Here is a 56,169-nt window from a genome sequence, read left to right as displayed (position 1 = left end):
TTTTCACCGGCCTGTCCGGCTCGGGCAAGTCGAGCCTGGCCTTTGACACGATCTTCGCCGAGGGCCAGCGGCGCTACGTCGAGTCGTTGTCCTCCTACGCCCGCCAGTTCCTGGGCCAGATGGACAAGCCCGACGTCGACTTCATCGAGGGGCTGTCGCCGGCCGTCTCCATCGACCAGAAGTCCACCAGCCGCAACCCCCGCTCGACCGTCGGCACGATCACCGAGGTCTACGACTACCTGCGGTTGCTCTGGGCCCGCATCGGCAAGCCGCACTGCCCGGTGTGCGCCAGGCCGATCGCGCGCCAGACGCCGCAGCAGATCGTCGACCGCGTGATGGAGCTCGACGAGGGCACCCGCTTCCAGGTGCTCGCGCCGGTGATCAGGGAGCGCAAGGGCGAATACGCCGAGCTCTTCCGCGAGCTGCAGACCAAGGGCTTCGCCAGGGCCCGCGTCGACGGCACCGTCATCAGGCTGGAAGAGCCGCCGACGCTGAAGAAGTACGAGAAGCACACGATCGAGGTGATCGTCGACCGGCTCGCGGTCAAGGCCTCCTCGGCCAGGCGGCTCAACGACTCGGTCGAGACCGCGCTGCAGCTGTCCGGCGGCACGATCACGCTGGAGTTCGTCGACCTGCCGGAAGACGACCCCAACCGCGAGCGCTTCTACTCCGAGCACCTCTACTGCCCCTACGACGACCTGTCGTTCGAGGAGCTGGAGCCGCGCTCGTTCTCCTTCAACTCGCCCTTCGGCGCCTGTCCCGAGTGCACGGGCCTGGGCACCAAGATGGAGGTCGACCCCGACCTGGTCGTGCCCGACCCCGAGAAGAGCCTCGACGAGGGCGCCCTGCACCCCTGGTCGGGCGGGCACACGACCGAATACTTCGGCCGCCTCATCGAGTCCCTCGGCCTGGCCATGGGCTTCACCATGGACACCCCGTGGGAGAAGCTGCCGAAGAAGGCGCAGAAGTCCCTGCTCCACGGGCACGACGAGCAGGTCCACGTGCGCTACTCCAACCGCTACGGCAGGCAGCGCGCCTACTACACGACCTACGAGGGCGTCATCGCCTGGGTGCAGCGCCGCCACGCCGAGGCCGAGAGCGACGCCACCCGCGAGCGCTTCGAGGGCTACATGCGCGAGGTGCCGTGCCCGGCCTGCAAGGGCGCGCGGCTCAAGCCGGTGTCGCTGGCCGTCACCGTGGCGGGCAGGTCGATCGCCGAGGTCTCGGGCATGTCCATCGGCGAGTGCGCCGGGTTCCTGGCCGAGCTGAAGCTGTCCGACCGCGACATGCAGATCGCCGAGCGGGTGGTCAAGGAGATCAACGCCCGCATGGGCTTCCTGCTCGATGTCGGCCTCGACTACCTGACGATGGACCGGGCGGCGGGCACGCTGGCCGGCGGCGAGGCGCAGCGCATCCGGCTGGCCACGCAGATCGGCTCGGGGCTCGTGGGCGTGCTCTACGTCCTCGACGAGCCCTCCATCGGCCTGCACCAGCGCGACAACATGCGGCTGCTCGACACGCTGATCCGCCTGCGCGACATGGGCAACACCCTGATCGTCGTCGAGCACGACGAAGACACGATCGAGGCGGCCGACTGGGTCGTCGACATCGGCCCCGGCGCGGGCGAGCACGGCGGCCAGGTCGTCGTCTCCGGCACCGTCCAGGACCTGCTGACGTCGGAGGAGTCGCTCACCGGCGCCTACCTGTCGGGACGGCGCTCCATCGCGGTCCCGCCGATCCGCCGCCCGCGCAACAAGAAGCGGCAGATCTCGGTGAAGGGCGCGCGCGAGCACAACCTCACCGGCGTCGACGTCGACTTCCCGCTCGGCGTCTTCACCGCGGTCACCGGCGTCTCGGGCTCGGGCAAGTCGACGCTCGTCAACGACATCCTCTACAACGCCCTGGCCAAGGAGCTCAACGGCGCGCGCACGGTTCCCGGCCGCCACTCCCGCGTCACCGGCATGGACCAGGTCGACAAGGTCGTCCACGTCGACCAGTCGCCGATCGGGCGCACCCCGCGCTCCAACCCGGCGACCTACACCGGCGTCTTCGACCACGTGCGCAAGCTCTTCGCCGCCACCACCGAGGCCAAGGTCCGCGGCTACCAGCCGGGGCGCTTCAGCTTCAACGTCAAGGGCGGTCGCTGCGAGGCGTGCTCCGGCGACGGCACGATCAAGATCGAGATGAACTTCCTTCCCGACGTGTACGTGCCGTGCGAGGTCTGCCACGGGGCCCGCTACAACCGCGAGACCCTCGAGGTCCACTACAAGGGCAAGACGATCGCCGAGGTCCTCGACATGCCGATCGAGGAGGCCCTGGGCTTCTTCGAGGCCATCCCGGCCATCAAGCGCCACCTCCAGACGCTCAACGACGTCGGCCTGGGGTACGTCCGGCTCGGACAGCCCGCCACGACGTTGTCCGGCGGCGAGGCGCAGCGTGTCAAGCTCGCCTCCGAGCTGCAGCGGCGGCAGACCGGGCGCACCATCTACGTGCTCGACGAGCCGACCACCGGCCTTCACTTCGAAGACATCCGGCGGCTGCTCGGTGTGCTCGGACGCCTGGTCGACGGCGGCAACACGGTCATCGTCATCGAGCACAACCTCGACGTCATCAAGACCGCCGACTGGCTCATCGACATGGGACCGGAAGGCGGCTCGCGCGGTGGCACCGTGGTGGCCACCGGCACGCCGGAAGAGGTCGCCATGGTCGAGGAGTCGCACACGGGGCGGTTCCTGAAGAAGATCCTCGAGCTCTGACCCGCGTACGGCGGGGCGTCGTGCCCCGCCGTACCCTCCGCGAGATCAGACCCCGGCGCGACGCCCGGCACGACGGCGGAAGGCGTCGCGTTCGAGCCACCACTCGGCGGCCAGCAGCGGCAACACCCAGCCCAGCCAGGTGTTCATGCCCGCGGCGGTCTCCATCAGCCACGCGGGATTGCCGGCGTAGCGGGGCACCTCCGACAGGCTGAGGATGGTGACCACGCCCCACAGGCGGTTGGTGATGATCGACATGCACAGCGCGAAGCTGCGCACCATCCACCTGCGGTGATCGGCGAAACGGCGGCGGCGGGCCAGGCGGAAGCCGACGAACGTGTAGCCCAGCCACAGCAGCGCCAGGAGCACGTCGCTGGCCATCGCCACCGGGCCGAACGGGGTGGCGACCCCGATGACCAGGCCCATCAGGCCCGACGGCAGCACGCCCGCGAAGACGTACACCCGGCCGATGCGGCGATGCGCCGCCGGATGGCGGTTGCGGAACCAGGGCCAGATCTGCAGGCAGCAGCTGACCATCGCGATCGAGCCGAAGACCACGTGCAGCGAGAGCATGACGAAGTGCGGGGGGAACCACTCGGGGGCGGGCACGCGTGACTGGGTGGCGTCCAGGCTGAGGTAGGGCGGCAGCGAGAAGGCCAGGAAGGCGGCGACCACGACGAACAGCGGTGCCACCCAGGGGCGGCGCCACCAGCGCGGTGCGGCGGGCGGGCGTCGTGGCGCGGTGATCGGGGCGTCGGGCGTTCCTGGATCGGGGGTGATCGTCGTCATGACCGTGACGGTGCACCGGGCCGCTGACCGCGCACCCACCGTGCGCCTACCGCGCGCTGACCGCGCGGGACCGGAGCGGGGCAGGCGACGGTAGGCGGCCTCCCGGTTCTGCGGGTTCCGACCTTTGATCTTGCCCCGCCCCCGGATCACGGACCGGCCACCCCCGCCCATAAAGTTGTATGACAGCAAAGGCCCCGTACAGCGCGGGCAACGGGGGAATCTGGAGGCAACATGTCGATCGGGGGTTCCGGCATGCCCGGAGTCGGGCGGCGCGAGGTTCTGGGCGCGGCCGGGGCGGCGGTGTGCGGTGTGGCGCTCTCCGGGTGCGGCGGCAACGCCAAGCCCAACGTCGCCGGCATCAAGGGCAAGGTGATCGCCAAGACGGCCGACGTGCCGGTCGGCGGCGGCGCCCTGATCGCCAAGTGGAAGATCGTCATCACCCAGCCCACCGCCGGCGTCTACAAGGCCTTCAGCGCCGCGTGCCCCCACAAGGGCTGCTCGGTCGGCAAGCCCAAGGACGGCAAGATGACCTGCCCCTGCCACGGCAGCCAGTTCTCCGCCGAGACCGGCCAGTGCCTCAAGGGCCCGGCCGACGCCCCGCTCACCGCGTACCAGGTGAAGGTCGAGGGCGACGGGCTCATCCTCGTCTGAACCGGTAATTCTCCCTAGTTCCACCACTTCCGTTCCGCCAGGCTGAACCAGCGTCACGGCGCGAGCCGTACCTGAAGAAGAAGTACCGACCTGGGAGGAACGGATCATGGGTGATACGACACGTCGCGCGGTGATGCTCGGAACCGGCGGCGCCGGCCTGGCGGCCGTGCTGACTGCCTGCTCCGGCTACGGTCAGCCGGCCGCCGACACCAGCGCGGAGGTCGAGCCCACCGGCGACTCGGGCGGCGGCGCCGAGTCGAAGGCGCCCAAGAAGAAGGCGGCGGGGCTGGCCAAGACCGGCGACATCCCCGAAGGCGGCGGCAAGATCTTCAAGGAACAGAAGGTCGTCATCACCCAGCCGAAGGCCGGCGAGTTCAAGGCGTTCAGCGCCACCTGCACCCACCAGGGATGCACCGTGGCCAGCGTGTCCGACGGCACGATCAACTGCCCGTGTCACGGGAGCACCTTCAACATCGCCGACGGGTCCGTCGCCAACGGGCCCGCCCAGAAGCCGCTCCCGGAAATGGGGATAAATGTGGACGGTGACTCGATCACCCTTTCATGAATTTTTAACGAGCCTGCGCTTGGGTTGATCGCATGCCAGAACAATCACAGACGCGCAGGGCCGTTATCGCGGGCGTGGGAGTCGGCGGGCTGGCCGTGGCCATCGCCGCCTGCGGTGGCGAGACCACCACCGGCGCAGCCACGAGCGGCGCCACCACCGAGGCCGCCTCGCCGACCGCCCCCGCCACCTCCGCCACGGCCACCAGCGGAAGCGGTGGCGGCAGCGGGAGCGGCGCACTGACCACGACCGCCGACATCCCCGTGGGGGGTGGCGCGGTCTTCAAGGACCAGAAGGTCGTCATCACCCAGCCGACGGCGGGTGAGTTCAAGGGGTTCAGCGCCGTGTGCACGCATCAGGGGTGCATCGTCGCCAGCGTGAGCAACGGGGAGATCGTCTGCCCGTGCCACGGCGGCAAGTACAAGATCAGCGACGGTTCCGTCGTCGCGGGGCCGCCGCCGAAGCCCCTTCCCGAGCAGGCGATCACGGTGGAGGGTGACTCCATCTCGCTGGCCTGACCTGGCTGGAGTGGGTCGCATCACCGAGCGCTGAGCCCGGGCGGGCGCCGTGCCGATCACGGCTCGCCCGGGCTCTGCCGCGTCCGGGACAGCAGATGCTCCGCCGTACGGCACGCGGCATGGCACCGGGGTTCTGGGGTCCCCCTGCCTTCCGGCGGCGACTCCGATTGTCAGTCATGGCCGATAGGCTCGGGGACGTGGCGAGCACCTTGAGTTTCAGGCCCCGACCGGGGTCCATCCCCGACGAACCCGGCGTCTACCGGTTCCGCGACTCGGGCTCCCGCGTGATCTACGTGGGCAAGGCCAAGAGCCTGCGGCAGCGCCTCAACTCCTACTTCGCCGACTTCGCCGCCCTGCACCCGCGCACCCAGACGATGCTCTCCACCGCCGCCGCCGTCGACTGGACCGTGGTCGGCACCGAGGTCGAGGCGCTGCAGCTCGAATACTCCTGGATCAAGGAGTTCGACCCCCGCTTCAACGTCAAGTACCGCGACGACAAGTCCTACCCCTACCTGGCGGTCACGCTGGCCGAGGAGTATCCCCGCGTCCAGGTGATGCGCGGCGCCCGCAGGAAGGGCAACCGCTACTTCGGGCCCTACTCCCACGCCTGGGCCATCCGCGAGACGGTCGACCTGCTGCTGCGCGTCTTCCCGGTGCGCACGTGCAGTTCCGGGGTGTTCAAGCGGGCCGGTCAGATCGGCCGGCCGTGCCTGCTCGGCTACATCGACAAGTGCTCAGCCCCCTGCGTCGGACGCGTGACCGAGCAGGAGCACCGGGCGCTGGCCGAAGACTTCTGCGACTTCATGGCGGGCAACACCGGGCGCTTCATCAAGCGGCTCGAGAAGGAGATGCGCGAAGCCGCCGGCGAGATGGAGTACGAAAAGGCGGCGCGCATCCGTGACGACATCCAGGCGCTGCAGCGCGCGCTGGAGAAGCAGGCGGTGGTGCTGGCCGAGGCCACCGACGCCGACGTGATCGCGCTCGCCGAGGACCAGCTCGAAGCCGCCGTCCAGGTGTTCTACGTGCGCGGCGGTCGCATCCGCGGCCAGCGCGGGTGGGTGGTCGACAAGGTCGAGGAGACCACGCCCGCCGAGCTCGTCGAACACTTCCTGCTGCAGATCTACGCCGAGGCCGAGATCCCGCGCGAGGTCCTGGTGCCGGCGCTGCCGCCCGACGTCGGCGCGGTCACCGAGCTGCTGGCCGAGCAGCGCGGCGCGCGGGTGGCGATCAGGGTGCCGCAGCGGGGCGACAAGAAGTCGCTCATGGAGACGGTCGAGCGCAACGCCAAGGAGTCGCTCGTCCAGCACAAGGTGCGCCGGGCCAGCGACCTGACCACGCGCAGCCAGGCGCTCCAGGAGATCGCCGAGGCGCTGGAGCTCGACCAGGCGCCGCTGCGCATCGAGTGCTACGACGTCTCCCACTTGCAGGGGGAGAACGTGGTGGCGTCGATGGTGGTGTTCGAGGACGGGCTGGCGCGCAAGAGCGAATACCGCCGGTTCGCGGTGAAGACCAAGGAAGGCGACGTCGCCTCGATCTACGAGGTGATCCAGCGGCGGTTCAAGCGCTACCTGGAGGAGCGGTCGGCCACCGGGGAGCTGGCGCCGGATCCGGGGGCGGGCGGGCTGACGTCCGACGACGCGGAGGTCTTCGAGTCGGCCGTCTCCGAGCCGCACCGCGTCACGGGCGCGGGGAGCGTCCGGGCGGAGCCCGCGCCCGTCGTGGTAGCCGAAGGGGCGCGCAAGCGGAGGCGGCGCGGCGAGGTGGAGCCGCTCGGCGACGAGGTCGACCGCGCGGCCGGTCCCATCGACCCCGAGACCGGCAGGCCGCGCAAGTTCGCCTACCCGCCGAACCTGGTGGTGGTCGACGGCGGCCCCGCGCAGGCGGCGGCGGCCCAGCGGGCGCTCGACGAGCTCGGCATCGACGACGTCAGCGTCTGCGGCCTGGCCAAACGCCTCGAAGAGGTCTGGGTGCCCGGCGACGACCAGCCCGTCATCATGGCCCGTTCGAGCGAAGGACTCTACCTCCTGCAACGGGTCCGTGACGAGGCGCACAGGTTCGCCATCACTTACCATCGTTCCAAGAGGGCCAAGAGCCTCAAGGAGAGCGCTCTCGACAGCGTGCCGGGCCTCGGGCCGGCACGCAAGCAGGCCCTCCTGAAGCATTTCGGGTCGGTGAAGCGGCTGCGCGAGGCGAGCGTCACTGAGATCTGCGAGGTCCAGGGCATCGGTCCCGCGATCGCCGAAGTGATCGTCGCGACTCTGAAAGGGGAGGGATAGGTCCCATGAGCGAGCCGGCATTCGTCATCGTCACCGGCATGTCGGGGGCGGGGCGGAGCACTGCCGCCAAGGCCCTGGAGGACTTGAGCTGGTTCGTCATCGACAACCTGCCGCCGGGCCTGCTGTTCGCCATGGCCGAGGAGGCGGGCCGGGTCAAGCTGGCCGCCGACAAGGTGGCCGCCGTGGTCGACGTGCGCAGTCTCGCCTTCACCACCGACCTCAACGCCGCCATCGAGGAGCTCGAGGGCCGCGGCGTGCCGGTGCGCGTCGTCTTCCTGGAGGCGGGCGACGAGGAACTGGTCAAGCGCTTCGAGAACGTCCGTCGCCCGCACCCGCTCCAGGGTGAGGGGCGGCTCGTCGACGGCATCGCGCGCGAGCGCGGCATCCTGCGCGAGGTGCGGGCCAACGCCGACCTCGTCATCGACACCTCGTCGCTCAACGTGCACGAGCTGCGCAACAAGATCGTCGCCTACTTCGGCGGCGAGCAGCGGCCCGGGCTGCGGGTCAACGTCGTGTCGTTCGGGTTCAAGTACGGCCTGCCGGTCGACGCCGACCTGGTGGTCGACTGCCGCTTCCTGCCCAACCCGCACTGGGTGCCCGAACTGCGGCCCATGAACGGCCTGGAGCCCCCGGTGCGCGACTACGTGCTCAACCAGCGGGGCGCCAAGGAGTTCCTCGACGCCTACGAGGAGGTGCTCGGAGTCGTCGCCGCCGGTTACACGCGCGAGGGCAAGAGCTACGCGACCCTGGCCGTCGGGTGCACCGGCGGCAAGCACCGCAGCGTCGCCATGGCCGAGCAGATCGCCGGCCGGTTGCGCGACCGCGGCATGGAGGTCCAGGTCAGCCACCGGGATGTGGGCCGCGAGTGACCGACGTACCCCACGCCCTCGGCGCCGCTTCCCCCAGCACAGTGGCAGGCACCGAGGCGGCTGCCGTCGTGTGCCCGTTTTCTGGTGATAGTGGCGGAGTTGTCATGGAGGGGCTCGACAACGGGGCTGCCGCCGTACGGCCCGCGGACGGGCACAGCGCGTCCGGCAACGGCGGCGCGGAGGAGCGGGCGGCGGCCGTGTCCCGCACGGGTGGCGCGGAGGAGCGGGCGGCGGCCATGTACGGCAAGGGCGGGATGGAGGGGCAGGCGGCGGCCCCGGGCAACGGGGGAGCGGCCGGGCATGACGCGGCCGTGACCGGCGAGGGGCGGGTGTCGGCCGTGCCGTCGAAGGAGCGGCCGGGGCCCGCGCGGGTGAGCGGCGGCCCCCGGGTGGTGGCGCTGGGCGGCGGCCACGGCCTGTACGCCTCGCTCTCCGCCCTGCGCGCCGTCACCAGCGAGCTGACCGCCATCGTCACCGTCGCCGACGACGGCGGCTCAAGCGGACGGCTCAGGCGCGAGCTCGGCGTGCTGCCGCCGGGCGACCTGCGCATGGCCCTGGCGGCGCTCTGCGGCGACGACGAGTGGGGCAGCACCTGGAGCGAGGTGGTGCAGCACCGCTTCAGGAGCGAGGGCGAGCTCCACGGTCACGCGGTCGGCAACCTGCTGATCGTGGCCCTGTGGGAGCTGCTCGGCGACCCGGTCAAGGGCCTGGAGTGGGTCGGCAGGCTCCTGGGCGCCCACGGCAGGGTGCTGCCGATGGCGAGCGTGCCGCTCGACATCGTGGCCGAGGTGGAGGTCGACGGGCGCGTCAGCACGGTCAGGGGCCAGGTGGCGTGCGCGCTCACCCCGGGCCGCGTGCAGTCGATCTCGCTGGTGCCCGAGAACCCTCCCGCCAGGCCGGAGGCGGTCGAGGCGATCATGGAGGCCGACTGGGTGATCTTCGGTCCGGGCAGCTGGTTCACCAGCGTGCTGCCGCACCTGATGGTGCCCGAGCTGGCCAGGGCGCTGCACGACACGAAGGCGCGCCGGCTGGTGACGCTGAACCTGGCGCCGCAGCCGGGCGAGACCGACGACTTCTCCCCGCAACAACATCTCGACGTGCTCCGGCAGCACGCTCCCGACCTACCGATCGACGTCGTCCTGGCCGACGCGCAGATCGTCGACGACCGGGGCGCGCTCGACAAGGCGGCCGCGGCAATGGGGGCGAGACTGGTCATGTCGGACGTTGCCGCGCAAGACGGATCGCCACGTCATGACCCACGACGTCTTGCCTCCGTCCTGGACGAGATTTTCCTCCAGAAGCGTTGATCCTGGTCGTCGCGCCCCAAAGGTGCGAGAGACTGCTGAGGAGCAAGTCTTAGTGGGGGAGGACTGACGCTTATGGCGATGACAGGTGTAGTGAAGGACGAGCTGAGCCGACTGCCGGTGTTGAAGCCTTGCTGCCGCAAGGCGGAGGTGTCGACGCTGCTGCGGTTCGCGAGCGGGCTGCACCTGGTCGGCGGGCGCATCGTGATCGAGGCCGAACTCGACACCAACGCCACGGCGCGGCGGCTGATCAAGGACATCGGCGAGGTCTTCGGGCACAAGGCCGAGGTCATGGTGCTCGCGCCCGCCGGGCTGCGCAAGGGCTCGCGCTACGTGGTGCGCGTCTACAAGGACGGCGAGGCGCTGGCCAGGCAGACGGGCCTCATCGACAACCACGGCCGCCCCGTGCGCGGCCTGCCTCGCCAGGTGGTCTCCGGCGCGTCCTGCGACGCCGAGGCGGCCTGGCGCGGGGCGTTCCTGGCCCACGGCTCGCTCACCGAGCCGGGCCGGTCGATGTCGCTGGAAGTGACCTGCCCGGGGCCGGAGGCGGCGCTGGCGCTCGTCGGCTCGGCGCGACGCCTGAAGATCCACGCCAAGGCGCGCGAGGTGCGCGGCGTCGACCGGGTCGTGGTGCGCGACGGCGACGCCATCAGCGCCCTGCTCACCCGCCTCGGCGCCCACGACAGCGTGCTGGCCTGGGAGGAGCGGCGCATGCGCCGCGAGGTGCGGGCGACCGCCAACCGGCTGGCCAACTTCGACGACGCCAACCTGCGCCGCTCGGCCCGCGCCGCCGTGGCGGCCGGGGCACGGGTGCAGCGGGCCCTGGAGATCCTCGCCGACGACGCGCCCGAGCACCTAGTGACCGCCGGACGGCTGCGCGTCGAGCACAAGCAGGCCTCGCTGGAGGAGCTTGGCCAGCTGGCCGACCCGCCGCTGACGAAGGACGCCATCGCGGGCCGCATCAGGCGGCTGCTGGCCATGGCCGACAAGCGGGCCTCCGACATGGGGATCCCCAACACGGAGGCGAACCTCACGGCCGACATGCTGGCGCCATGACAGGCGACGGCAAGCCGTTAACGAGGAGACGAACGGGTCGCGCGCGGGGCGGGCGGCCCGTTTGCTGTGTATGGGGGCGGCCTTTCATCCCCTGAGGCCCGATGGGCGGCCTCTGCGGCCCCTGACCCTCCTGAGCCCGTTGGGCGGCGTTTCACCCTCCTGGGCCCCGTTGGGCGGCCTTCGCCCTTCTCAGGCCCGGGTGCGGCGACGCAGGTGGAGGGCCACCGTCGTGAGGGCGACGGCAGCCGGGACGACGCCGATCAGCAGGAAGCCAGGCCTCTCGGCGAAGTCCTCCGCGGTCGCGCGAAGGGCCCCGGGCAGCGCCGCGACGACCCCGCCCACCGTGACGTCAACGCGGGTGATCTGCCAGGAACCGCCGACGACGGCGTAGGAGGCGGAGCGGATCGCCTGGGTGACGACGATGCCGAGGGCGAAGGCCGCGACGCCGTAGCAGGCGGCGATCGGCGCCGTCAGCGGGCCGGTAGGGCGGCACAGGGTCATGGCGTAGCCGACGACAAGCCCTTCGACGACGGTGTGCCCGAGAATCCACGGCAGGCCGTTGCCGACCAGCAGGACGCGCGGCAGCTCGTCGATGAAGCCCAGGGAGACGCCGAAGGCGGTGGCCGCCAGGAGGGCCGCGAAGGCGCCCACGACGACGCAGAGGGCGTCGCGTAAGACGGGGCGGCTCACCGGCCGGACTCGGGCTTCACAGGCCGGCCTCGGGCTTGTGCACCGGCACGGCGGGCTCGAAGGCGCCGCGGAAGCCGTCCTCGGCATCCGAGGCGGCACCGGATGCGGCACCGGAGGCGGTCACGGAGGCGCGACCCGACGCGCCACCCGCGGCGGCACCGGGCTCGGTGGCTTCGGCGGCGGGAGAGAACGCCTTGCGGCGCAGGCGCCGGACCCGCAGGCCCACGATGAGCGCCGCCGGCACGACCCCCGCGGCGAGCGTCCCCCAGAAGGCGCCGCCGGTCATGATCTCCGGATAGACGCGCAGGTAGGCGAGGGCGCGCTCGCCGTAGGAGTGCGCGGGAAAGCCCATCTGGAGCATCGCGGCGAGCATCGCGACGATGACGCCGAGCATCCTGGCCACGACGGCGAAGACGACGGTGGCGGCGGCCAGCAGGTAGGTGCGCGGACGCACCGCGGCGACGGACAGCCCGATCACCAGGCCGCCGGCGGCGCCGAGCACGTAGAACGCGGACTTCTCGGGCGGCCCGAAGAAGTAGAGCACCAGCATCGGGATCTGCGGCTTGAAGTAGCCGTAGGCGCCGTAGAGGGCCATGGCGGCGATTGTCGCCATGAGGCCGGTCACCAGACCTCGCAGTAGTCCCGTACTTCGCGCTTTCATCGGCACCCCCGTGCTTAACTCTGACGAGTCCGGGCACTTTACTCGATCTCTGCAAAATCCGTCCAAAAAAGCAGGCAAAAGAGGGTGCACCCTGAAGAGGTCTAAACCAATCCGGTTCCGATAGGGTTCGTGCTTGAGGTTTCAGCCCGCATCACTAGAGGAGACCGGTTCCCGTGAGCATCCGCGTAGGAGTCAACGGCTTCGGCCGCATCGGCCGTAACTTCTGGCGAGCGGTGGCCGCCAGCGGCAAAGACATCGAGATCGTCGCCGTCAACGACCTGACCGACAACGCGACGCTCGCCCACCTGCTGAAGTACGACAGCATCCTGGGCCGCCTGCCGTACGAGGTGAAGGCGACCGCCGACGAGATCGTCGTGGACGGCAAGACGATCAAGGCCTTCGCCGAGCGTGACCCCGCCAAGCTGCCCTGGGGCGACCTGGGTGTTGACATCGTGGTGGAGTCGACGGGCTTCTTCACCGACGCCAACAAGGCCAAGGTGCACGCCGAGAACGGCGCGAAGAAGGTCATCATCTCGGCCCCGGCCAAGAACGAGGACGTCACCGTCGTCATGGGTGTCAACCATGACAAGTACGACCCGGCGAGCCACACGGTGATCTCCAACGCCTCCTGCACCACCAACTGCCTGGCCCCGCTGGCCAAGGTCCTCAACGACGCCTTCGGCATCGAGAAGGGCCTCATGACCACGATCCACGCCTACACGCAGGACCAGAACCTGCAGGACGGCCCGCACGGCGACCTGCGCCGCGCCCGCGCCGCCGCCCTGAACGTGGTCCCGACCTCCACCGGCGCCGCCAAGGCCATCGGCCTGGTGCTGCCGGAGCTGAAGGGCAAGCTCGACGGCTTCGCGATGCGCGTGCCGATCCCCACCGGCTCGGCCACCGACCTCACCGTGGAGCTCAAGGCCACGCCGAGCGTCGAGGAGATCAACGCCGCCTACAAGGCCGCCGCCGAGGGCCCCCTCAAGGGCATCCTCACCTACACCGAGGACGACATCGTCTCCGCCGACATCGTCACCGACCCGGCCTCCTGCATCTTCGACTCCGGGCTGACCAAGGTGATCGGCAACCAGGCCAAGGTCATCGGCTGGTACGACAACGAGTGGGGTTACTCCAACCGCCTCGCCGACCTCATCGAGCTGGTGGGCAAGGACCTCTGATGCTGCAAGACGTGAAGGGTCGGCGCGTCCTGGTACGCGCCGACCTCAACGTCCCCCTCGACGGGGACGTCATCACCGACGACGGGCGCATCCGCGCCTCCCTGCCGACCATCAAGGCGCTGCAGGAGCAGGGCGCGAAGGTCATCGTCTGCGCCCACCTGGGCCGCCCCAAGGGCGAGCCCAACCCCAAGTACTCCCTGGCACCGGTCGCCCGGCGCCTGCGCGAGCTGCTGGGCGGGCAGGTGGCCTTCGCGAGCGACACCGTCGGCCCCGAGGCCGAGGCGGTCGTCGACGAGCTCCGCGACGGGCAGGTCGCCCTGCTGGAGAACCTGCGCTACAACGCGGGCGAGGAGTCCAAGGACGAGTCCGTACGGCAGGCGTTCGCGCAGGAGCTGGCGAGCCTGGCCGAGCTGTACGTGGGTGACGGCTTCGGCGCGGTGCACCGCAAGCACGCCTCCGTCTACGACGTGCCCAAGCTGCTCCCGCACGCCATGGGCGACCTGGTCAAGGCCGAGGTCGAGGTGCTGAAGAAGCTCACCGAGAGCCCCGAGCGCCCCTACGTGGTCGTGCTGGGCGGCGCCAAGGTCTCCGACAAGCTGGGCGTCATCGCCAACCTGCTGACCAAGGTCGACCGGCTGCTCATCGGCGGCGGCATGGCCTACACCTTCCTCAAGGCCCAGGGCCACGAGGTGGGCGGCAGCCTGCTGCAGGAGGACCAGCTCGACCAGGTGCGCGGCTTCCTCAACGAGGCCGTCAAGCGTGGCGTCGAGCTCGTGCTGCCGGTCGACGTTCTGGCCGCCACCCACTTCGCCGAGGACGCCGAGCACGAGGTCGTCGAGGCCGACGCGATCCCGGCCGACCGCGAGGGGCTCGACATCGGCCCCAAGACGCGGGAGCTGTTCGCCTCCAAGCTGTCCGACGCGCGCACGGTCTTCTGGAACGGCCCGATGGGCGTCTTCGAGTTCGAGGCGTTCGCCGGGGGCACCAGGGCCGTCGCCGAGGCGCTGATCCGTTCCGAGGCCTTCACGGTCGTCGGCGGCGGCGATTCCGCGGCCGCCGTACGGAAACTTGGCCTTCCGGAAGACGGTTTCTCGCACATCTCCACCGGCGGCGGTGCCAGCCTGGAGTACCTCGAAGGTAAGACCCTGCCCGGACTCGCCGCTCTGGAGGACTGACCCGTGCGCAAGCCGCTCATGGCCGGCAACTGGAAGATGAACCTCAACCACCTCGAGGCCATCAAACTCGTCCAGCAGCTGGCCTTCGGTCTTTCGGACAAGGATTTCGACAAGGTGGACGTGGCCGTGCTGCCGCCGTTCACCGACCTGCGCAGTGTGCAGACCCTGATCGACGGCGACCGCTACAGGATCGTCTACGGCGCGCAGGACCTGTCGCAGTACGACGCCGGCGCCTACACCGGCGAGATCTCGGGCGCGATGCTCGCGCGCCTGGGCTGCTCCTACGTGGTGATCGGCCACTCCGAGCGCCGGCAGTACCACGACGAGGACGACGCGCTGGTCAACGCCAAGGTGCACGCCGCCCTGCGGCACTCGCTGACGCCGATCCTGTGCGTGGGCGAGGGGCTGCCGGTACGTCAGGCGGGCGGTCACGTGGCCTACACCCTGTCGCAGCTCGACGGCGGACTGCGCAAAGTCTCCGCCGAGCAGGCACAATCGATGGTGGTGGCCTACGAGCCCGTGTGGGCGATCGGCACGGGCGAGGTGGCCACCCCCGACGACGCCCAGGAGGTCTGCGCGGCGCTGCGGCAGCGAATCGCCGAGCTCTACGACGCGCAGGTGGCCGAAGGCGTCCGTATCCTTTACGGAGGCTCGGTGAAGTCCGGCAACATCGCCGGGATCATGGCGCAGACCGATGTCGACGGCGCCCTCGTCGGGGGTGCCAGCATCGACGCGGCCGACTTCGTCAAGATCTGCCGTTATGGCACCAACTGAGGCATAACGGGGGCGCGACTTGACAGCAGGTCGTACCCTCTAGAAGCAAGTTTGAATCGTCACGCGTTCAGAGCACCTGAAAGACAGGTTTACCGTGGTCATCGGAATCTCCATCGCCGTTATCCTGGCGAGCTGCCTCATGATCCTGCTCGTCCTGCTCCACAAGGGTAAGGGTGGCGGTCTCTCCGACATGTTCGGCGGCGGCTTCTCGTCGAACTTCGGTGGTTCCTCGGTGGTGGAGCGCAACCTCGACCGGCTGACCGTCATCACGGGCGCGGTCTGGTTCGTCTGCATCATCGCTCTGGGCCTGCTGCTCAAGCAGTAGCAACGCCCGTCTGACGCGTGACAGTGATTCTCCCCCCGCGCGCGCGTGGGGCGTTCGAGCGAGGAGTTCATCCGTGGGTAGTGGCAACGCGATCCGTGGCAGCCGCGTAGGCGCCGGGCCGATGGGGGAGGCCGAGCGCGGCGAGGCCGCCCCACGTGTGCGCGTGGCGTTCTGGTGCGCCAACATGCACGAGACGCGCCCGAGTTTCGCCAGTGACGCGGCCGTTCCCGAGCTGTGGGACTGCCCGCGTTGCGGCCTCCCGGCCGGCCAGGACCAGGCCAACCCGCCGGCGCCGCCGAGGAACGAGCCGTACAAGACGCACCTGGCCTACGTGAAGGAGCGCCGGAGCGACAAGGACGGCAAGGCCATCCTCGAGGAGGCGCTCGAGCGCCTGCGCACGAACAAGAGTCCCTGGTAGGAGTTCTTCGCCGAAGCCCTCACCGGCACAGTCCGGTGAGGGCTTCGGCGCGTTCCAGGGCTCACGCCTGGTGGACGGCCTGCCCGTCCACGAACGTCATCCTGACCTTCGTGGTCCACAGCTCCTGTGCCGGGAGGTCGAACGGGTCGCGGTCCAGCACCACCAGGTCGGCGGGGCGGCCCGGCTCGATGACCCCGGCGGGCGAGCGGTTGATCCACGCGGATCCGGCCGTGTAGGCGGTCAGCGCGGTGGCCAGGTCCAGCTTCTGGCCGGGCAGGAACGGCGTCTGCGCCGTCGGGTAGCCGGCGTGCACCGAGCTGCCCGGTTCGGTGCGGTTGACCGCGACGTGCATCGCCTGCAGCGGGTCGGCGTTGGAGACCGGCCAGTCGCTGCCCGCGCAGAAGCGGGCGCCCGCCTGCTGCAGGTCGGCGAAGGGGTACTGCCACGACGAGCGGGGCTCGCCGAGGTAGGGGATGGTCAGCTCGTCCATCTGGGCGTGGTGGGTCGCCCACAGGGGTTGCAGGTTGGCCGTCACGCCGAGCTCGGCGAAGCGCGGGATGTCGCTGGGCTCGATGATCTGCAGGTGCGCGATGTGGTGGCGGTTGGCCGGGTCGGTGCCGGCGAAGCTGTCGAGGGCCTCGCGCACGGCGCGCTCGCCGATCGCGTGGAAGTGGATCTGGAAGCCGTGCCGGTCGAGCTCGGCCACGTAGCCCTTGAGCAGGTCAGGGTCCACGTACGACAGGCCGGTGCCGCCGCACAGGCAGTACGGCTCCAGCACGGCGGCGGTGTAGTTCTCCGCGATGCCGTCCTGCATGATCTTGACGGAGGTGGCCGAGAACCGGTCGAGGCCCTCGGCCGACTTGCGCCGCTGGAGGAGATCCTCGATCTGCTCGGCGCCCCTGGTGCGCTCCCACCACAGGGCGCCCACCACGCGGGCCCTGAGACGGCCGGAGGCGGCCGCGGAGACGTAGGTGGGCAACTGGTCGTCGGAGCCCGCGTAGGAGCCCACGATGGCGTCCTGCCAGCCCGTGATGCCCAGGCTGAACAGGTGCCGCTGCGCGTCGACGAGGGCGTCGTCCATGTCCTGCTGGGTGGGCCGCGGGGTCAGCAGGCCCACCAGGTCCATCGCGCCCTCGTGGAGCACGCCGGTCGGCGTGCCGTCGGCGTCGCGCTCGATCCTGCCGTCGGCCGGGTCGGGCGTGTCCCTGGTGATGCCCGCGCGCTCCAGCGCCCTGGTGTTCACCCAGGCGGCGTGGTGGTCACGCTGGATCAGGTAGACCGGGCGGTCCAGGAAGTCCAGCTGCTCGCGGCGCGGCAGGCCGCCGGGGAAGGCCGACATGTCCCAGCCGCCGCCGTCGACCCACTCCCTGCCGGGGTGGTCGGCCGCGTACTCGGCCACCCTGGCCACGTACTCATCCAGTCCGTAGACCTCGGACAGGTCGCACTTGGCCCGCTCCAGCCCGGCCTGCACCGGGTGGATGTGCGCGTCGGTGAAGCCCGGCGTCAGCAGGCCTCCCGCCAGGTCCACGGTCTCGTGCGCTCCGGTGGCCAGGTCCCGGGCGGCGCCCACCGCCGCGATCACGCCGTCGCGCACCAGCACGGCTTCGGCGAAGTCGCCCTTGGCGGTGAAAACCCGGCCGCCCCGGAAGAGGATGTCCATGCTTCTCCTTTGGTGTCGGGATTGAGACTAGTGCTCCCGCTCACCGGAGAAGTCACAGGATCGTCAGCGCCAGCAGGCAGACGTCGTCGTCGGAACGCTCGGCTCCGAGCCTGCGCAGGATGATGTCGAGGCTCTGCTCGGGGTCGTCGCGCACGTCCACGTCGGCGGCCGCCTCCAGCAGCGCCCGCAGGCCCTCCTCCAGGTCGTGGCCGCGCCGCTCGATGATGCCGTCGGTGTAGAGCAGCAGCAGGTCGTGCTGCTTGAGGGGGGTGGTGGTGAGGCGATACTCCATCGTCTCGAAGGCGCCGAGCATGGCGCCGCCCTCGGCCTCCAGCAGGCTCGCCTCGCCGTCGCGGATCAGGACCGGGCTGGGATGGCCGGCGTTCACCCATGACAGCACGCGGTCCGCCGGCCGGTAGTGGCCGATGATCGCGGTGCCGGTGGCGGTGATGCCGGGGTTGGCGTGGTACATCAGCTCGTTGAGCCAGGTCGCCAGCCGGTCGGCCGGGGCGCCGGTGTAGGCCAGGCCCGCCAGGCCGCTGCGCATCGTGGCCATGAGCCCGGCCGCGGCCAGGCCGTGCCCCATGGCGTCGCCCACGGCGATGAGCACCTGCCCGTCGGGGAGCGGCCTGGCCTTGAACCAGTCGCCGCCGATGCGCCCGGTCTCCTCGTCCGGGTGGTAGCGCAGCGCTATGCGCAGCCCTGGCAGGTCGAGCACGCCCCTGCGCACCGGCAGCAGCGTGTCCTGCAGGCGCGTGGCCACCTGGCGCTCACGTTCGGCGCGCTCCTTCTCGGAGTCCGCGCGCTCGTGGGCGCGGACGAGGGCGCGTTCCCTGCGCCTGCTCTCGGTGACGTCCTGCGCCATGATCCTGATCGCCACCAGCAGACCGTGCCGGTCGAGCACCGGCTCGCTCACCAGGCGCAGGTGCCGTACCCCGTGCCGCTGCTGGACCCTGAACTCCGATTCGATCGCCTCCCGGTCGGCGAGAAGGGCGCACATCTGCTCGCGCACCAGGGGCTGGTCCTCGGCCACGACCATGCCGGGCAACTCGTCGAGGCCGAGCGGCCCCTCGCGGGCGTCGCGGCCGAACATCTCGTACATCTGCGGCGTCCACAACGCCCGGCCCGTGGCCAGGTTCCACTCCGCCCAGCCCAGCTCCGCGATGCGCTGGGCGCGTTCCCAGCCCGCGACCAGGCGCTCCTCGTCGTCGTGGGTGCGCCAGGTGGCCAGCAGGCCGTCCTCGACGCGTACGGCGCGCACGGTGACCGAGGCGGGCCACAGCAGCCCCTCCCTGACCTCCACGTACTCGAACGGCCCCCGGCGGAAGGCCCTGCCGGTCTCGTAGACCTGCAGATACTCCTCGAAGAGCCCCGAGCGGGCCAGTCCGGGCGTGCGGAGGAGTACGCGGCCGCCCAGCAGGTAGTCGCGCCCGCGCCCGGTCACGTCGGCGGCGACGTCGTTGGCCTCGGCCACCGTGAAGTCCACCACCCTGCCCGACGGGTCGTGCACGGGCAGCAGGTAGGCCGCCGAGACGTGGACGGCCTGCAACGTGGACACCACCCAGCTCGGAACCGCGTCCTGTTCGCCGGAGGGGACCGGTTCGGGATCGAGTTCGAGTGACCTGGCCACCTCGACCAGGTCCATGCCGCTCTCGGCCGAGAGCCTGGCCAGCTGGGCGGCCGCCTCGGCGGGCAGCACGTTGCGCTGCGCCGCCAGGCGGCAGGTGGTGTCGGCGATGACCGCTTCGCGACGCATGGCGTGGCGCAGGTCGTGCAGCCGGCGGCGGATCAGCTCCACCGTGCCCGCGCCCTTCTCGAGGCCGTCCATAGCCTGGTCTCTGCCCGGAAGGCGCGGATGAGACCGGCGCGCGGGCCAAGACTCGTCAAAGCTTGGGCCTGGCCCGCGGGCGTCAGTGCCCCGTGATGAGGTCGGCGAAGCGGGCCAGCACCGAGGTGCGCCGCATCGAGCGCTCCCGGGCGTCGGCGGTGCGATACAGCCGGTACATCGAGTGCACGCCGAGCCACCGCAGCGGCTCCGGCTCCCACGCGCGCACCTTGCGCCCCACCCACGGCAGCGCGGTCAGCGCGGTCTGCTCGCCCAGGACGAGGTCACGCAGGGTACGGCCGGCCAGGTTGGTCGTCGTCACCCCGTGCCCCGTGTACCCGCCCGCCCAGCCGAGCCCCGTTTCGCGGTCGACGTGCACGGTCGAGCACCAGTCGCGCGGCACGCCGAGCACGCCGGACCAGGCGTGGGCGACCTTCGACGACGACGCGGCGGGGAAGAAGTCGACCAGCAGCTGCCAGAGCGCCTCGACGGTCCAGTCGTGGGTGTGGCCGCGGGCGTCGACGCGCGAGCCGTACAGGTAGGGCCGTCCGCGCCCGCCGAAGGCGATGCGGCCGTCGGCGGTGCGCTGGGCGTACATGTAGTAGTGGGCCATGTCGCCGAGCAACTCGGCGCCCTGCCAGCCGACGCTCTCCCAGAAGGAGTCGGGCAGCGGCTCGGTGACGATCATCGAGCTGTTCATGGGCAGCCACTGGCGGCGCAGGCCCTTGAGGCGCGAGGTGAAGCCCTCGGTCGCGCGGATGATGAAATCTCCGGACACGACGCCGTACGGGGTGACCGCCCGCTTCGGCTCGATCGACAACACGGGAGTGCCCTCGTAGATCTCCACGCCGAGCGAGCGCACCGCCTCAGCCAGCCCGAGCGCGAGCTTGGCGGGCTGGATGCGCGCGCAGTGCGGGCTCCACGACCCCTGCACCGTGCCCGCCACCCGCAGCCGCTCCTGCGACTCGGCGGCCGACAGCAACTCCAGGTCGCCGGCGCCGAAGCCCTGCGCCCTGGCCTCGTCGACGTGGGCGCGCAGCCGGGAGGCCTGGGCGGTGTTGCGGGCGACGGTCAGCACGCCGCCCTTGACGATGTCGGCGTCGACGCCCTCCTTGGCGCAGACCGCGATGACCTCGTCGACGGAGGCGAACATCTCCCGCTGCAGCGCCACGGCGGCCTCGGCGCCGTGGGACTTGGCGTACAGCTCGTGCGAACCGGCCAGGTCGCCGGTCAGCCAGCCGCCGTTGCGGCCGGAGGCGCCGAAGCCGGCGAACTCCTGCTCCAGCACGACGACGCGCAGGCCGGGAGCCGATTTCTTGAGGTAGTAGGCGGTCCACAGGCCGGTGTATCCGGCGCCGACGATCACGACATCCGCCGACAACGGCCCGTCCAGGCGTCGGCGCGGGGCGGGCACACCCGAGGAGCGGTACCAGAAGGAGACCTCTCCGTTGACGAACCCGTCAGACAGTGGAACACGCGTACTCATGAGCTGCAATAATGCCATTTCTCTAGAAACGCGCACGTAGCGACGGTGTAACAGAGCTCCTTCATCCTCTTACACATGGGATTCCTGCGGATCAGAACCACAGTGGACGAGCGACCCGGCCGCCTGGCCAAGCTGGCCGCGGCCCTGGCCGAGCGGGGCGGCAACATCCTGGGCCTGAGCGTGCAGCCCGACGTGGACGGCACCGTCGACGAGTTCGTCGCCGAGATCCCGGCCTCGCCCGAGGCCGTGCGCGAGGCGCTGGAGGCGGCGGGCGGGCGCCGGGTGCTGGTCGTCCCGGCCAGCGCCCACGAGCTGACCGACGAGCCGACCAGGGCGCTGCTGCTGGCCACCCGGGTGCGCGCGATGCCCTGGCGCCTGCCGGAGCTGATGGCCGAGCTGCTGCGCGCGGACGACGCCCGGTGGATCTACGGTGAGAGCGTGAGCGATCTTCCCGACCCGACCCAGCTCGTCGTCCGCGTGGCCGAGAAGCGCGCGGTACGGCTGCGCCGTACCGAACTGCCCTTCACCATGACGGAGGCGGCCAGGGCGGCGGCGTTCGTCAGGCTCGCCCAGCCGCCGGTCGAGCAGGCCGGCAACGAGCGCAGCCTGACCCTCGGCGACGGCACGGAGCTGGACGTGCGCCCGCTCACCGGGATCTACCGTGAGGCCGTGCGCGACCTGCACGACAGGTGCAGTCCTGAGAGCCGCCGTTTCCGCTACTTCACCAGCATGCCCGCGCTGCCGCCGCGCGTGTTCGACCGGCTGGTCGACCGCTCGCGCGGGCAGTCGCTCGTGGCCTGCTTCGACGGCCAGGTCGTGGCGATGGCCAACCTCATGTTCACTCCGGATCCCGGGATCGCCGAGATGGCCTTCCTGGTCGAGGACCGGTGGCAGGGCAAGGGCGTGGGCACGGCGCTGGCCAGGATGCTGGTGCAGATCGCGCGCGACCACGGCTACGCCGAGGTGCGGGCGACGATGTTGTCCGACAACGCGCGCATGCGCAGCCTGCTCGTCAGGCTCGGCGCCACCCTGGCCTACACCGAGGACCCGGGAGTGGTGGCGGCGCACCTACCCGTGGCCGGCGTCGCGGCCCTCCTCTGAGCCGCCGTCTTCGACGGAGGGCGGGTCGGTCGGTGAGCCCTCCGTGGGACGGTCGAGCGGGGCCTCCTCGGGTTCGGCCGGGCGTTCGATGCCCAGGTGCCGTTCGATGCGGTCGACCGACGCCGCGAGCCCGTCGAGCGAGGACTGCAGCCGGTCCAGCCGGTCGATGAGCCCGGGACCGCGCGGGCCGAGGTACGGCGGGGCCGCCGGATGCGGGGGCAGGGGAGCGGTCAGGTCGACGGGAGGGTCGTCGTCGTGCCGCTGCGGCCGTCCGTGCAGCAGCGTGACCACGACCTGCCTGATCCTGTCGAGGTCGGCGCCATACCTGACCAGCGCCTGCGCGGCCACGCCCTCGCCCTCGCGGATCAGCCCGAGCAGGATGTGCTCGGTGCCGATGTAGTTGTGCCCGAGTTGTAACGCCTCCCGGAGCGACAGCTCCAGGACCTTCTTCGCGCGCGGCGTGAACGGGATGTGCCCGCCGGGAGGGCGGTCGCCCATGCCGACGATCTCCTGGACGAACCCGCGGATCTGTCCGATGTCGATCCCGCACTGGCCCAGGGCGCGCCCGGCCACGCCCTCGCTCTCGTTGATCAGGCCGAGCAGGATGTGCTCGGTGCCGATGTAGTTGTGGTTGAGCAGCCTGGCCTCCTCCTGGGCCAGGACGACCACACGGCGGGCACGATCGGTGAAGCGTTCGAACACGGCGGCCTCCCTCGACCTCCACTATGCGCTAGAAAACGGCTCAATTGGGGTATTCCTCAGGGGTGGATCTTGACGAGATCGCCACCGGCCTCTACGCCCTGCCGCCGGCCGAGTTCACGGCCGCCCGCGACGAGCGGGTCCGCGCGGCGAAGCAGGCCGGCGACGTACCGCTCGCGCAGGCGATCGGCAGGCTGCGCAAGCCCACGGTGTCCGCCTGGGCGCTGAACCGGCTCGCCCACGAGCAGCCGGGCGAGCTCGACGAACTGCTGGAGGTGGGGGAGCGGCTGCGCGAGGCCTGGCGGGCGCACGACGCCGACGCGCTGGCCGAGCTGACCCGGCGGCGCGCCAAGGCGACGGGGAGGTTGTCGCGGCTGATCCGCGAGCGGTCGGGCCTGTCGAGCACCGCCGCCGCCGAGGTGGACCAGACCCTGGACGCCGCGGTGGTCGACGCGGAGGCGGCCGAGCAGGTGCGCCGCGGCCACCTGGCCAAGCCGCTCAGCTACAGCGGCTTCGCCCCGGCCCCGATCCCTCGCGAGCAGGTACGGCGCGCCAAGGACAAACCGAGCGAGGAGGAGACCCGCCAGGCCGAGGAGCGCAAGGCCAGGGAGCGGGAGGAGGCCGAGTCCGCCTACACCGAGTGGCGCGACATGCTGGCGCAGGCCGTCCAGGCCCACGAGGAGCGCGCCGACAAGGTCGCCAGGCTCACCCAGAAGCTCGACAAGGCCAGGAAGAAGCTGGCCGAGGCCCAGCAGCGGCTGGAGGTGGCCAGGAGGGAGGAGCGGCTCGCGCGCCAGCGGCTGGAGCGCATGTAGGGTGTACGAAACGGTTTCGTACACCTGGGAGTCGGCATGAGAACCGCCATCGTCACCGGCGCCAACACCGGCATCGGCCTGCCCACCGCCCGGGCCCTGGCCGCCCAGGGCATGCGCGTCGTCCTGGCCACCCGCTCGCCGGACAAGGGACGGGCCGCCGCGCAGACGATCCGCTCCGCCGTACCCGGCGCCGACGTCGAGCAGCGCACCCTCGACCTGGCCGACCTCGCCTCCGTGCGCTCGTTCGCGGCGGACGTGGGGGCCGTCGACGTCCTGGTCAACAACGCGGGGGTGGGCATGCTCTCGCCGCAGACGACCAAGGACGGCTTCGAGCTGCAGTTCGGCGTCAACCACCTTGGGCACTTCGCGCTCACCGGGCTGCTGCTGCCGGTGCTGCTGAAGAACCCGGGGGCGCGGGTCGTCGCCGTCGCCAGCGACGCGCACAAGTCGGGCCGGCTCGACTTCGACGACCTGCCCCTGACCAAGGGCTACGCCAAGATGAGCTCCTACGGCCGCTCCAAGCTGTGCAACATGCTCTTCGCCGCCGAGCTGGACCGCCGGGTCAGGCGGGCCGGGCTCGACCTGGTGAGCGTGGCGACGCACCCGGGCGCCACCGCCACCGAGATCTTCAAGCTGGGCCGCCTGCAGTGGGTGACGGGGCTGCTGCTGAAGTCGCCGGAGAAGGGCGCGCTCTCCTCGATCCACGCCGCGACCTCGCCGGACGTGCGCGGTGGTGAGTACATCGGCCCGAAGCTGCAGCGGCTCACCCCCTCCGCCGCAGCCCGCTCCCAGGAGCTCGCCACGCGCCTGTGGGACGTGTCCGAGCAGCTGACGGGCGTACGATTCGAGCAGATCGCCGAGCGCTAGAAGGACGTGCACGTGGCTCCACTCGATCCCGACAGGGAACGGGCCATCATCGACGCCACCCTGGAGCTGCTGTCGGAGGTGGGCTACGACCGGATGACGGTCGACAGGATCGCCAAGCGGGCCAGGGCCAGCAAGGCCACGCTCTACCGCCGCTGGGCGGGCAAGCCCGAGCTGGTCGTCGACGTAATCTGCAGGCGTTTCCAGCTCGACGTGCCGGTCGTCGAACCCACCGGTTCCCTGCGCGACGACCTGCTCACGCTGGTGCGGGGGTTGTGCGACATGATCGAGCGCAAGTACGGGCTGATCATCGGGCTGTCGTCGACGATCGTGTCGAACCAGGAGCTGGCCCGCGCGCTGCGCTCGCACATGCCGGTCAAGGACATCGGCGGGGCGGAGGCGCTGCTGGAGCGCGCGGGGTACGGCCGGGCCGACCCGTCCAGGCTCTACACGGTGGCCGAGGCGCTGGTGTGGCACCGGATGATCTTCGTCGGCCCGACCTTCGACGACGCGTTCGTGGCCGACACCGTCGACGGGGTGCTCATGCCGCTCGTCGAACCTTACAAGTCTGTGTGAGATTCAGCCCCAAAGCCTTCTAGGGCACGAAATTTCGTGACAAGGTCGGGCGGCATGACCACCCTTGACGCCTTCATCGACGCGCTCCCCAAGGTGGAGTTGCACGTGCACCTGGTCGGCTCCGCCTCGGTCGAGACCGTGCTCGAACTGGCCAGGCGCCACCCCGACCGCGGCGTGCCGACCGGCGAGCGGGAACTGCGCGCCTTCTATACCTTCACCGACTTCCCGCACTTCGCCCGGGTCTACTCCAAGGTCAACTCCCTGGTGCGCGAGCCGGAGGACGTGCACACCCTGGTGACCGGCCTGGCCAAGGACCTGGCGGGACAGAACGGCCGCTACGCGGAACTCCAGGTCACCCCGTACGCGCACTGGCGCATGGGGTTGCCGATGCGCGCGGTGACCGAGGCGCTCGACCTGGCCGCCGCCCGCTCCTTCGAGGAATACGGCGTGCGCATGGCCTACATCTTCGACATTCCCGGGGAGTACGGCGAGGAGGCGGCGACGATCACCTTGAAGCATGCCCTCGAAGAACCTCCCAAGGCTTTGACAGGTTTCGGCCTGGCCGGCATCGAGCAGAGCCGCCCGCCGTACCGTCAGGCCTTCCGCGCCGCGTTCGCCGCGGCCCGCGCCGCCGGCCTGCACAGCGTGCCCCACGGCGGCGAGATGACAGGACCCGAGACCATCTGGGAGGTGATCGAGGGCCTGCACGCCGAGCGCGTCGGCCACGGCATCTCCTGCCTGGGCGACGACCGGCTGGTCGCGCACCTGCGCGAGACGCAGCTTCCGCTGGACGTCTGCCCGACCTCCAACGTGTGCACCGGCCAGGTCGCCGCCATCGCCGAGCACCCGCTGCCCCGGCTGCTGGAGGAGGGCCTGTTCGTCACCATCAACAGCGACGACCCGCCGATGTTCGCCACCACGCTGACCGAGGAGTACCGCGTCGCCGCCCGCGTGGCCGGGCTGGACGAGGCGGGACTGGCCCGGCTGGCCGCCAACGCGGTGTCCGCCTCGTTCCTGCCCGAGGCGGACAAGCGGGCCCTCAAGGCGGAGATCGGCGCCCTCACGCCGTCGCCCGCCTGAGGCTCACTCCGCCGGCGACGGGCGCTGCAGCACGTGCCGGACGACCGCCGCGACGGTGACGGCGCCCAGCGCGCCCAGCGGCAGCATGACGAGCGTCGGCACGTCGCCCAGCAGCGGCGGAACCAGCACCACCACCAGGTAGACCAGGGTCGTGACCACCAGGACCAGGCCGGTCCGCAGCGCCCAGGGGCCGATCAGGCGCGCCGGGACGTCGCCCGCGAGCGGCACCTGCGCGGCCAGCGCCGCCGAGGTGTGCTGCACGTACAGGGCGCAGCCCACCAGCAGGGCGCCGAGCGGGTCGACCGGCGCGTCGTAGACGAGCCCGCCGACGATCCAGATCGTCACGGTCGCCGCGATCATGCCGCTGACCGCGGGGGAGCGGGGCCACACCGCCGCGAAGATCGCCAGCGCGACCGCCAGCGGCGGCCACAGCGGCCCGTCGGCGAACTGCGGCGGGAAGGACAGGTTCAGCGCCAGCCATCCGCTGGCCGCCAGCACCAGCCGAACGCCCAAGCTCACCCAGGTGAACCGTGACCATTTCATCGGCCTACCTCCACCCGAACCCATTTCATCGGCCTACCTCCGCCCGAACCCGTTTCATCGGCTCATCTCCATCCGCGCGACGTCGCGCAGGACCAGGTCGAGGCTGCCTGACTCCCGCCAGGGCTCTACCGGCACGCCCGCGTCGCGCAGCGAGGCGATGAAGTTGTCGCGCTCCAGCCACCACAACCGCTCGGGCAGGCCGCCGCCGTGCTCCTCGTGGAGCGTGTCGACGGCCACCAGCGACCGGCGGCTCATGGCCAGGCGCGCCAGGCCCGTGACGCTGCGTTGGTCCAGGAGCGGGGTGAGCATGAAGACCAGCCCGCGCCCCGGCGCCAGCGCCGCGCTGAGCATCCGTTCGCCCGACTCGTCACTGGCTCCGCCGTTCGCGCGCACGGACGCCAGCCACTCCAGCGCCGCCAGGTAGTGGCGCCGGCCCGTACCCGGCCGCAGCTTGCGCCGCAGCGAGCCGAACTCGACGATCGTCACCCGGTCGCCCTTGCCGGTGTAGTGCGCGGCGATGGCCGCCGCGGCCCGTACGGCGGTGCCGAGCGGCGGCTCGTGCAGCACGTCGATGATGATCGTCACCTCGGCGTCGCGCTCCGACAACGTCGCGTTGACGTAGGTCTCGCCGGTGCGCACGGTCGTGCGCCAGTCGATGCGGCGCAGCCGGTCGCCGGCCTGGAACCGCCGCACACCCGCCAGCTCGCCGCCCTCGCCGGGACGGCGCGAGCGGTGCACGCCCGACAGGCCGTTGGCGTTGGGCAGCTGCGTGCGCGACTCGAAACTGTCGGGATGCGGCAGCGCCGCCACGCGGGCCACGGGGATGCGGAACTCGCGCTGCTCCAGCAGGCCGTCGCAGGCGAAGGCGGTCACGTGCACCGGCCCGACCTCGAGCATGCCCCAGGTCTTGGTGGTGTAGCCCCAGGTGACCTTGGTGAGGCGGCCGGGCCGTACCACCACCGTGCGGTGGCGCGAGCCGTACGCGGGCTCCAGGAACGGCGCGGTGCGCGGGGTCAGCAGGCAGTGGACCGGCACCTGGCTGTGCCCGCTGACGGTCACCTGCGCGTCGACGACCTCGCCCTCCAGGACCGAGGGGTTGGCCAGGGTCAGCGTGCCGGCCGGGTCGCCCTCCGGCCGCCGCAGCAGCGAGGCGACCGCGCCGATCACGAACGGTACGGCCAGCAGCAGGATGTCGGCGCGGCCCAGGACGAGCGCGGCGATCGGCAGCACGCCGCCGATCACGCTCGCCCGGCGCAGCGCGGGGGTCGGGGTCCAGCCGCCCGCCCGCGTGGGAGTGGGCCCGGAGCTCATCGGGTGCTGTAGGAGGGCAGCTGGGCCGAGGAGGGGGCGTGCACCTGCGCGCAGACCTCGGCCACGACGGCCGACGGCTCGACCTTGCGCAGCCACACCTCGGGCCGCAGGCTGATGCGGTGCGCCAGCGCGGGACCCGCCATGTGCTTGACGTCCTCGGGGATGACGTAGTCGCGGCCCTGCAGCACGGCCCTGGCCCGTGAGGTCAGCAGCAACGCCAGCGAGCCTCGCGGCGAGGCGCCCATCTGCACCTGCGGGTGCTTGCGGGTGGCGGCGGTGAGCTCGACCATGTAGCGGCCGACCGAGTCGTCCACCGCCACGTCCTCCAGCGCCTTCTGCATGGAGACCAGGGTCTCGGCGTCGACGACCGGGTCGAGCAGCGCCTCCTCCTGGCGGCGGGCCATGCGCTTGGACAGCACCTGCCACTCCTCCTCCGGCGTCGGATAGCCGAAGGAGACGCGCAGCAGGAAACGGTCGAGCTGCGCCTCGGGCAGCGGGTAGGTGCCTTCGTACTCCACCGGGTTGGCGGTGGCCAGGACGTGGAAGGGCGTCGTCAGCGGGTGCGTGACGCCCTCGACGCTGACCTGGCGCTCCTGCATCGCCTCCAGCAGCGCCGACTGGGTCTTGGGCGGGGTGCGGTTGATCTCGTCGGCCAGCATCAGGTCGGTGAAGATCGGGCCGGGGCGGAAGTCGAACTCGCCGCTGCGCTGGTTGTACAGGAACGAGCCGGTCACGTCGGCCGGCAGCAGGTCGGGCGTGAACTGCAGGCGGCGGAAGTCGAGGCCGAGGGTCTGGGCGAAGCTGCGCGCCGTCAGCGTCTTGGCCAGGCCGGGGAAGTCCTCCAGCAGCACGTGCCCGCCGGCCAGGATGCCGGTGAGCACCGTCTCCAGGGCCTCGCGCTTGCCGACGACGACCGTCTCGACGCGGTCGAGGACGGAGCCCGCCAGGCGGCCAACCTCGGAGAGTTCCATCTATATCTCCTCAATACGAGTAATCATCCTGGCCAGCTCGGCCTCGCTCGGCACGGTGGTCACGGGGGTGGTCAGCAGGGTGTGCAGCTCCTCGCCGAGCAGGTCCTGCGCCTGCTCCAGGCGCAGGCCGCGGCGATGCTCGAGCCGGTCGGCCGTGATCTCGCGCAGCCGCTGCCGCACGATGAGGTCGAACCGTTCCGGGTCCTTGCGCGCCGCCCGCAGCCGCTGCTCCCACAGGCCCACGCCGTCGGCGACGGCCGGGCTGTGCACGGCGGTCTGCGACGAGCGCGGGCGGAAGGCCGGCTCCTTGGGCCGCGGCAGCGTGTGGACCAGGGCGTAGACCGTGGTCCCCGCCAGCACCAGCAGCGCCATGCGCCAGCTCTCGAACTCGTAGCCGAGCTCTTCGCCCACCGGCGGGGCGGCGAACCACGCGGCCACCGTGGCCGCGCCGATGATCAGCAGCCATTTCCTCGTCATACGGGCTCCACCACGGGTGTTGCGGCGATCAGGGTCTCCAGCGCCTGCCTGGCGACGGCGCGCTGCTCCTCGCTCACCTCGTGCGGGGCGTAGCGCGCCAGGTGGTAGACCTGCTTGAGCCGCTGCAACGCCTCCTCGTCGAGGTCTTCCAGCAGCCTGGCCACCAGTTCCTCCGGAGTGTCGGCCGCCATCGGCGGCAATCCGGCCTCCGCGGCCGCCCGCTCCAGCCGCAGCCAGCAGGCGATGACCGCCCTGCGCGGATCGTCGCCATCGTCCAGCTCCTCCAGGCTCGCCCGCACCGCGGCCTGCACCGGCTCGGGCTCAGACTCGAACTCCACGCCCGGCCCGCGCGAGGCGGACGGCAGGGGCGGGTCGATCTTCTTCAGCAGGTGCTTGATCAGGTGGTACAGGATGACCAGGATGGTGATCACCAGGAGCGACACCAGCGCGAAGCCCGCGATGGTCACCCACAGATTGGTGTCGAACGAGCTGTCGCGATAGCCGAAGACACCGTCCGCCTCGGCCTTCTCGTCCTGGTTCATGACCTTCTCGACCTGGCCGGCCCAGCTGAAGTCGCCGATGCTGGAGTTGAAGTCGCCCTTGAAGTCGCCGATCGTGCCCGCTGTCAGCCCCACGGCCACCAGTCCCGCCACGATCAGGGCAAGCGGCAACCATCTCCCTTTGCCCACATGATCCTCCCCTACGGTGGAGGATACTCTGTCAGGCGAAGTGACGATATGTCTACTCATGGCGGGTTTCGACGAGGTTTCGTGATGCGTGAAGCCGGTGGAGCGCCTGCCTGGCCGTGCTCCGCAGCTCCTCGCTCACCTCGTGCGGGGCGTAGCGTGCCAGGTGGTAGGCGCCCATGAGCTGCCGCAGCGCCTCCTCGTCGTGGTCGGCCAGCAACCTGGCGACGAGCTCGCCGGGCGTGTCGCCCACCAGCCGTGGCACCCCCGCGCCGGCGGCCTCGTGCTCCAGCCGCAGCCAGCAGGCGATAACCGCCTTACGCGGATCGTCACCCTCGTCCAGCTCTTGCAGGGCGGCTCGCACGGAGGTGCGCACCGCTTCCGGGTGCACCTCCATCTCCTCGACCGGCGGCCCGCGATGCACGCTCGGCCGGCGGGGATCACGTTGCTTGATGAGGCTCTTGATGATCGCGTAGAGGATCGCCAGGATCGTCCCCGCGAGCACGGCGACGAACAGCCCTCCGGCCAGGCTCACCCACAGGTTCGTGTCGAACGAGCTGTGCCGGTAGAGGAAGACCCCCTCGGTCTCCTTCTTCTCGTCCTGGTTGAGCGGGACGATCGGCGGGCCGAGCCCGGAGAAGTCGCCGACCTCGCTGTTGAACTCGCCGCTGATCTCGCCGACCATCATCGACGTCAGCCCCACGATCAGCAGCGCCCCCAGGACGAGTCCGACCGGCCACCATCTCATGTCGCGTGTGCCTCCACCCGTGCGAGTGCGTGTCTGGCCGTGCTGCGCAGTTCCTCGCTCACCTCGTGTGGGGCGTAGCGTGCCAGGTGGTAGGCGCCCATGAGCTGTCGCAGCGCCTCCTCGTCGTGGTCGGCCAGCAACCTGGCGACGAGCTCGCCGGGCGTGTCGCCCACCAGCCGTGGCACCCCCGCGCCGGCGGCCTCGTGCTCCAGCCGCAGCCAGCAGGCGATGACCGCCTTGCGTGGATCGTCACCGTCGTCCAGCTCTTGCAACGCGGCGCGTACGGCCGAGCGCACCAGGTCGGGGTGCAGCTCCTCCTCCTCGACCGCCGGTCCGCGGTGGGCGCTGGGCTGGTACGGCTGCCGCTGCTTGAGCAGGTGCTTGATCGCCTCGTAGAGGATCACGCTGATCGTGATCCCCGGCAGCGCGACGAGCAGCCAGCCGAAAAGCCCGAACCACAGGTCCGTGTTGAACGAGTTCTCGCGGTAGACATAGTGGTCGCCGCCTCCGGCCCCGGGCTTCCTGGCCTGCGCGGGAGGCCCCAGCCCGGAGAAGTCGCCGACCTCGCTGTTGAACTCGCCGCTGATCTGGCCGACCATCATCGACGTCAGCCCCACGATCAGCAGCGCCCCCAGGACGAGTCCGACCGGCCACCATCTCATGTCGCGTGTGCCTCCACCCGTGCGAGTGCGTGTCTGGCCGTGCTGCGCAGTTCCTCGCTCACCTCGTGTGGGGCGTAGCGTGCCAGGTGGTAGGCGCCCATGAGCTGTCGCAGCGCCTCCTCGTCGTGGTCGGCCAGCAATCTGGCGACGAGCTCTTGCGGGGTGTCGCCCACCAGTCGCGGCACCCCTGCCTCGGCGGCCTCGTGCTCCAGCCGTAGCCAGCAGGCGATGACCGCCTTGCGTGGATCGTCGCCGTCGTCCAGTTCCTGCAACGCGGCGCGTACGGCGGAGCGCACCGCCTCCTGGTGCAGCTCCACCTCCTCCACCGGTGGCCCCCGCCCGGCGCTCGGCATGGGCGGATCGCGCTGGCGGATGAGGTTCTTGATGATGGCGTAGAGGATCGCCAGGATCGTGGCCACCAGCAGCGCCACGAACGTCCCGCCCACCAGGCTGTACCAGAGGTTGCTGTTGACGTCGCGCTCGCGGTAGACGAAGACGTTCTCCGACTCGGCCGCCTCTTGCATGGTCTTGGGGAAGCGCGGCGAGCCGATCCAGCCGAAGTCGCCGATGCTGCTGTCGAACTCGCCCCTGAAGTCTCCTGCCGTCCCCGCCGACAGTCCCACGGCGAGCAGGGCGCCCACGATGATCGCCGCCGGCCACCACTTCACGCCTCATACTCTGTCAGGCGAAGTAAAGCATGTCCATACTCAGCGCTCACCCGGCTGGTGCGCCGACGGCAGTTGCGTCAGCCCCGCCTGGAACTCCGACACCCACTCCGACGTCTCGTCGCTCATGATCGTCGACACGTCCGTCACGAACGCGCGCAGCGTCGCCAGGTACTCCCGCACCGGCGGCGTCATCTGCTGGGCGTTCAGCGCCGCCCAGCCCAGCTGGAAGTCGCTGAGCCGCCGCTGGATGCGCTGGGCGGTCACCATGTCGCGCATCCAGCGCGACGACAGGCCCAGCAGGTGGTCGAAGGCCACGCACACCCCCGCCCCGGCCAGCAGCACGTACCCCCAGCCCAGGCTGCCCGCCCCCGACGCCGCGGCGGCCAGCGGCTGCAACGCGCCCGCCGCTGCCAGCACGATCGCCAGCCCCCTGAGCGACTTGGAGGTACGGCGCTGCCGTACCCGGTCGTCCAGGTACCAGCCGCACACCTCCATCGCCCACGCCTCGGCGTCGGTGTAGAGGCGGTTGAGCACCTCCTGGGGTTTCTTCCACTCCTCCTGGCTGATCAGCGGGAAGGGCTTGGGGCGCAGGTCGGGGATCTTGCGCAGCACTACGAGCTCCATGAGGTGAGTGAAGGGGTGTGGTGGCGGTTGCCAGAGGCCATGACCGCCCGCGCGAGCTCCCCCGAACCGGGCCCGCCCCTTGGGCGAATCCTAGGGCTCAGGGCGAGGCGATACGTCCCAGGCCGGGCGGGATCTTGGCGGCGGAGGCCCGGTCGAGCAGGAACAGTGTGCGTGAACGCCCGCGGGCCCCGGCGGCCGGGACCTGGACGGGCCCGGAGTCGGCCAGCGCCAGCCGTACGGCGCCCGCCTTCTCCTGGCCCGAGGCCACGACCCACACCTCGCGGGCGGCCTGGATGGCGGGCAGGGTCAGCGAGATGCGGGTGGGCGGCGGCTTGGGGGAGCCGTGCACCGAGACCACCGGCCGGGTGTCGTAGAGCGCGGGCATGCCGGGGAAGAGCGAGGCGACGTGGGAGTCGGGGCCCATGCCCAGCAGCAGCACGTCGAAGGAGGGCACGGGGCCGTGGTCCTCGGGGCGCGCGGCCTTGGCCAGCTCCGTGGCGTAGGCGTCGGCCGACTCCTCGGCGCTCAGGCCCGAGTCGGGGCCGAGCATGACGTGCACGCGGGAGGGGTCGAGGTCGACGTGGTCGAGCAGGGCGGCGCGGGCGCCGGTCTCGTTGCGCTCGGGGTCGCCGGTGGGCAGGAACCGCTCGTCGCCCCACCACACGTCGAGGCGCCGCCAGTCGACGGCGTCGCGGGCGGGGGTCGCGGCGATGGCGGCGAGCGTGGCGATGCCGACCGTGCCGCCGGTCAGGACCAGGTGCGCGCTGCCCTTGGCGGCCTGGGCGTCCACGAGGCGGGTGATGATCCGGGCGGCGACGGCGTTGGCCAGCACCTCGGCATCACGGTGGACTACTACGTTGGGAACGGAACTCACCCGGTAACTCTCTCACGGCGGGCGGCGGTGGCCGCGCACGGCGAGGGCCCGGCGTGCTGTGCCGCCGGGCCCTCGCCGTCGATCACCTCACCCCTTGAACGAGCGGGCCAGGCGTTTGACCGACGTCTCGTAGACCTCGTCGGAGTCGAGCCGCCGCAGCTCCTCGGCCAGCAGCTCCGAGGTGTGGCGCCGGGCGAGCGCCACGTGCCGGTCGGGCTGGCCCGGCCGCGACAACGTGGCCAGGCGCGCGTCGCCGCGGATCACGGCGAGCTCGCCGTCACCCAGCGACAGCCGTACGGCGGTCAGGCCCGGCCCCGCAGAGTCGGCGACCTTGACCGGAGCCCCCAGCCGCTCGGTGAGCCACGCCGCCAGCAGCGGAGCGCTCGGGTGACCGGCGGCGGCCTCCACGAAGCCCTTCTTGACCTTCCCGACGGGCTGGTCGAAGGCGGCGGCGAGCAGCGAACGCCACGGCGTGAGCCTGGCCCAGGCCAGGTCGGTGTCGCCGGGGGCGTAGGCCTTGGCCAGGTGGGCGAGGGTCTTGATGCCGTCGGCCCCGGCCTTGGCGTCGGTGATGCGCCGCTGGGCCAGGGCGCCGATCGAGTCCTTGGCGGGAACGGCGGGCGCCTTGCCCGGCCACCAGGCCACCACGGGGGTGTCGGGCAGCAGCAGCGGCGACACCACGGAGTCGGCGTGCTCGGTGAGCTCGCCGTACAGCCGCAGGATCACCACCTCGCCGGGCGTGGACTCGCCGATGCGCAGCTCCGCGTCGAGGCGGTTGGCCTCGTCGCGCTCGCGGTTGATGACCGCCAGGATGCGTGAGGGGTGCTCGCGCGCCGCCTCCGTGGCCGCCTTCAGCGAGTCGTACTGGTCACGCTCGTCGCAGACGACGACGAGGGTGAGCACCATCCCGATGGCGGGAGCGCCCATCTGGTGACGCAGGTGGGTCAGCTGCGAGGAGATCTTCCCGGCCGTCGTGTCGGTCAGCGCGAACGTGGTCACAGTCTCCTCCAGGTGCGACCGTCGCGGGCCATCATGGCGTCCGCCGAGGGCGGTCCCCACGTGCCTGAGGGGTAGTCCTCCGGCTGGCCCTGCGTGGCCCAGAACTCCTCGACCGGGTCGAGGATCTTCCACGACAGCTCCACCTCCCGCTGGTGCGGGAAGAGCGGCGGGTCGCCGATCATCACGTCGAGCAGCAGCCGCTCGTAGGCCTCTGGCGACGACTCCATGAACGACTCGCCGTAGGCGAAGTCCATGGACACGTCGCGCACCTCCATCGCCGTGCCGGGCACCTTGGAGCCGAAGCGCACGGTGATGCCCTCGTCGGGCTGGACCCGGACGACCAGGGCGTTCTGCCCCAGGATCTCGGTGTCGTCCTTGGAGAAGGGCAGGTGCGGCGCCCGCTGGAAGACGACGGCCACCTCGGTGACGCGGCGGCCCAGGCGCTTGCCGGTGCGCAGGTAGAACGGCACCCCCGCCCAGCGGCGGTTGGCGATCTCCAGCTTGAGCGCGGCGTAGGTCTCGGTGGTGGAGTCGGCGGGGATGCCCTCCTCCTCCAGGTATCCGACGACCTTCTCGCCGCCCTGCCAGCCCGCGGCGTACTTGCCGCGCGCGGTGCCGGTGGCCAGGTCGGCCGGCAGCCGGACGGCCTTGAGCACCTTCTCCTTCTCGCGCCGCAGGGAGTTCGCGTCGAAGGAGGTCGGGTCCTCCATGGCGACCAGGGCCAGCAGCTGGAGCAGGTGGTTCTGGATGACGTCGCGGGCCGCGCCGATGCCGTCGTAGTAGCCCGCGCGACCGGCCAGGCCGATGTCCTCGGCCATGGTGATCTGCACGTGGTCGACGTAGGAACGGTTCCAGATCGGCTCGTAGAGGTTGTTGGCGAACCTCAGCGCCATGATGTTCTGGACCGTCTCCTTGCCCAGGTAGTGGTCGATCCGGAAGATCGACGACTCGGGGAAGGCCTCGTTGGTCGTCTCGTTGAGCTCGTGGGCGCTCTTGAGGTCGTGGCCGAACGGCTTCTCGATGACCACCCGCCGCCACGAGTCGTCGGGAGCGTCGGCCAGGCCCGTGCGCTTGAGCTGCTGCACCACGACCGGGAAGAACTTCGGCGGCACCGACAGGTAGAACGCGTAGTTGCCGCCGGTGCCCCGGGTCTGGTCGATCTCCTTCAGCGCCATCGCCAGCGCGTCGAAGGCGCCGTCGTCGGTGAACTCGCCGGGCACGAAGTGGATGCCCTCCGACAGCTGCTTCCAGACCTCCTCGCGGAAGGGGGTCCGCGCGTGCTCCTTGACCGCGTCGTGGGTCAGCTGGCGGAAGTCCTGGTGCTGCCAGTCGCGCCGGGCGAAGCCCACGAGCGAGAAGCCGGGAGGCAGCAGGCCCCGGTTGCCCAGGTCGTAGATCGCCGGCAGCAGCTTGCGCTTGGCCAGGTCACCCGTCACGCCGAAGAGCACCAGCACGCACGGCCCGGCCACGCGCGGAAGGCGCTTGTCGCGCGGGTCGCGCAGCGGGTTGGCCGCGACCACCTCCTCGGTGGTCGCGGTCGCCGCCACGGAGGAGGCCACCGCGGCGGCCTCCTCCACGGGCGCCTCCAGGGGCGCCTCACTCATGAGACGACCGCCAGTTTCTTGGACAGGCTCTCCAGCAGCTCGTTCCAGGAGACCTCGAACTTGTCGACGCCCTCGTCCTCGAGGACCTTGACGACGTCGTCGTAGTCGATGCCGGCCTCGCGCAGGGCGCTCATGGTGTTCCACGCGTCCTGGTAGAACGGGCGCACGGTGTCGCCGGTGAGCTGGGCGTGGTCGGCGCTCGCGTCGAGCGTCTTCTCCGGCATGGTGTTGACCGTGCCGTCGACCGCGAGCTGGTCGACGTACATCGTGTCGGAGTATTCGGGGTTCTTCACGCCGGTCGAGGCCCACAGCGGGCGCTGCGGGTGGGCTCCGGCGGCCGCCAGGCGCTTCCAGCGGTCGGAGGCCATGACCTCCTCGAAGGCGGCGAAGGCCAGGCGGGCGTTGGCGATGCCGGCCTTGCCCTTCAGCTCCGGCTTGCCCGCGGCGTCGAGGCGCTTGTCGATCTCGGTGTCGACGCGGCTGACGAAGAAGGAGGCCACCGACTCGATCGCGGCCAGGTTCAGGCCCTTGGCCTGCGCGGCCTCCAGGCCGGTCAGCCAGGCGTCCATGACCTGGCGGTAGCGCTCCAGCGAGAAGATCAGCGTGACGTTGACGCTGATGCCCTCGCTGAGCGCCTGCGTGATCGCGGGCAGGCCCTCGACCGTCGCCGGGATCTTGATGTGCAGGTTGGGGCGGTCGACCATCCACCACAACGCGCGCGCCTCGGCGACGGTCTTCTCGGTCTCGCGCGCCAGGCGCGGGTCGACCTCGAGGGACACGCGGCCGTCGACGCCGTTGGTGGCGTCGTAGACCGGGCGCAGCACGTCGGCGGCCCAGCGGATGTCGTAGGTGGTGACGGCGCGCACGGCCTCGCCGACGTCGACGCCGCGCACCGCCAGGTCGTGGAGCTGGGTGTCGTAGGCGTCACCCTTGGCCAGCGCGGCGGCGAAGATCGTCGGGTTGGAGGTCACGCCGACCACGTTCTTCTCGCGGATCAGCTGCTCCAGGTTGCCGCTGCGCAGACGCTCGCGGCTGATGTCGTCGAGCCAGATCGCCACGCCCTGGCCGGACAGCTTGTTCAGGTTCTCGCTCATCTCAGTTTCCCGTCGTCTCGCCCTTGTCGTGACCGAGCTTGGCCAGCGACGCCTTAGCGGCGGCGGCCACCCGCTCGGCCGTGAGGCCGAACTGCTCGTACAGAGTCTTGTACGGCGCCGAGGCGCCGAAGTGTTCGAGGGAGACCACCTCGCCGTGCTCTCCGACGAACTCCCGCCAGCCCAGCGCGATTCCCGCCTCGACGGCGACGCGTGCCTTGACCGCGGGCGGCAGCACGGACTGCCGGTAGGCGGAATCCTGCCCCTGGAACCACTCGACACACGGCATCGACACCACGCGGGTCGGGAAGCCCTGCTCCTCCAGGAGCTTCTGGGCGTCGACCGCGATCTCGACCTCGGAGCCGGTGCCGATCAGGATGACCTGCGGCTGGGAGGAGGAGGCCTCGCTGATGACGTAGCCGCCCCTGGAGACGCCCTCGGCGTCGGTGCCCGGGTAGACCGGGACGTTCTGCCGGGTCAGCGCCAGGGCCGCCGGGCGGTCGGTGTGCTCCAGCACGGTCTTCCAGGCGGCCGCCGTCTCGTTGGCGTCGGCCGGCCGTACCACGTCGAGGCCGGGGATCGCGCGCAGCGCCCACAGGTGCTCGACCGGCTGGTGGGTCGGGCCGTCCTCGCCCAGGCCGATGCTGTCGTGGGTCCACACGTAGGTGACCGGCAGCTTCATCAGGGCCGCGAGCCGTACGGAGGGCCGCATGTAGTCGGAGAAGACCAGGAAGGTGCCGCCGTAGGGCCGCGTGCCGCCGTGCAGGGCGATGCCGTTGAGGATGGCGCCCATGCCGTGCTCGCGGATGCCGAAGTGCAGCGTCCGGCCGTAGCGGTGACCAGGGAACTCGTGGGTCTGGTACTCCTCGGGGATGAAGGACGGCTCGCCCTTCATCGTGGTGTTGTTCGAGCCGGCCAGGTCGGCGCTGCCGCCCCACAGCTCGGGCAGCACCGGGGCCAGCGCGTTGAGCACCTGGCCGCTGGCGGCGCGGGTGGCGACGCTCGTGCCCGCCTCGAAGGACGGCAGGGCCTCGGCCCAGCCCTGCGGCAGCTCGTGCTTGGCCATGCGGTCGAACAGCGCGGCGCGCTCGGCGTTGGCCGCGCGCCAGTCGGCGAAGGACTTCTCCCACTCGGCGTGGTCGGTCTTGCCGCGCTCGGCGACCTTGCGGGCGTGCTCGAGCACCTCGGCGGGCACGTCGAAGGACTTGCCGGGGTCCATGCCCATGATGCGCTTGGTGGCGGCGACCTCGTCGGCGCCCAGCTTGGCGCCGTGCACGCTCTCGGTGTTCTGCTTGTTCGGCGCGGGCCAGCCGATGATCGTGCGCAGCCGGATGAACGACGGGCGGTCGGTCTCGGCGCGGGCGGCCTCGAGCGCGTCGTGCAGCGCCTGGACGTCTTCGACGTAGTCGCCGGTCTTGGTCCAGTCGACGACCTGGGTGTGCCAGCCGTAGGCCTCGTAGCGGGCGACGATGTCCTCGTTCAGCGCGATCTGGGTGTCGCCCTCGATCGAGATGTGGTTGCTGTCGAAGACGACGGCCAGGTTGCCCAGCTTCTGGGTGCCGGCGATGGCGCTGACCTCGTGGCTGATGCCCTCCTCGAGGTCGCCCTCGGAGGCGAAGCACCAGATCTGGTGGTCGAACGGGCTGGTGCCCGGCGCCGCGTCGGGGTCGAACAGGCCGCGCTCGCGGCGGGCGGCCATGGCCATGCCGACGGCGTTGCCGAGGCCCTGGCCCAGCGGGCCGGTGGTGGTCTCCACGCCGGCGGTGTGGCCGTGCTCCGGGTGGCCGGGGGTCAGGCTGTCCCACTGGCGCAGCCGCTCGATGTCCTCCAGCGTCAGCCCGTATCCGGACAGGTACAGCTGGATGTACAGCGTCAGGCTCGAGTGACCACACGAGAGCACGAATCGGTCACGACCCACCCAATTGGGGTCGGAGGGGTCGTGTCGCATCGTACGCTGAAAAAGCAGATATGCAGCCGGAGCCAGGCTCATGGCGGTGCCAGGGTGACCCGAGCCCGCCTTCTCAACCGCGTCCATTGCCAGGGCACGGACCACATCGACCGCCTTACGGTCCAGGTCCGTCCACTCCAGGATGCTCACGTCCTCGATCTCCGCAATCTCGTTGTCTTCGGTGTTGGGCAGTTGCCCGCCACAACGGACCCTAACCGGTTCGACCTTGGAGGTCGGCACCCAACACCCCCGTTGACCGGACCGCGCCCCCCGGCGACTACAGTTGCTGTGTTCGTAAGGGATCCGCTCTATCAGAGGTTACGCGTTGACTCCGCAGATGCTGGAAGCGCCTTGGCGGTGCTGACCAACAGGCACGCGACCGCCCCACCGGGGACGGGCGCTCCTCGCCAGGCTCCCAGATCGTTCGGTGCGGTCATCGGGGCCTACATCGCGCTGACCAAGCCGCGGATCATCGAGCTGCTGCTCATCACCACTCTGCCGGTGATGTTCCTGGCCTCGCAAGGCCTGCCCGACTGGCGGCTCGCGCTTTCCGTGATGCTGTTCGGCACCCTGTCGGCCGGCAGCGCCAACGTGCTCAACTGCTACGTCGACCGTGACATCGACGTGAAGATGCGCCGCACCCGGCGCAGGCCGCTGGCCCGCCACCAGGTCGAGCCGCGCAACGCGCTCGTCTTCGGAATCGTCCTGGGAATTTTGTCCACTGTTGGCCTGTGGCTCACCACCAACTGGCTGGCCGCGGCGATGTCGACGGGCGCGATCCTCTTCTACGTCTTCGTCTACTCCCTGTGGCTCAAGCGCCGCACGAAGCAGAACATCGTGTGGGGCGGCATCGCGGGCTGCATGCCGGTCATGATCGGCTGGGCGGGCATCACCGGCGAGCTGGCCTGGGCACCTTTCGTCCTGTTCGGCGTGGTCTTCTTCTGGACCCCGCCGCACACCTGGACCCTGGCCATGCGCTACAAGGAAGACTACGCCGCGGCCAACGTGCCGATGCTGCCTGTGGTGGCCACCGAGCGGCGCGTGGTCCTGGAGTCGATCGCCTACACCTGGGCGACCGTCGCCTGCTCGCTCCTGCTGTGGCCGGTCGCCGGAACCACGCTGTTCTACCCGATCGTCGCCGCCGTGCTGGGCGTGGTGTGCCTGTGGGAGGTCTATCGCCTGCTGGGCCGGCTCAACGCCGGCAAGAGCGGCGTCGACCTGCGCCCGATGCGCTTCTTCCACTGGTCCAACGCCTACCTGGCGCTGCTCTTCCTCGCCGTCGCGATCGATCCGCTGCTCGCCTGAGCGCCTTGCCACCCGGTTGATCGAGTCTCTAACGTGATACGCATGAACATCTCTTCAGATGTTGACACGTGCCAGGAGAGGGTCGCGGCGGCACGCCAGCACCTGGTGACCCCGGAAGAGGCGACCCACCTGGCCGACCTGTTCAGGCTGCTCGGCGACCCCACCCGTGCCCGGCTGCTCTACGCGCTCCTGGAGGCGGGGGAGTTGTGCGTGCACGACCTGGCCGTCGAGGTCGAGGTCAGTGACACGGCCGTCTCCCACGCGCTGCGCCTGCTGCGTACGGCCGGCATCGTGGCCACCAGGCGCTCCGGCCGGATGATCTACTACCGGCTGGCCGACGCCCACGTGCGCATGCTCCTCGACCTCAGCCGCGAGCACCTGCGGCACGACGCCGTCGACCCCGCGCCCCGGCTGGGGATCGCCCATGGGAACTGAGCACGGCCACGGTCACGGCCACGCCGTGACTGCCGACGCCGACCGCCGCTACCTGATCGGCGCGCTCGCCCTGATCCTCGGCTACATGGCCGCCGAGGTGACCGTCGGCCTCATCGCCAACTCCATGGCGCTGATCGCCGACGCCGCCCACATGCTCACCGACGCCAGCGCGATCATCCTGGCCCTCATCGCCATGCGCATCGCCGCCAGGCCGGCCACCGGCCGCTACACCTTCGGCTACAAGCGCGTCGAGATCCTCTCCGCCCAGATCAACGGGGCCACCCTGCTCCTGCTGGCGGCCTACTTCGTCTACGAGGGCGTCCAGCGCGTCATCGACCCGCCCGACGTCAAGGGCCCGCTCGTGCTGGTCACCGCGCTCGCCGGCGTGGCCGTCAACGCCCTCGCCGCCTGGCTGCTGTCCAGGGCCAACCGGCGCAGCCTCAACATCGAGGGCGCCTTCCAGCATGTCCTCAACGACATGTACGCCTTCATCGCCACCGCGCTCGCCGGCCTCGTCGTCTGGCTCACCGGCTGGGCGCAGGCCGACGCCGTTGCCGCCCTCGTGGTCGCCGCCCTCATGGCGATCGCCGGCTGGGGACTGCTGCGCGACTCGGGCCGGGTCCTGCTGCAGGCGGCGCCCAGCGACCTCGACCCCGACGAGATCGGAGCCGTCCTCGCCGCAGAACCCGAGGTGCTGGAGATCCACGACCTCCACGTGTGGACCGTCACCAGCGGTTATCCGACGCTGTCGGCCCACGTCATCGTCCGCGACGACTGCGGAACCTGCCACGATGTCCGGGGCCGCCTGGCCTCCCTGCTCCACGAGCGGTTCGGCATCGAGCACACCACGCTCCAGGTCGATCATGGAGGAGAGCCCCACTGCTTCGATCCCCACGGACCCCGCCACCTGGGCGGGACACCTCGTGGCTAGTCCGTTACAGTCACACTATGGCGTCCCGTGATCCACGCTGGGTGTTCAAGGACCGCCCGTCGTTCGCGTTGATCATCGGGCTGGTCGTCACCGGCATATGCGCACTCGTCTCGTTCTCCTTCGACGTGATCAACGGCGCGCCCGTGCAGTTCTTCGTCTCGCTCGGACTGGCCCTGGCCCCCGTGCCGATCCTGCTGGCCGCCGTGCTCGGCCTCGACCGCATGGAACCCGAGCCGCGCAGCAACCTCGCCTTCGCCTTCGCGTGGGGCGCCGGAGTCGCGGTCCTGGTCGCGGGCGTCATCAACTCGCTCAACCTGCACTACCTGATGCAGGCCGGCTCGCTCGAACTGCCCGACGCCCGCAACATCGCCGCCACCTTCGGCGCGCCCGTCGTCGAGGAGACGATGAAGGGGCTCGTCCTGCTCGGGCTGCTGCGCTTCCGCCGCGCGGAGCTCGACGGGCCCACCGACGGCATCATCTACGCCTCCATGGTCGGGCTCGGCTTCGCCATGAGCGAGAACGTCAGCTACTACATCGCCGCGCTCAACTCCGACAAGGGCGCCCAGACGCTCGCGGTCACCGTCGTGCTGCGCGGCATCCTGTCGCCGTTCGCCCACCCGCTGTTCACCTCGATGATCGGCGTGGCGGTCGCCTACGCCGCCCAGCGCAACGGCCCGGAGCGGGTGGTCATGATCCTCGCGGGCTGGGTGGGCGCCATGCTCCTGCACGGCCTCTGGAACGGCCTGGCCTCCTACGGCGGCGCCCTCGGCCTCGCCGTCGCCTACGGGATCCTGCTGGTGGTGCTGTTCGTGCTGATGGGCGTCGTCTGGCGCGACCGGCGGCGCATCGTCGGCCTCCTGCAGCGTTACCTGCCGCCCTACCAGCCGACCAAGCTGGTCAACACGGCCGACATCTACATGTTGTCGGCCCTGTCGCGGCGCCGCCAGGCCCGGCAGTGGGCGCAGGCGCACGGCGGGAAGAAGGGGCTGCGGGCGATGAGCGACTACCAGCTGGCGGCCACGGAGCTGGGGCTGCTGCACGAGCGGGCCGAGAGACACATGATCGACGACCAGACGTTCCACGAGGAGCAGCGGGCGTTGCTGGAGTGCATGTCGGTGGCCAGGGAGGGCTTCCCCGTGCCGCAGCAGCACGCCTCGTCCATCGCCATGGGCTCCCCGCCGCCCGGCTACGCGCCGGGGGCTCCCAGCTCCTGACTAGGCGGGCCGCGTGAGGATGTGCTCCAGCGACGTCTCCCGGGGGCCCGGGAACACCGGCTCGCTGCCGAGCATCGCGTCGGCCAGTCCCTTGGCGCTGGCGAAGAGCTCGCGCGCCGCGTAGGCGTAGGTCGGCTCCGGCCACCGCCGTGCCGAGTCGTCGCCCACCCCGAACGTCTCCAGCCCCGCCGTACGGCACAACGCCACGGCCCTCGGCAGGTGGAACCGCTGCGTGATCACCGTTACCCGGTCGGCCCCGAACACGCGCCGGGCCCGCAGGCAGGAGTCCCACGTGTCGAAGCCCGCGTAGTCGAGCACGATCCGCCCGGCGGGCACCCCGCGGGCGGTCAGGTAGTCGCGCATGGCCGACGGCTCGTCGTAGCCCACCCGGCTGTTGTCGCCCGACACCAGCACGGCCCTGAGCTTGCCCGCGTGGTAGAGCTCGGCGGTGATGTCGAGCCGGCGGGCCAGCATCGACGACGGCCGCCCGCTGTAGAGCCCGGCTCCCAGCACGAGCGCGGTGGGGGAGTACGGCACGCGCTCCGTCCAGCCGTCACCTTCGGCGAGGGCCCGGTGGCCGTCGCTGTGCAGCCAGGCCCAGGTCAGCGGGGCGACGGCGAGGAGGCTGGCGATCGCCGCGACCTGGAAGAGCACACGTCTGACTTTTCGTGACAAGTCACACCTTCACGCCGGTGGGGGAGTGGCCGACCTTTCGCCACCAACACTGACATAAGTCCCCGCTTCCGGGGCGTCGTCCGTGGGGGAGGGGAGGCGGGTCCGCATCGACGTGACGAGCCTCAGCGTGAAGATCCACACCAGCGTGGAGCCGAACACGTGCAGCCCCACCAGCAGTGCCGGCACCCCCATGAAGTACTGCAGGTATCCGATGAACCCCTGCGACAGCTCCACCACCAGCAGCGCCACCGCCGCCCGCCGGGCCGCCCGGGGCGCGTCGGTCACGTGCAGCGCGAACAGCAGCGCGAAGCTCAGCCCGATCACGACGTAGACGATGTCGGCGTGCAGCCGCGCCACGGTCTCGATGTCGAACGGGAAGCGCGAGGCCAGCGAGTCGCCCGAGTGCGGCCCGGTGCCGGTGACCACCACGCCGGCCACGAGCAGCACCGCCACCGCGGCGATCAGCACGTACCCCAGGCGCAGGATGTCGCGGTGCACCAGCCGCTCCGCGGGCCCGTCGCTCTCCTTGGCGCGTGCGTACAGCACCCAGGCGCCGGCCGTCATCGCGATCGACAGCAGGAAGTGCACGCTCACCGTGACCGGGTTGAGCAGGGTGTGCACCACCAGCCCGCCCCAGAGTCCCTGCACCGCGCACCCGATCGGCTGCAGCCACGCCAGCTTCACCAGGCCGGGCCTGCGCGGCCGCTGCCGCATGGCCACCAGCAGGCACCCCAGCGCCACGGCGAGCACCAGGAACGTCAGCAGCCGGTTGCCGAACTCGATGGCCGTGTTGACCATGGAGATCTCGGCGTGCGGCGCCGGGAGGTAGCTGTCGGGCGTGCACTTGGGCCAGGTCGGGCAGCCCAGCCCCGATCCGGTCACGCGGACGGCCGCGCCCGTGACGGTGATGAGCGAGTTGACGACCACGGCGGCCAGCGCCCAGGCGGGCATCGTTCGTGGCTGCAGGAATTTCACTTTCCCGATGGTAGGTGTCCCTGGCACCGGTCTGGAGTTTAGGGTGGGGCCCATGCACGGGGAATCCTTGTTATCACGGCCTCCGGGGCTGGTATTCACGGGCGTGGTCGGCGCGTGCGCGGCGCTGACCCTCTACGGCGCGAGTGTTCCCGGAGGGATTCCGGGAGCGCAGAACACCGCCGGCTTCCTTACTTTCGTCCTCGCCGTCACGTGGCTCGTCCGCATGGCGGGCAGCCGTCACTCGCCCTCCCGCAATCTGCCCGGTCGCATGGTGATCCCGCTGATCGCGGTGGTCACGATGGGGCTGATGCTGGCCGACGCGCCGCTGAAGACGCGTCTGCTCCTCTCGGAGACCGCGCTGCGTCAGCAGGCCGTCGAGATGGCGGGCAAGCTCTTCGTCGACAACACCCGCGAGCGGGTCGGGCTCTTCAACATCTCCAAGACCGTGCCGATCGACGACGGCGTCCTGCTCAGGACCCGCAACGGCGACCACGTCGACCACGGCTTCGCCTGGATGCCCGACGGCCCGATGGGCTACGGCCGGGGCTACGACAACGAGGGTTACGAGCACCTCATCGGCGACTGGTACGTCTGGACGAAATACTGACGGTGTGATCGACGTCTTCCTGGGTCCTGGCGATCTGGCCAGGATCCGATTCGGCCGTTCCCCGATGCAGGAACTGGTCGGCAGTCTCCACCTGCTCGGCGACCCGTCCCGCCAGGCGACCTTCCGCCCCTGGCTGGCCGGGGTGCGCGGCAGGGTGCCCGCCCTGCGGCTGCTGCCGTCCCTGGTGGGCGGCCCGCACTGGGCGGCCGACTTCCTGACGCCGCCGCCGCGGCACCTGGCCTCGGAGTTCGCCGAGGAACTGGAGAGGGTCAGGGCCGCCGATCCGGGCCTGGTGAGGGCCTCGATCGAGGAGATGCACGAGCGGGTCCCCGAGCCGCTGGCCGGGCTGTACGACGATCCGGAGCGCGAGCTCGGCGCGGTGGCCGACGAGCTCGGCGCCTACTGGCGGGCCGCGGTGGAACCCGTGTGGCCGCGCCTGCGGGCGGTGGCCGACGCCGACCTGGGCCACCGCGCCCAGGCGCTGACGACGGGCGGCCTGGCCAAGCTGCTGGCCGACCTGGACCCCCGCATCGAGCACACCCCCGACGGCATGCGCCTCGACACACCCAGCTGGCACGGCGAGCACGTGCTCAACGGCTCCGGCCTGGTGCTCGTCCCGTGCGTGTTCAACTGGCCCCGGCTGGTCATGATGTTCGACGAGCCGCGCCAGTCGATGTTCTCCTACGCCCCGCGCGGCATCGCGAACGTGTGGAACGACCCGCAGGACATGCGCGGAGAACCGCTGGGCGAGCTCATCGGCCGCAGCCGCGCCAGCCTGCTGTCGCATCTGGAGCTGCCGCTGTCGACCACACAGCTGGCCGCCTACCTGGGGCTGACCCCCGCGGCGGTGAGCCAGCACCTGTCGGTGCTGCGCCGTACGAGCCTGGTGACTTCGCGCCGTGACGGCCGCGCGGTGCTCTACCAGCGCACCTCGCTGGCGACCGAGCTGCTCAACCAGGCCGGATAGACGGGGTTGCGCCCGACGACGTCGGCGTAGGCGCGGGCCGCGGGCCCGGCGATCTCGCCGCCGACCGGCCCTTCGCGGCGCCAGGCCAGCAGGTGCCGGTACCACAGCGGGTCGCCCGCGATGGGACGTACCGCCAGTCCGGGCTGCTGGCGGAAGGTCGCCTGGCACAGGCTCACGCCCTCGCCGGCCAGCAGCAGGTCGATCAGCACCGGCCCCTCCACCTCGTGCAGGACCCTGATCGTGAGCCCGGCGGCGTGGAAGACGGTCGACCAGTACTCCCGCACCCTGTCGTCGTCGGGCGGCGGCACCACCCAGTCCTCCTCCGCCAGCTGCCTGAGCGTCACCTCGTGCTGGGCGGCCAGCCGGTGGCCCTCCGGCATGATCGCGAACACCGGCTGGGTGGCGACGGGATGCAGCACCACGCCGGGCCGCGCCGCCAGTTCGAACGACGGGCAGTCGCCCACCACCGCCAGGTCCAGGTGGCCGCTGTCGACGAGCTCGACCAGCCGCGTCGAGGCGCCCCGGGTGATCGTCGTGACGCGCGAGCCGGGGTGCAGTTCGCGCAGGGCCGCGATCAGGCCGGGCAGCAGCGGGGCGTTGACGGAGCCGACGCGGATCGTGTGCGGGCGTCCCGGCGCGCGCAGCCCCTGCGTCAGGTCGTCGATGGCGGGCAGGACGGCCCGGGCCCGCGTCAGCACCAGCTCGCCGAAGGCGGTCGGGACCGCGCCGCCGGAGGTGCGCTCGAACAGCCGCCCGCCCAGCATGGTCTCGATGCGCCGCAACTGCGCGGTGAGGCCGGGCTGCGACAGGCGCAGCGCCTTGGCCGCCTTGGTCAGGCTGCCGCTCTCGCCGATCGCGCAGATGACCCGCAGATGCCGCACTTCCAGCTCCATAACCCAACGTTATGAGGAATCGGGAGGTATCTCGCCGGGTGAGGGCCGGTCGAGGATCTGCACGACCCATAACGATGTGTGCTATTTCACTGGAAGCAGGGTGGTAGGACGCGGTCGTCACCGATTGGGGTAGTTATCTGCAGTGTGTCCGGAGATTCGATGATGCGAGACGGATACGCGTCGTATAAGGTGTGACATATTACTGAGGAGGGAGTGGCCTTGGCCGATGTGATCGTCGTCGGCGCCGGAGTCGTGGGCGCGGCCTGCGCCTACTACGCCGCGCGCGCCGGACTCGACGTCACCGTCCTGGACCGGGGCCCGGTCGCCGGGGGCACGACCGGAGCGGGAGAAGGCAACATCCTCGTCTCCGACAAGGAACCCGGCCCCGAGCTCGACCTGGCGGTGTTGTCGAACCGGCTCTGGCGCGAGCTCGCCGAGGGCGTCGACTTCGAGTTCGAGGCCAAGGGCGGCCTCGTGGTCGCCGAGACCCCCGCCGTCCTGGAGCAGCTCACCGCCCTGGCGGTCAAGCAGGGCGTCGAGCACACGCTCGCCGACGACCTGGCCGCCTACGAGCCGCACCTGGCGCAGGGCCTGGCCGGAGGCGTCTTCTACCCGCAGGACGCCCAGGTCCAGCCGATGCTGGCCGCCGCCAGGCTCATCAGGGCCGCCCAGGACCGCTACGGCCACCAGAAGGTACGGCTGCGCACCGGCGTCACCGTCACCGGCTTCCTGCGCTCCGGCGGCCGCGTCACCGGCGTGCGCACCTCCGAGGGCGACCTGCTCGCCGCTGCCGTCGTCAACGCCGCCGGCACCTGGGGCGGCGAGGTGGCCGGGCTCGCCGGCGTGCACCTGCCCGTCCTGCCCCGCCGCGGCTTCATCCTCGTCACCGAGCCCCTGCGCACCCCGCTCGTGCGCCACAAGGTCTACACCGCCGCCTACGTCACCAACGTGGCCAGCGACAACGAGGGCCTGGAGACCTCGGCCGTCGTCGAGGGCACCCCGTCGGGCACCGTCCTCATCGGCGCCTCCCGCGAGCGTGTCGGCTTCGACCGCACGATCTCGCTGCCGGTGCTCCAGCGGCTGGCCGCCCAGGCCGTCGCGCTCTTCCCGGTCCTGCGCGACGTGCGGGCGATCCGCACCTACTGCGGCTTCCGCCCGTACTGCCCCGACCACCTGCCCGTCATCGGCGCCGACCCCCGGATGCCCGGCCTCTACCACGCCTGCGGCCACGAGGGCGCGGGCATCGGCCTGGCCCCGGCCACCGGCCACCTGCTCGCCCAGCTCCTGTCGGGCCAGTCGCCCTCGCTCGACCTCGGAGCCTTCAGACCGGATCGTTTCCCCGCGGAGGCGCACTCATGAAAGACCTGGTCGGGGCACGCCCCGAACCCGCCTTCGAGATCACCGTGGACGGGCGGCCGGTCTCCGCGCTGCCTGGACAGACCGTCGGGGCCGCTCTGCACGCCGCCGGGATCCGGTCGTGGCGAACGACCAGATTCGGCGGGCGGCCCCGCGGTCTGTTCTGCGGCATCGGCGTCTGCTTCGACTGCTTGGTGAGCGTTAACGGCAGCCCTGAGCAGCGCGCCTGCCTGCTCGTCGCGCACCCGGGCGACGAGGTGGTCACCTCATGAGCGAGCGTCAGGGGGTTGGGCGCGCCTACGACCTCGTCGTGGTCGGCGGCGGCCCCGCGGGCGTCGCAGGAGCGCTGACCGCCGCCCAGGCCGGGCTGCGGGTCGCGCTGCTCGACTCGGGCGCGCGGCTCGGCGGCCAGTACTTCCGCCACCTGCCCGCCTCCTTCCACGCCTCCCGCGAGGGCGCCCTGCACCACGGCCTCGACCGTTTCGTACGGCAGAGCGCCACGCTGGAGCGGCTGGCGGACCTCCGGCTCGGTCACCAGGTCTGGGCGGTGACCAGGGAGGAGGAGCTCCTCGCCGTCCACGCCGTCATGACCACCGGCGGGCCCCACGGGCACCCGGTCGAGCTGCCCGTCGTGTTCCGCGCACGCGCCCTGCTCATCGCCACCGGCGCCCACGACCGGCCGCTGCCCTTCCCCGGCTGGGACCTGCCCGGCGTGCTCACGGCGGGCGGCGCCCAGGCCCTGCTCAAGGGCAACCTCGTCGCCGCCGGCCGCCGCGTGGTGGTGGCGGGCACGGGACCGTTCCTGCTGCCGGTCGCCACCGGCCTGGCCCGCTCAGGCACCCGCGTGGTCGAGGTGCTGGAGGCCAACGGCGGGCTCGGGCTGGCCAGGCATCCCTGGCTCGCCCTGTCCAAGGCGGGTGAGGCCGCCGGGTACGCGGCCACGCTGGCACGGCACCGCGTGCCGTACCGGGCCCGTCACGCGGTCGTCGCGGCGCACGGCGAGCGGGAGCTCACCCACGTGACCGTCGCCCGGCTCGACCGCGACTGGCGGGTGCGGGCGACCCGCACCGTCGAGTGCGACACGCTGGCCGTCGGCTACGGGTTCGTGCCGCAGATCGACCTGGCCACCCAGCTCGGCTGCGACACCGGCCACGACCTCGACGGCAGCCCGATCGTCACCGTCGACGCCTCGCAGCGCACCACGGTGCCGGGCGTCTACGCGGCCGGCGAGCCCACGGGGGTGGGCGGGGCGGTGTTGTCGGAGCTGGAGGGACGCATCGCCGGTCTGGCCATCGCGGCCGAGCTCGGAGCGGCCTCGTTGACCGAGCCCGGAGCCCTCCCGTCGGCCGAGCCCGGAGCCGCCCCGTCCGGTGAGCCGCCTGCCGTACCCGGCCTCCTGCTGCGCCGCCGCACCCGCCTCAGAGCCTTCGCGCGCGCCCTCCAGCAGGCCTACCCCGTCCAGGACGGCTGGCAGAGCTGGCTGGCCGACGACACCCTGGTCTGCCGCTGCGAAGAGGTCACCCTCGGCGCGATCCGCGAAGCCCAGCGCCTGGGCGCCACCGACGCCCGCTCGATCAAGCTGCTGGCCCGGCCCGGAATGGGCTGGTGCCAGGGCAGGATGTGCGGCCACGCCGTCGCCTGCCTGGCCGGGCAGGCCCCCCAGCCGCCCCGCCGCCCCCTTGCCCAGCCGATCACCCTCGGCGCACTAGAGAGGATTTCCGATGACAAGCCGCACTAAGCCCTGGCACGGCATCATGGTCGCCACCGCGCTGCCCCTGCGCGACGACCTGTCCGTCGACTACGACGCGTATGCCGAGCACTGCCGGTGGCTGGTCGACAACGGCTGCGACGGCGTGGTTCCCAACGGCTCGCTCGGCGAATACCAGACGCTGACCGCCGAGGAGCGCGCCAAGGTCGTCGAGACCGCCGTGGCCGCCGTCGGCGGTCGCAACGTGATGCCGGGTGTGGCGGCCTACGGCTCGGCCGAGTCGCGCCGCTGGGCCGAGCAGGCCGCCGAGGCGGGCTGCGGCTCGGTCCTGCTGCTGCCGCCCAACTCCTACCGCGCCGACGAGCGCATCGTGGTCGAGCACTACCGCGAGGCGGCCAGGGCGGGCGTGCCCGTCGTCGCCTACAACAACCCCATCGACACCAAGGTCGACCTCACCCCCTCCCTGCTGGCCAAGCTGTTCGACGAGGGCCTGATCGTGGCGGTGAAGGAGTTCAGCGGCGACGTGCGCCGCGCCTACGAGCTCAACGAGCTCGCCCCCGGCCTGGACCTGCTCGTCGGCTCCGACGACGTGCTCCTGGAGCTGGGCATCGCCGGGGCGGTCGGCTGGATCGCGGGCTACCCGAACGCGCTGCCGGCCTCCAACGTCGCGCTCTACCGTGCGGCCGTCGCCGGCGACCTGGAGACGGCGCTGCCGCTCTACCGCAAGCTGCACGAGCTGCTGCGCTGGGACTCCAAGACCGAGTTCGTCCAGGCGATCAAGCTGTCCATGGACGTCGCCGGCCGTCACGGCGGGCCGTGCCGCGCCCCGCGCCTGCCGCTCGTGCCAGAGCAGGAGGCCTCCATCCGCGCGGCCACCGAGAAGGTGCTGGCGGAGGGCCTGCGATGAGGACCAGACGGGTCTTTCACGCGGTCGACTCGCACACCGAGGGCATGCCCACGCGGGTGATCGTGGGCGGGGTGGGAACGATCCCCGGCGCGTCGATGGCCGAACGGCGCATCCACTTCCGCGACAACTTCGACCACATCAAGCAGCTGCTGATGAACGAGCCGCGCGGCCACGCCGCGATGAGCGGCGCCATCCTGCAGCCGCCCACCCGGCCCGACGCCGACTGGGGCGTGCTGTTCATCGAGGTCTCCGGCTACCTGCCGATGTGCGGCCACGGCACCATCGGCGTGGCGACCGTGCTGGTGGAGACCGGCATGGTCGAGGTCGTCGAGCCCGTCACCACCATCCGCCTGGAGGTGCCCGCCGGCCTCGTCGAGGTCGACGTGGCGGTCCAGGACGGCATGGCGATGAGCGTCACGCTGCGCAACGTGCCCTCCTACTCCGACCGGCTCGACGCGGTCGTGGAGGTGCCCGGATTCGGGGCGATCCCCTACGACCTGGCCTACGGTGGCAACTTCTACGCGATCGTCGACCTCGACGACTACAAGCTGCCCTTCGACCGGGCGGCCAAGAACGAGATCATCGCGGCCGGGCTGGCCACGATGGAGGCGATCAACGCCGCCGACGAGCCGGTCCACGTCGAGGACTCCCGCATCCGCGGCTGCCACCACGTCTACTTCAAGGCGCCCGGCTCCACGGCCCGGCACTCGCGTCACGCGATGGCCATCCACCCGGGCTGGTTCGACCGCTCGCCGTGCGGCACCGGGACCAGCGCGCGCATGGCCCAGCTGCACGCCCGCGGCGAGCTGGGGCTGGAGACGGACTTCGTCAACGAGTCGTTCATCGGCACCCGCTTCATCGGCAGGCTGCTCGGCGAGACCACGGTGGGCGGCACGGTGGGCGAGCGGCCCGCCGTGCTGCCCACCATCACCGGCCGGGCCTGGGTGACCGGCACCGCCCAGTACTTCCTCGACCCGCGCGACCCCTTCCCCGAGGGGTTCATCCTGTGATCAGCACCGTGGACTACCACACGGGAGGAGAGCCGTTCCGCATCGTCACCGGGGGTGTCGGTGAGATCCCTGGCGTCTCCGTCCTGGACCGGCGCACGAACGCCTCCCGGCCGGAGTTCGACCGGGTGCGCCGCCTGCTGTGCCACGAGCCGCGCGGCCACGCCGACATGTACGGCTGCTTCCTGGTGCCGCCGGACTCGCCCGACGCCCTGCTCGGCGTGCTGTTCTGGCACAAGGACGGCTACTCCACCGCCTGCGGCCACGGCACGATCGCCCTCGGCGTGCACGCCGTCCAGGAGGGTTTGGTCGAGGCCGACCCCGACGGCCTGACCGACGTGGTCGTCGACGTGCCCTCCGGGCGCGTCACCGCCCGCGTGCGCTGCTCGGGCGGGCGCGTCGAGTCGGTCACCTTCCGCAGCGTGCCCTCGTTCGTCCTGGCCAGGTCCGTGAAGGCGGCGGGTGCCGAGGTCGACCTGTCGTACGGCGGAGCCATCTACGCCTCGCTGCCCGCCTCGTCGGCCGGGCTGTCGGTGACCCCGTCGGACCTGCCGGAACTGATCGCCGCGGCCCGCCGGATCAAGGCCGACCTGGCCGGGCATCCCGCGACCGAGCACCCGCACGACCCCCGCCTCTCCGGCGTCTACGGGGTGATCTTCTACGACGAGCTGGGCCCGGCGCGCCAGCGCAACGTCACCGTCTTCGCCGACGGCGAGGTCGACCGCTCACCGTGCGGCTCGGGTACGGCGGCGCGGCTGGCGGTGCTGCACGAGGACGGTTTCACCGGCACGCTGACGCACGAGAGCATCGTGGGGAGCGTCCTTTCCGGGCGAATCGCCGACATCACTCCAGAGGGCGTCATACCGGAGATCGAAGGCATGGCCTACCGTACCGGTAGGCATCTGTTCGAGCTGGACCCCGCCGATCCGATCGGCACCGGGTTCACTCTGCGATGACTCCGGCTCCGGCCGGGGCGAAGCACCGCGCCCTTCGCCCCGGCCGGTCTGGACCCCGCCCGTTCTGGAGACGCATCGATGGAGCAGCGCGCCGCATGAACTATCTCGACGCCGCCGCACTCACCAGGCTCGTGCCGCCCGCGCGTGCCGTACAGGTGCTCGAAGAGGCACTGAAGGCCGGGCTCGACCCCGAGGCCACCCCGCCGCGCGCCCACGCCGACCTTCCGGCCGGGCAGCTGCTCATGATGCCCGCGGGCGGCGGACGCTACGCCGGGGTGAAGGTGGTCAGCGTCGCACCCGACAACCCGCGCCGCGGGCTGCCACGCGTGCAGGGCACCTACCTGCTGTTCGACGGCGACACCCTCGCGCCGCTGGCGGCCATCGACGGCATCGCGCTCACCTCGCTGCGCACGCCCGCCGTCTCCGCGCTCGCCGTGCGCCACCTGGCCGCGCCCGACGCGCGCCGCCTCGTGGTGTTCGGCACGGGGCCGCAGGCGTGGGGCCACGTCGTCGCCCTGCGCGCCGTCCGGCCCGTCTCGCACGTCACCGTTTTCGGCCGCTCGCCGTCGGGCGTGCAGGCCCTGGCCGCCCGCTGCCGCGCGGCGGGGCTGCAGGTCGAGATCGGGTACGGCACGGCGGCCTCGTCACACGTCACCCAGTGGGCCGCCACCTCACCCACCCCGAGCGCCTCCCGGAGCGTCACCCCGAGCGCCTCCCCGGGCGGCACCTCGACCGGCTCCCCGACCGGCTCCCCGACCGGCTCCCCGGGCGCCACTCCGGGCGGCCCGCCGGGTCCGGCCTTCCCCGGCGGCGCGGCCCCCTCAATCGTTCCCGGTGGCCCTGGCCCCTCGCCCCTCCCCGGCGCGCGCCCCATGCCCCGGCCTGACGCGGTCGTCTGGCCGCCCGCGCGCCCGGCGAGCGCGCCGCCCCCGCAGCCCTCCCCGCCGTCTCCCTCCCCGCCGCAACCCTCCCCGCCTCCGCCCTCGCACGACTCCAAGGGCGTCACCACCACCCAGGCCGTCGCCGAGGCCGACATCATCGCCTGCTGCACGACCGCGAGAAACCCGCTGTTCCCCGGTAAGCTCGCCCGCGACGGCGCCACCGTAGTCGCCGTCGGATCCCACGAGCCCGACGCCCGCGAGGTCGACGACGACCTGGTGGCACGCGCGATCCTCGTCGTCGAGGCGCGGTCGGCCGCACTGGCGGAGGCCGGGGATGTGATCGTCCCTGTCCGGAACGGTACGATCACGACTGGTCATCTCGCCGGGAACCTCGCGGACCTGGTCGCCGGCAAGGTGCCGGTCGGCCCGGGGCCACGCTTGTTCAAGAGCGTGGGCATGGCCTGGGAGGACCTGGTGGTCGCGGCCGCCGCCTACGAGGCGTGGGCGTAGAACGGAAGGATGTGCGGGGATGGCTGCGGAGGGTCGACTGGACCTGCCGGTGGTCGGGGAACGGCAGAGCCTGCGCGAGCAGGTGGCCAACGCCCTGCGCGCGGCGCTCATCACCGGCGAGATGCGTCCAGGGGTGGTGTACTCCGCGCCCGTGCTGGCCGGCCAGTTCGGCGTGTCCGCCACCCCGGTGCGCGAGGCCATGCTCGACCTGGCCAAGGAGGGCCTCGTCGAGGCGGTGCGCAACAAGGGCTTCCGTGTCACCGAGCTGTCGGAGCGCGACCTCGACGAGCTCACCGAGATCCGCGAGCTGATCGAGGTGCCCACCGTCGCCCGGCTGGCGACCTCGGCCGACCTCGATCGCCTGGAGCGGCTGCGCCCGATCGCCGAGGAGATCGTCTCGGCGGCCGAAGGGGGCGATCTGCTCGGGTATGTCGACGCCGACCTGCGCTTTCACGTGGAACTGCTCTCGCTGGGCGGCAACGGTCACCTGGTCGAGGTGGTGCGCGACCTGCGCAGCCGGGCGCGGCTCTACGGCCTGTCCGAACTGGCGAGCCGGGGCACGCTCGTCGACTCCGCGCGCGAGCACCTGGAGCTGCTCGACCGGCTGATCAGCCGTGATTCCGAGGCGTCGGGCCAGATGATGGCCCAGCACATCGGCAAGGTGCGCGGCATCTGGGCCAGCCCCCAGGAATAGTGCCCGCTATTGGGCCTTGTGTCCGTTTTGTGATAATCTCAAGGAGAAAGAGATCGGCTCCGCTGCGCGCGGGCTTGTGAAAACTTTCACGATCTTGCGCGAGGATTCCGGAGGGAATCATGACCACGCAGATCGTCGAACGCCCGCACGGCCGCCACGCCGCGCCGTACCGCCCAGAAGACGACCACCCCGCGACTCCCGCTCCCACCGGCCGTACCGGCTGGGCCCCGCGCGTGTGGGCGGTGACCAGGATCGCCCTGGGCTTCATCTTCCTGTGGGCCTTCCTCGACAAGACCTTCGGCCTCGGATTCTCGACCCCGGCGCAGAACGCGTGGATCAATGGGGGCAACCCCACCGCCGGCTACCTCGGCGGCGTGGAGGGGCCCTTCAGCGGCATGTTCCACGCCATGGCCGGCAACCCGGTCGTCAACGTCCTGTTCATGGCGGGGCTGCTCGGCGTCGGGCTGGCCCTGATCCTCGGGATCGGCATGCGCGTGGCCGCCGTGGCGGGGGCGCTCATGATGGTCTTCATGTGGATGGCGTCGCTGCCCATGACCAGCAACCCGGTGATCGACGACCACCTCATCTACGCGCTGGTGCTCGTCGGGCTCGCCGCCGCGAAGGCGGGCGACACCTACGGCCTGGGCCGCGCCTGGGGCCGCACCGCCCTGGTCCGCAACCAGCCCTGGCTCCACTGACCGGCCCGGCCGCACAGACAGCGGCCGCACAGACAGCGGCCGCGCAGACAGCGGCCGCGCAGACAGCGGCCGCGCAGACAGCGGCCGCGCAGACAGCGGCCGCGCAGACAGCGGCCGCGCAGACAGCGGCCGCGCAGAC

Annotated in this window: 56 protein-coding genes and 1 pseudogene (1 of these 57 only partly in view); 33 read left to right on the top strand and 24 right to left on the bottom strand. The window is 71.2% G+C overall.

Translation table 11 applies throughout. The features are described from left to right. Window positions 1–2,756, top strand: the 3' portion of a protein-coding gene (uvrA, locus tag ACIBH1_RS46560; RefSeq protein WP_397320549.1) for an excinuclease ABC subunit UvrA. 85 nt of this gene lie to the left of the window's left edge; the window shows 2,756 of its 2,841 coding nt (coding positions 86–2,841); the start codon falls outside the window, past its left edge; its stop codon occupies window positions 2,754–2,756. A 45-nt stretch (window positions 2,757–2,801) separates the two neighbouring features. Here uvrA and ACIBH1_RS46555 read toward each other — a convergent pair whose 3' ends face one another. Further along, window positions 2,802–3,542, bottom strand: coding sequence for a DUF2306 domain-containing protein (locus ACIBH1_RS46555; RefSeq protein WP_397320548.1), 741 nt, complete (start codon window positions 3,540–3,542; stop codon window positions 2,802–2,804). A 231-nt stretch (window positions 3,543–3,773) separates the two neighbouring features. On the opposite strand from ACIBH1_RS46555, the gene ACIBH1_RS46550 reads away from it, so the two are divergent. The 7 genes from ACIBH1_RS46550 (at window position 3,774) to whiA (ending at window position 10,778) form a co-directional block, all read left to right on the top strand. Beyond that, entirely contained in the window at window positions 3,774–4,193 is a 420-nt protein-coding gene (locus ACIBH1_RS46550) for a Rieske (2Fe-2S) protein (RefSeq protein ID WP_397320547.1), read from the top strand. Between the two features lie 106 nt (window positions 4,194–4,299). Further along, window positions 4,300–4,758, top strand: a complete 459-nt coding sequence (locus tag ACIBH1_RS46545) for a Rieske (2Fe-2S) protein (protein ID WP_397320546.1) — start codon at window positions 4,300–4,302, stop codon at window positions 4,756–4,758. A 32-nt stretch (window positions 4,759–4,790) separates the two neighbouring features. Beyond that, window positions 4,791–5,273 carry a Rieske (2Fe-2S) protein gene (locus ACIBH1_RS46540; protein WP_397320545.1) on the top strand — a complete coding sequence of 161 codons (483 nt, stop codon included), beginning with the start codon at window positions 4,791–4,793 and terminating at the stop codon, window positions 5,271–5,273. Window positions 5,274–5,470: 197 nt separating this feature from the next. Next, a complete protein-coding gene (uvrC, locus tag ACIBH1_RS46535) occupies window positions 5,471–7,549 on the top strand; it encodes an excinuclease ABC subunit UvrC (RefSeq protein ID WP_397320544.1) in 2,079 nt (692 codons plus the stop codon). A gap of 5 nt (window positions 7,550–7,554) precedes the next feature. Continuing rightward, a complete protein-coding gene (gene rapZ / locus ACIBH1_RS46530; protein WP_181614699.1) occupies window positions 7,555–8,418 on the top strand; it encodes an RNase adapter RapZ in 864 nt (287 codons plus the stop codon). Between the two features lie 389 nt (window positions 8,419–8,807). Next, complete coding sequence (gene yvcK, locus ACIBH1_RS46525) at window positions 8,808–9,725, top strand: uridine diphosphate-N-acetylglucosamine-binding protein YvcK (protein ID WP_397320581.1); 918 nt, start codon at window positions 8,808–8,810, stop codon at window positions 9,723–9,725. 72 nt (window positions 9,726–9,797) lie between these two features. After that, on the top strand, window positions 9,798–10,778 hold the full coding sequence (gene whiA / locus ACIBH1_RS46520; protein ID WP_181614700.1) for a DNA-binding protein WhiA: 981 nt from the start codon (window positions 9,798–9,800) through the stop codon (window positions 10,776–10,778). A gap of 189 nt (window positions 10,779–10,967) precedes the next feature. Here whiA and ACIBH1_RS46515 read toward each other — a convergent pair whose 3' ends face one another. Together ACIBH1_RS46515 and ACIBH1_RS46510 are read right to left on the bottom strand one after the other, a co-directional pair. Then, window positions 10,968–11,468, bottom strand: a complete 501-nt coding sequence (locus ACIBH1_RS46515; protein ID WP_397320543.1) for a hypothetical protein — start codon at window positions 11,466–11,468, stop codon at window positions 10,968–10,970. A 16-nt stretch (window positions 11,469–11,484) separates the two neighbouring features. Beyond that, window positions 11,485–12,081, bottom strand: coding sequence for a hypothetical protein (locus ACIBH1_RS46510; protein ID WP_397320542.1), 597 nt, complete (start codon window positions 12,079–12,081; stop codon window positions 11,485–11,487). Window positions 12,082–12,302: 221 nt separating this feature from the next. Between ACIBH1_RS46510 and gap the strand changes: the two genes are divergently transcribed. From gap to ACIBH1_RS46485, 5 genes are all read left to right on the top strand, one after another. Then, entirely contained in the window at window positions 12,303–13,307 is a 1,005-nt protein-coding gene (gene gap / locus ACIBH1_RS46505) for a type I glyceraldehyde-3-phosphate dehydrogenase (protein WP_397320541.1), read from the top strand. Then, window positions 13,307–14,482 (top strand): phosphoglycerate kinase, encoded by a 1,176-nt coding sequence (locus ACIBH1_RS46500; protein ID WP_397320540.1) that lies wholly within the window; start codon window positions 13,307–13,309, stop codon window positions 14,480–14,482. Before gap ends, ACIBH1_RS46500 begins: the two co-directional genes overlap by 1 nt. A gap of 18 nt (window positions 14,483–14,500) precedes the next feature. Further along, the gene (gene tpiA / locus ACIBH1_RS46495; RefSeq protein WP_397320580.1) at window positions 14,501–15,256 is read left to right on the top strand and encodes a triose-phosphate isomerase; all 756 of its coding nucleotides are present in this window, start codon (window positions 14,501–14,503) and stop codon (window positions 15,254–15,256) included. Between the two features lie 94 nt (window positions 15,257–15,350). Next, window positions 15,351–15,581: a preprotein translocase subunit SecG gene (secG, locus tag ACIBH1_RS46490; protein ID WP_397320539.1), complete on the top strand. Its 231-nt coding sequence runs from the start codon at window positions 15,351–15,353 to the stop codon at window positions 15,579–15,581. A gap of 73 nt (window positions 15,582–15,654) precedes the next feature. Continuing rightward, window positions 15,655–15,999 (top strand): RNA polymerase-binding protein RbpA, encoded by a 345-nt coding sequence (locus ACIBH1_RS46485; RefSeq protein WP_181614705.1) that lies wholly within the window; start codon window positions 15,655–15,657, stop codon window positions 15,997–15,999. Between the two features lie 61 nt (window positions 16,000–16,060). Here ACIBH1_RS46485 and ACIBH1_RS46480 read toward each other — a convergent pair whose 3' ends face one another. The 3 genes from ACIBH1_RS46480 to ACIBH1_RS46470 all read right to left on the bottom strand — a co-directional run bounded on the left by ACIBH1_RS46480 (window position 16,061) and on the right by ACIBH1_RS46470 (window position 20,970). Then, window positions 16,061–17,659: an amidohydrolase gene (locus ACIBH1_RS46480; protein ID WP_397320538.1), complete on the bottom strand. Its 1,599-nt coding sequence runs from the start codon at window positions 17,657–17,659 to the stop codon at window positions 16,061–16,063. 52 nt (window positions 17,660–17,711) lie between these two features. Further along, window positions 17,712–19,487, bottom strand: a complete 1,776-nt coding sequence (locus ACIBH1_RS46475) for a PP2C family protein-serine/threonine phosphatase (RefSeq protein WP_397320537.1) — start codon at window positions 19,485–19,487, stop codon at window positions 17,712–17,714. A gap of 82 nt (window positions 19,488–19,569) precedes the next feature. After that, window positions 19,570–20,970, bottom strand: a complete 1,401-nt coding sequence (locus ACIBH1_RS46470) for an NAD(P)/FAD-dependent oxidoreductase (RefSeq protein WP_397320536.1) — start codon at window positions 20,968–20,970, stop codon at window positions 19,570–19,572. A 75-nt stretch (window positions 20,971–21,045) separates the two neighbouring features. Here ACIBH1_RS46470 and ACIBH1_RS46465 point away from each other — a divergent pair, with 75 nt between their 5' ends. Then, a complete protein-coding gene (locus ACIBH1_RS46465) occupies window positions 21,046–22,071 on the top strand; it encodes a GNAT family N-acetyltransferase (RefSeq protein WP_397320535.1) in 1,026 nt (341 codons plus the stop codon). 270 nt (window positions 22,072–22,341) lie between these two features. On the opposite strand, the pseudogene ACIBH1_RS46460 reads toward ACIBH1_RS46465, so the two are convergent. Next, window positions 22,342–22,773: pseudogene (locus ACIBH1_RS46460) on the bottom strand (Clp protease N-terminal domain-containing protein); the annotation flags it as partial. Window positions 22,774–22,835: 62 nt separating this feature from the next. On the opposite strand from ACIBH1_RS46460, the gene ACIBH1_RS46455 reads away from it, so the two are divergent. From ACIBH1_RS46455 to add, 4 genes are read left to right on the top strand one after another with little or no spacing between them, the layout of a single operon-like run. Beyond that, a complete protein-coding gene (locus tag ACIBH1_RS46455) occupies window positions 22,836–23,585 on the top strand; it encodes a hypothetical protein (RefSeq protein ID WP_397320534.1) in 750 nt (249 codons plus the stop codon). 36 nt (window positions 23,586–23,621) lie between these two features. Then, window positions 23,622–24,452, top strand: coding sequence for an oxidoreductase (locus ACIBH1_RS46450; RefSeq protein WP_397320533.1), 831 nt, complete (start codon window positions 23,622–23,624; stop codon window positions 24,450–24,452). Window positions 24,453–24,464: 12 nt separating this feature from the next. After that, complete coding sequence (locus tag ACIBH1_RS46445) at window positions 24,465–25,025, top strand: TetR/AcrR family transcriptional regulator (RefSeq protein ID WP_397320532.1); 561 nt, start codon at window positions 24,465–24,467, stop codon at window positions 25,023–25,025. Between the two features lie 54 nt (window positions 25,026–25,079). Continuing rightward, window positions 25,080–26,105 (top strand): adenosine deaminase, encoded by a 1,026-nt coding sequence (gene add, locus ACIBH1_RS46440; protein ID WP_397320531.1) that lies wholly within the window; start codon window positions 25,080–25,082, stop codon window positions 26,103–26,105. A gap of 3 nt (window positions 26,106–26,108) precedes the next feature. Here the strand turns inward: add and ACIBH1_RS46435 are convergent, their stop codons facing one another. The 14 genes from ACIBH1_RS46435 to tkt all read right to left on the bottom strand — a co-directional run bounded on the left by ACIBH1_RS46435 (window position 26,109) and on the right by tkt (window position 39,455). Continuing rightward, entirely contained in the window at window positions 26,109–26,624 is a 516-nt protein-coding gene (locus ACIBH1_RS46435) for a hypothetical protein (RefSeq protein WP_397320530.1), read from the bottom strand. Between the two features lie 78 nt (window positions 26,625–26,702). Next, the gene (locus tag ACIBH1_RS46430; RefSeq protein WP_397320529.1) at window positions 26,703–27,959 is read right to left on the bottom strand and encodes a DUF58 domain-containing protein; all 1,257 of its coding nucleotides are present in this window, start codon (window positions 27,957–27,959) and stop codon (window positions 26,703–26,705) included. Continuing rightward, complete coding sequence (locus ACIBH1_RS46425) at window positions 27,956–28,930, bottom strand: AAA family ATPase (protein WP_397320528.1); 975 nt, start codon at window positions 28,928–28,930, stop codon at window positions 27,956–27,958. Before ACIBH1_RS46425 ends, ACIBH1_RS46430 begins: the two co-directional genes overlap by 4 nt. Continuing rightward, window positions 28,931–29,407 (bottom strand): hypothetical protein, encoded by a 477-nt coding sequence (locus ACIBH1_RS46420; protein WP_397320527.1) that lies wholly within the window; start codon window positions 29,405–29,407, stop codon window positions 28,931–28,933. After that, window positions 29,404–30,078, bottom strand: coding sequence for a DUF4129 domain-containing protein (locus ACIBH1_RS46415; protein WP_397320526.1), 675 nt, complete (start codon window positions 30,076–30,078; stop codon window positions 29,404–29,406). The genes ACIBH1_RS46420 and ACIBH1_RS46415 overlap by 4 nt, the downstream gene beginning before the upstream one ends. A 70-nt stretch (window positions 30,079–30,148) precedes the next feature. After that, the gene (locus tag ACIBH1_RS46410) at window positions 30,149–30,841 is read right to left on the bottom strand and encodes a DUF4129 domain-containing protein (protein ID WP_397320525.1); all 693 of its coding nucleotides are present in this window, start codon (window positions 30,839–30,841) and stop codon (window positions 30,149–30,151) included. Further along, window positions 30,838–31,503, bottom strand: a complete 666-nt coding sequence (locus ACIBH1_RS46405; protein ID WP_397320524.1) for a DUF4129 domain-containing protein — start codon at window positions 31,501–31,503, stop codon at window positions 30,838–30,840. The genes ACIBH1_RS46410 and ACIBH1_RS46405 overlap by 4 nt, the downstream gene beginning before the upstream one ends. After that, a complete protein-coding gene (locus tag ACIBH1_RS46400) occupies window positions 31,500–32,171 on the bottom strand; it encodes a DUF4129 domain-containing protein (protein WP_397320523.1) in 672 nt (223 codons plus the stop codon). Before ACIBH1_RS46400 ends, ACIBH1_RS46405 begins: the two co-directional genes overlap by 4 nt. A gap of 39 nt (window positions 32,172–32,210) precedes the next feature. Then, window positions 32,211–32,795, bottom strand: a complete 585-nt coding sequence (locus ACIBH1_RS46395; protein WP_397320522.1) for an SLATT domain-containing protein — start codon at window positions 32,793–32,795, stop codon at window positions 32,211–32,213. Between the two features lie 97 nt (window positions 32,796–32,892). After that, window positions 32,893–33,669 carry a 6-phosphogluconolactonase gene (gene pgl / locus ACIBH1_RS46390; RefSeq protein ID WP_397320521.1) on the bottom strand — a complete coding sequence of 259 codons (777 nt, stop codon included), beginning with the start codon at window positions 33,667–33,669 and terminating at the stop codon, window positions 32,893–32,895. 87 nt (window positions 33,670–33,756) lie between these two features. After that, window positions 33,757–34,668 carry a glucose-6-phosphate dehydrogenase assembly protein OpcA gene (locus tag ACIBH1_RS46385; RefSeq protein WP_397320520.1) on the bottom strand — a complete coding sequence of 304 codons (912 nt, stop codon included), beginning with the start codon at window positions 34,666–34,668 and terminating at the stop codon, window positions 33,757–33,759. Continuing rightward, window positions 34,665–36,272, bottom strand: coding sequence for a glucose-6-phosphate dehydrogenase (zwf, locus tag ACIBH1_RS46380; RefSeq protein WP_397320519.1), 1,608 nt, complete (start codon window positions 36,270–36,272; stop codon window positions 34,665–34,667). The genes ACIBH1_RS46385 and zwf overlap by 4 nt, the downstream gene beginning before the upstream one ends. Continuing rightward, window positions 36,269–37,366 carry a transaldolase gene (gene tal / locus ACIBH1_RS46375; RefSeq protein ID WP_397320518.1) on the bottom strand — a complete coding sequence of 366 codons (1,098 nt, stop codon included), beginning with the start codon at window positions 37,364–37,366 and terminating at the stop codon, window positions 36,269–36,271. Before tal ends, zwf begins: the two co-directional genes overlap by 4 nt. Window position 37,367: 1 nt before the next feature. Beyond that, on the bottom strand, window positions 37,368–39,455 hold the full coding sequence (tkt, locus tag ACIBH1_RS46370) for a transketolase (RefSeq protein ID WP_397320579.1): 2,088 nt from the start codon (window positions 39,453–39,455) through the stop codon (window positions 37,368–37,370). Window positions 39,456–39,662: 207 nt separating this feature from the next. Between tkt and ACIBH1_RS46365 the strand changes: the two genes are divergently transcribed. From ACIBH1_RS46365 to ACIBH1_RS46350, 4 genes are read left to right on the top strand one after another with little or no spacing between them, the layout of a single operon-like run. Continuing rightward, a complete protein-coding gene (locus tag ACIBH1_RS46365) occupies window positions 39,663–40,616 on the top strand; it encodes a heme o synthase (RefSeq protein WP_397320517.1) in 954 nt (317 codons plus the stop codon). A 42-nt stretch (window positions 40,617–40,658) separates the two neighbouring features. After that, window positions 40,659–41,051: an ArsR/SmtB family transcription factor gene (locus tag ACIBH1_RS46360; RefSeq protein WP_397320516.1), complete on the top strand. Its 393-nt coding sequence runs from the start codon at window positions 40,659–40,661 to the stop codon at window positions 41,049–41,051. After that, the gene (locus ACIBH1_RS46355; RefSeq protein WP_397320515.1) at window positions 41,041–41,982 is read left to right on the top strand and encodes a cation diffusion facilitator family transporter; all 942 of its coding nucleotides are present in this window, start codon (window positions 41,041–41,043) and stop codon (window positions 41,980–41,982) included. Before ACIBH1_RS46360 ends, ACIBH1_RS46355 begins: the two co-directional genes overlap by 11 nt. 17 nt (window positions 41,983–41,999) lie before the next feature. Beyond that, window positions 42,000–43,196 carry a PrsW family intramembrane metalloprotease gene (locus tag ACIBH1_RS46350; protein WP_397320514.1) on the top strand — a complete coding sequence of 399 codons (1,197 nt, stop codon included), beginning with the start codon at window positions 42,000–42,002 and terminating at the stop codon, window positions 43,194–43,196. On the opposite strand, the gene ACIBH1_RS46345 is transcribed toward ACIBH1_RS46350, so the two are convergent. Continuing rightward, window positions 43,197–43,850 (bottom strand): vancomycin high temperature exclusion protein, encoded by a 654-nt coding sequence (locus ACIBH1_RS46345; RefSeq protein WP_397320513.1) that lies wholly within the window; start codon window positions 43,848–43,850, stop codon window positions 43,197–43,199. Between the two features lie 30 nt (window positions 43,851–43,880). After that, window positions 43,881–44,846, bottom strand: a complete 966-nt coding sequence (locus ACIBH1_RS46340) for a heme A synthase (protein ID WP_397320512.1) — start codon at window positions 44,844–44,846, stop codon at window positions 43,881–43,883. 52 nt (window positions 44,847–44,898) lie between these two features. Between ACIBH1_RS46340 and ACIBH1_RS46335 the strand changes: the two genes are divergently transcribed. After that, window positions 44,899–45,453: a hypothetical protein gene (locus ACIBH1_RS46335; protein WP_397320511.1), complete on the top strand. Its 555-nt coding sequence runs from the start codon at window positions 44,899–44,901 to the stop codon at window positions 45,451–45,453. A gap of 4 nt (window positions 45,454–45,457) precedes the next feature. Next, complete coding sequence (locus ACIBH1_RS46330) at window positions 45,458–46,420, top strand: DUF5937 family protein (RefSeq protein ID WP_397320510.1); 963 nt, start codon at window positions 45,458–45,460, stop codon at window positions 46,418–46,420. On the opposite strand, the gene ACIBH1_RS46325 is transcribed toward ACIBH1_RS46330, so the two are convergent. After that, window positions 46,372–47,313 (bottom strand): LysR family transcriptional regulator, encoded by a 942-nt coding sequence (locus ACIBH1_RS46325; RefSeq protein WP_397320509.1) that lies wholly within the window; start codon window positions 47,311–47,313, stop codon window positions 46,372–46,374. The genes ACIBH1_RS46330 and ACIBH1_RS46325 overlap by 49 nt on opposite strands. 228 nt (window positions 47,314–47,541) lie before the next feature. Here ACIBH1_RS46325 and ACIBH1_RS46320 point away from each other — a divergent pair, with 228 nt between their 5' ends. The 9 genes from ACIBH1_RS46320 (at window position 47,542) to ACIBH1_RS46280 (ending at window position 56,030) form a co-directional block, all read left to right on the top strand. Beyond that, entirely contained in the window at window positions 47,542–48,672 is a 1,131-nt protein-coding gene (locus tag ACIBH1_RS46320) for an NAD(P)/FAD-dependent oxidoreductase (RefSeq protein ID WP_397320578.1), read from the top strand. Beyond that, complete coding sequence (locus ACIBH1_RS46315) at window positions 48,669–48,941, top strand: (2Fe-2S)-binding protein (protein WP_397320508.1); 273 nt, start codon at window positions 48,669–48,671, stop codon at window positions 48,939–48,941. The genes ACIBH1_RS46320 and ACIBH1_RS46315 overlap by 4 nt, the downstream gene beginning before the upstream one ends. Continuing rightward, on the top strand, window positions 48,938–50,407 hold the full coding sequence (locus tag ACIBH1_RS46310) for an NAD(P)/FAD-dependent oxidoreductase (protein WP_397320506.1): 1,470 nt from the start codon (window positions 48,938–48,940) through the stop codon (window positions 50,405–50,407). The genes ACIBH1_RS46315 and ACIBH1_RS46310 overlap by 4 nt, the downstream gene beginning before the upstream one ends. Further along, window positions 50,391–51,284, top strand: a complete 894-nt coding sequence (locus ACIBH1_RS46305; protein ID WP_397320505.1) for a dihydrodipicolinate synthase family protein — start codon at window positions 50,391–50,393, stop codon at window positions 51,282–51,284. Before ACIBH1_RS46310 ends, ACIBH1_RS46305 begins: the two co-directional genes overlap by 17 nt. Then, complete coding sequence (locus ACIBH1_RS46300; protein WP_397320504.1) at window positions 51,281–52,294, top strand: proline racemase family protein; 1,014 nt, start codon at window positions 51,281–51,283, stop codon at window positions 52,292–52,294. The genes ACIBH1_RS46305 and ACIBH1_RS46300 overlap by 4 nt, the downstream gene beginning before the upstream one ends. Then, window positions 52,291–53,247, top strand: a complete 957-nt coding sequence (locus ACIBH1_RS46295) for a proline racemase family protein (protein WP_397320503.1) — start codon at window positions 52,291–52,293, stop codon at window positions 53,245–53,247. The genes ACIBH1_RS46300 and ACIBH1_RS46295 overlap by 4 nt, the downstream gene beginning before the upstream one ends. A gap of 95 nt (window positions 53,248–53,342) precedes the next feature. Then, a complete protein-coding gene (locus tag ACIBH1_RS46290; protein ID WP_397320502.1) occupies window positions 53,343–54,638 on the top strand; it encodes an ornithine cyclodeaminase family protein in 1,296 nt (431 codons plus the stop codon). Between the two features lie 19 nt (window positions 54,639–54,657). Further along, entirely contained in the window at window positions 54,658–55,332 is a 675-nt protein-coding gene (locus ACIBH1_RS46285; RefSeq protein WP_397320501.1) for a GntR family transcriptional regulator, read from the top strand. Window positions 55,333–55,451: 119 nt separating this feature from the next. Beyond that, on the top strand, window positions 55,452–56,030 hold the full coding sequence (locus tag ACIBH1_RS46280) for a DoxX family protein (RefSeq protein WP_397320500.1): 579 nt from the start codon (window positions 55,452–55,454) through the stop codon (window positions 56,028–56,030). Window positions 56,031–56,169: the final 139 nt, after the last annotated feature.

Source organism: Nonomuraea sp. NPDC050663 (assembly GCF_044456985.1).
Taxonomy (GTDB): Bacteria; Actinomycetota; Actinomycetes; order Streptosporangiales; family Streptosporangiaceae; genus Nonomuraea.
This window is presented reverse-complemented; position numbering and strand designations above follow the sequence as displayed.

Coding starts and splice junctions, on each gene's coding strand:
- ACIBH1_RS46555 (WP_397320548.1), bottom strand. CDS start 3,542: ATGACGACGATCACCCCCGATCCAGGAACGCCCGACGCCCCGATCACC.
- ACIBH1_RS46550 (WP_397320547.1), top strand. CDS start 3,774: ATGTCGATCGGGGGTTCCGGCATGCCCGGAGTCGGGCGGCGCGAGGTT.
- ACIBH1_RS46545 (WP_397320546.1), top strand. CDS start 4,300: ATGGGTGATACGACACGTCGCGCGGTGATGCTCGGAACCGGCGGCGCC.
- ACIBH1_RS46540 (WP_397320545.1), top strand. CDS start 4,791: ATGCCAGAACAATCACAGACGCGCAGGGCCGTTATCGCGGGCGTGGGA.
- rapZ (WP_181614699.1), top strand. CDS start 7,555: ATGAGCGAGCCGGCATTCGTCATCGTCACCGGCATGTCGGGGGCGGGG.
- whiA (WP_181614700.1), top strand. CDS start 9,798: ATGGCGATGACAGGTGTAGTGAAGGACGAGCTGAGCCGACTGCCGGTG.
- ACIBH1_RS46510 (WP_397320542.1), bottom strand. CDS start 12,081: ATGGCGACAATCGCCGCCATGGCCCTCTACGGCGCCTACGGCTACTTC.
- ACIBH1_RS46500 (WP_397320540.1), top strand. CDS start 13,307: ATGCTGCAAGACGTGAAGGGTCGGCGCGTCCTGGTACGCGCCGACCTC.
- tpiA (WP_397320580.1), top strand. CDS start 14,501: ATGGCCGGCAACTGGAAGATGAACCTCAACCACCTCGAGGCCATCAAA.
- ACIBH1_RS46480 (WP_397320538.1), bottom strand. CDS start 17,659: ATGGACATCCTCTTCCGGGGCGGCCGGGTTTTCACCGCCAAGGGCGAC.
- ACIBH1_RS46475 (WP_397320537.1), bottom strand. CDS start 19,487: ATGGACGGCCTCGAGAAGGGCGCGGGCACGGTGGAGCTGATCCGCCGC.
- ACIBH1_RS46470 (WP_397320536.1), bottom strand. CDS start 20,970: ATGAGTACGCGTGTTCCACTGTCTGACGGGTTCGTCAACGGAGAGGTC.
- ACIBH1_RS46465 (WP_397320535.1), top strand. CDS start 21,046: ATGGGATTCCTGCGGATCAGAACCACAGTGGACGAGCGACCCGGCCGC.
- ACIBH1_RS46450 (WP_397320533.1), top strand. CDS start 23,622: ATGAGAACCGCCATCGTCACCGGCGCCAACACCGGCATCGGCCTGCCC.
- add (WP_397320531.1), top strand. CDS start 25,080: ATGACCACCCTTGACGCCTTCATCGACGCGCTCCCCAAGGTGGAGTTG.
- ACIBH1_RS46430 (WP_397320529.1), bottom strand. CDS start 27,959: ATGAGCTCCGGGCCCACTCCCACGCGGGCGGGCGGCTGGACCCCGACC.
- ACIBH1_RS46425 (WP_397320528.1), bottom strand. CDS start 28,930: ATGGAACTCTCCGAGGTTGGCCGCCTGGCGGGCTCCGTCCTCGACCGC.
- ACIBH1_RS46420 (WP_397320527.1), bottom strand. CDS start 29,407: ATGACGAGGAAATGGCTGCTGATCATCGGCGCGGCCACGGTGGCCGCG.
- ACIBH1_RS46410 (WP_397320525.1), bottom strand. CDS start 30,841: ATGAGATGGTGGCCGGTCGGACTCGTCCTGGGGGCGCTGCTGATCGTG.
- ACIBH1_RS46405 (WP_397320524.1), bottom strand. CDS start 31,503: ATGAGATGGTGGCCGGTCGGACTCGTCCTGGGGGCGCTGCTGATCGTG.
- ACIBH1_RS46395 (WP_397320522.1), bottom strand. CDS start 32,795: ATGGAGCTCGTAGTGCTGCGCAAGATCCCCGACCTGCGCCCCAAGCCC.
- zwf (WP_397320519.1), bottom strand. CDS start 36,272: ATGAGTGAGGCGCCCCTGGAGGCGCCCGTGGAGGAGGCCGCCGCGGTG.
- tal (WP_397320518.1), bottom strand. CDS start 37,366: ATGAGCGAGAACCTGAACAAGCTGTCCGGCCAGGGCGTGGCGATCTGG.
- ACIBH1_RS46360 (WP_397320516.1), top strand. CDS start 40,659: ATGAACATCTCTTCAGATGTTGACACGTGCCAGGAGAGGGTCGCGGCG.
- ACIBH1_RS46355 (WP_397320515.1), top strand. CDS start 41,041: ATGGGAACTGAGCACGGCCACGGTCACGGCCACGCCGTGACTGCCGAC.
- ACIBH1_RS46350 (WP_397320514.1), top strand. CDS start 42,000: ATGGCGTCCCGTGATCCACGCTGGGTGTTCAAGGACCGCCCGTCGTTC.
- ACIBH1_RS46335 (WP_397320511.1), top strand. CDS start 44,899: ATGCACGGGGAATCCTTGTTATCACGGCCTCCGGGGCTGGTATTCACG.
- ACIBH1_RS46325 (WP_397320509.1), bottom strand. CDS start 47,313: ATGGAGCTGGAAGTGCGGCATCTGCGGGTCATCTGCGCGATCGGCGAG.
- ACIBH1_RS46315 (WP_397320508.1), top strand. CDS start 48,669: ATGAAAGACCTGGTCGGGGCACGCCCCGAACCCGCCTTCGAGATCACC.
- ACIBH1_RS46310 (WP_397320506.1), top strand. CDS start 48,938: ATGAGCGAGCGTCAGGGGGTTGGGCGCGCCTACGACCTCGTCGTGGTC.
- ACIBH1_RS46305 (WP_397320505.1), top strand. CDS start 50,391: ATGACAAGCCGCACTAAGCCCTGGCACGGCATCATGGTCGCCACCGCG.
- ACIBH1_RS46300 (WP_397320504.1), top strand. CDS start 51,281: ATGAGGACCAGACGGGTCTTTCACGCGGTCGACTCGCACACCGAGGGC.
- ACIBH1_RS46290 (WP_397320502.1), top strand. CDS start 53,343: ATGAACTATCTCGACGCCGCCGCACTCACCAGGCTCGTGCCGCCCGCG.
- ACIBH1_RS46285 (WP_397320501.1), top strand. CDS start 54,658: ATGGCTGCGGAGGGTCGACTGGACCTGCCGGTGGTCGGGGAACGGCAG.
- ACIBH1_RS46280 (WP_397320500.1), top strand. CDS start 55,452: ATGACCACGCAGATCGTCGAACGCCCGCACGGCCGCCACGCCGCGCCG.